This window comes from Bifidobacterium felsineum (genome assembly GCF_002802915.1).
Lineage (GTDB): Bacteria > Actinomycetota > Actinomycetes > Actinomycetales > Bifidobacteriaceae > Bifidobacterium > Bifidobacterium felsineum.
Window position 1 is genome coordinate 1 of sequence record NZ_PEBJ01000002.1, and the last position, 57,671, is coordinate 57,671.

At 57.1% G+C, this 57,671-nt stretch carries 46 protein-coding genes and 1 other RNA gene (1 of these 47 running past the window's edge); 32 read left to right on the forward strand and 15 right to left on the reverse strand.

Features of this window, described 5'->3' with window-relative positions:
• Window positions 1-218: 218 nt before the first annotated feature.
• Window positions 219-1,046 carry an aldo/keto reductase gene (locus CSQ86_RS03610; RefSeq protein ID WP_100493779.1) on the reverse strand — a complete coding sequence of 276 codons (828 nt, stop codon included), beginning with the start codon at window positions 1,044-1,046 and terminating at the stop codon, window positions 219-221.
• Window positions 1,047-1,163: 117 nt separating this feature from the next.
• Here CSQ86_RS03610 and CSQ86_RS03615 point away from each other — a divergent pair, with 117 nt between their 5' ends.
• From CSQ86_RS03615 to CSQ86_RS03670, 12 genes are all read left to right on the forward strand, one after another.
• Window positions 1,164-2,630, forward strand: coding sequence for a xylulokinase (locus tag CSQ86_RS03615; RefSeq protein WP_100493780.1), 1,467 nt, complete (start codon window positions 1,164-1,166; stop codon window positions 2,628-2,630).
• Window positions 2,631-2,701: 71 nt separating this feature from the next.
• Window positions 2,702-4,099 carry a histidinol dehydrogenase gene (gene hisD / locus CSQ86_RS03620; RefSeq protein WP_165773732.1) on the forward strand — a complete coding sequence of 466 codons (1,398 nt, stop codon included), beginning with the start codon at window positions 2,702-2,704 and terminating at the stop codon, window positions 4,097-4,099.
• Window positions 4,096-5,256: a histidinol-phosphate transaminase gene (locus CSQ86_RS03625; RefSeq protein WP_100493781.1), complete on the forward strand. Its 1,161-nt coding sequence runs from the start codon at window positions 4,096-4,098 to the stop codon at window positions 5,254-5,256. The genes hisD and CSQ86_RS03625 overlap by 4 nt, the downstream gene beginning before the upstream one ends.
• Window positions 5,257-5,348: 92 nt before the next feature.
• Window positions 5,349-5,951 (forward strand): imidazoleglycerol-phosphate dehydratase HisB, encoded by a 603-nt coding sequence (gene hisB / locus CSQ86_RS03630; protein ID WP_100493782.1) that lies wholly within the window; start codon window positions 5,349-5,351, stop codon window positions 5,949-5,951.
• Window positions 5,951-6,694, forward strand: coding sequence for a hypothetical protein (locus CSQ86_RS03635; protein WP_100493783.1), 744 nt, complete (start codon window positions 5,951-5,953; stop codon window positions 6,692-6,694). The genes hisB and CSQ86_RS03635 overlap by 1 nt, the downstream gene beginning before the upstream one ends.
• Window positions 6,695-6,727: 33 nt before the next feature.
• Window positions 6,728-7,375 (forward strand): imidazole glycerol phosphate synthase subunit HisH, encoded by a 648-nt coding sequence (hisH, locus tag CSQ86_RS03640; protein WP_100493784.1) that lies wholly within the window; start codon window positions 6,728-6,730, stop codon window positions 7,373-7,375.
• 53 nt (window positions 7,376-7,428) lie between these two features.
• Window positions 7,429-8,154, forward strand: coding sequence for a bifunctional 1-(5-phosphoribosyl)-5-((5-phosphoribosylamino)methylideneamino)imidazole-4-carboxamide isomerase/phosphoribosylanthranilate isomerase PriA (priA, locus tag CSQ86_RS03645; protein ID WP_100493785.1), 726 nt, complete (start codon window positions 7,429-7,431; stop codon window positions 8,152-8,154).
• A 409-nt stretch (window positions 8,155-8,563) separates the two neighbouring features.
• A complete protein-coding gene (locus tag CSQ86_RS03650; protein WP_100493786.1) occupies window positions 8,564-9,580 on the forward strand; it encodes a LacI family DNA-binding transcriptional regulator in 1,017 nt (338 codons plus the stop codon).
• Between the two features lie 143 nt (window positions 9,581-9,723).
• Window positions 9,724-10,905: an ABC transporter substrate-binding protein gene (locus tag CSQ86_RS03655; protein WP_100493787.1), complete on the forward strand. Its 1,182-nt coding sequence runs from the start codon at window positions 9,724-9,726 to the stop codon at window positions 10,903-10,905.
• Window positions 10,906-11,071: 166 nt separating this feature from the next.
• Entirely contained in the window at window positions 11,072-12,031 is a 960-nt protein-coding gene (locus CSQ86_RS03660; protein ID WP_243387606.1) for a carbohydrate ABC transporter permease, read from the forward strand.
• A 7-nt stretch (window positions 12,032-12,038) separates the two neighbouring features.
• Window positions 12,039-12,854, forward strand: coding sequence for a carbohydrate ABC transporter permease (locus tag CSQ86_RS03665; protein ID WP_100493788.1), 816 nt, complete (start codon window positions 12,039-12,041; stop codon window positions 12,852-12,854).
• A 5-nt stretch (window positions 12,855-12,859) separates the two neighbouring features.
• Window positions 12,860-14,935, forward strand: coding sequence for a glycoside hydrolase family 31 protein (locus CSQ86_RS03670; protein ID WP_100493789.1), 2,076 nt, complete (start codon window positions 12,860-12,862; stop codon window positions 14,933-14,935).
• Window positions 14,936-15,003: 68 nt separating this feature from the next.
• Here CSQ86_RS03670 and CSQ86_RS03675 read toward each other — a convergent pair whose 3' ends face one another.
• Window positions 15,004-16,443, reverse strand: coding sequence for a DUF2252 domain-containing protein (locus CSQ86_RS03675; RefSeq protein WP_100493790.1), 1,440 nt, complete (start codon window positions 16,441-16,443; stop codon window positions 15,004-15,006).
• 76 nt (window positions 16,444-16,519) lie between these two features.
• Here CSQ86_RS03675 and glnA point away from each other — a divergent pair, with 76 nt between their 5' ends.
• Entirely contained in the window at window positions 16,520-17,857 is a 1,338-nt protein-coding gene (gene glnA / locus CSQ86_RS03680) for a type I glutamate--ammonia ligase (RefSeq protein WP_100493791.1), read from the forward strand.
• A 72-nt stretch (window positions 17,858-17,929) separates the two neighbouring features.
• Here glnA and CSQ86_RS03685 read toward each other — a convergent pair whose 3' ends face one another.
• Window positions 17,930-19,366, reverse strand: coding sequence for a DUF5067 domain-containing protein (locus CSQ86_RS03685; protein WP_100493792.1), 1,437 nt, complete (start codon window positions 19,364-19,366; stop codon window positions 17,930-17,932).
• Between the two features lie 169 nt (window positions 19,367-19,535).
• On the opposite strand from CSQ86_RS03685, the gene CSQ86_RS03690 reads away from it, so the two are divergent.
• Window positions 19,536-20,786: an MFS transporter gene (locus CSQ86_RS03690; protein WP_100494244.1), complete on the forward strand. Its 1,251-nt coding sequence runs from the start codon at window positions 19,536-19,538 to the stop codon at window positions 20,784-20,786.
• 19 nt (window positions 20,787-20,805) lie between these two features.
• Here CSQ86_RS03690 and CSQ86_RS03695 read toward each other — a convergent pair whose 3' ends face one another.
• From CSQ86_RS03695 to CSQ86_RS03705, 3 genes are all read right to left on the reverse strand, one after another.
• Window positions 20,806-21,786 carry a hemagglutinin gene (locus CSQ86_RS03695; protein WP_207761552.1) on the reverse strand — a complete coding sequence of 327 codons (981 nt, stop codon included), beginning with the start codon at window positions 21,784-21,786 and terminating at the stop codon, window positions 20,806-20,808.
• 184 nt (window positions 21,787-21,970) lie between these two features.
• A complete protein-coding gene (locus CSQ86_RS03700) occupies window positions 21,971-26,107 on the reverse strand; it encodes a DUF3418 domain-containing protein (RefSeq protein WP_100493793.1) in 4,137 nt (1,378 codons plus the stop codon).
• On the reverse strand, window positions 26,097-26,753 hold the full coding sequence (locus CSQ86_RS03705; protein ID WP_100493794.1) for a class I SAM-dependent methyltransferase: 657 nt from the start codon (window positions 26,751-26,753) through the stop codon (window positions 26,097-26,099). The genes CSQ86_RS03700 and CSQ86_RS03705 overlap by 11 nt, the downstream gene beginning before the upstream one ends.
• Before the next feature lie 157 nt (window positions 26,754-26,910).
• Between CSQ86_RS03705 and hflX the strand changes: the two genes are divergently transcribed.
• Window positions 26,911-28,416 (forward strand): GTPase HflX, encoded by a 1,506-nt coding sequence (hflX, locus tag CSQ86_RS03715; protein ID WP_100493795.1) that lies wholly within the window; start codon window positions 26,911-26,913, stop codon window positions 28,414-28,416.
• Between the two features lie 176 nt (window positions 28,417-28,592).
• Window positions 28,593-29,555: an L-lactate dehydrogenase gene (locus CSQ86_RS03720; RefSeq protein ID WP_100493796.1), complete on the forward strand. Its 963-nt coding sequence runs from the start codon at window positions 28,593-28,595 to the stop codon at window positions 29,553-29,555.
• A 174-nt stretch (window positions 29,556-29,729) separates the two neighbouring features.
• Here the strand turns inward: CSQ86_RS03720 and CSQ86_RS03725 are convergent, their stop codons facing one another.
• On the reverse strand, window positions 29,730-30,668 hold the full coding sequence (locus CSQ86_RS03725) for a cation diffusion facilitator family transporter (RefSeq protein ID WP_100493797.1): 939 nt from the start codon (window positions 30,666-30,668) through the stop codon (window positions 29,730-29,732).
• Window positions 30,669-30,847: 179 nt separating this feature from the next.
• A complete protein-coding gene (lexA, locus tag CSQ86_RS03730) occupies window positions 30,848-31,564 on the reverse strand; it encodes a transcriptional repressor LexA (RefSeq protein ID WP_100493798.1) in 717 nt (238 codons plus the stop codon).
• A gap of 149 nt (window positions 31,565-31,713) precedes the next feature.
• Between lexA and CSQ86_RS03735 the strand changes: the two genes are divergently transcribed.
• Window positions 31,714-32,121 (forward strand): LysM peptidoglycan-binding domain-containing protein, encoded by a 408-nt coding sequence (locus tag CSQ86_RS03735; RefSeq protein WP_100493799.1) that lies wholly within the window; start codon window positions 31,714-31,716, stop codon window positions 32,119-32,121.
• 52 nt (window positions 32,122-32,173) lie between these two features.
• The gene (nrdR, locus tag CSQ86_RS03740) at window positions 32,174-32,620 is read left to right on the forward strand and encodes a transcriptional regulator NrdR (RefSeq protein WP_100493800.1); all 447 of its coding nucleotides are present in this window, start codon (window positions 32,174-32,176) and stop codon (window positions 32,618-32,620) included.
• A 104-nt stretch (window positions 32,621-32,724) separates the two neighbouring features.
• On the opposite strand, the gene serA is transcribed toward nrdR, so the two are convergent.
• Window positions 32,725-33,924, reverse strand: a complete 1,200-nt coding sequence (serA, locus tag CSQ86_RS03745) for a phosphoglycerate dehydrogenase (RefSeq protein ID WP_100493801.1) — start codon at window positions 33,922-33,924, stop codon at window positions 32,725-32,727.
• A 10-nt stretch (window positions 33,925-33,934) separates the two neighbouring features.
• The gene (locus CSQ86_RS03750) at window positions 33,935-36,214 is read right to left on the reverse strand and encodes a HelD family protein (protein WP_100493802.1); all 2,280 of its coding nucleotides are present in this window, start codon (window positions 36,212-36,214) and stop codon (window positions 33,935-33,937) included.
• Window positions 36,215-36,526: 312 nt separating this feature from the next.
• Between CSQ86_RS03750 and mraZ the strand changes: the two genes are divergently transcribed.
• The 12 genes from mraZ (at window position 36,527) to CSQ86_RS03810 (ending at window position 50,526) form a co-directional block, all read left to right on the forward strand.
• Window positions 36,527-37,009, forward strand: a complete 483-nt coding sequence (gene mraZ / locus CSQ86_RS03755) for a division/cell wall cluster transcriptional repressor MraZ (protein ID WP_100494246.1) — start codon at window positions 36,527-36,529, stop codon at window positions 37,007-37,009.
• Entirely contained in the window at window positions 37,009-38,085 is a 1,077-nt protein-coding gene (gene rsmH, locus CSQ86_RS03760; protein ID WP_100493803.1) for a 16S rRNA (cytosine(1402)-N(4))-methyltransferase RsmH, read from the forward strand. The genes mraZ and rsmH overlap by 1 nt, the downstream gene beginning before the upstream one ends.
• Window positions 38,086-38,087: 2 nt before the next feature.
• Complete coding sequence (ftsL, locus tag CSQ86_RS03765; RefSeq protein WP_100493804.1) at window positions 38,088-38,549, forward strand: cell division protein FtsL; 462 nt, start codon at window positions 38,088-38,090, stop codon at window positions 38,547-38,549.
• A complete protein-coding gene (locus CSQ86_RS03770) occupies window positions 38,546-40,351 on the forward strand; it encodes a peptidoglycan D,D-transpeptidase FtsI family protein (RefSeq protein ID WP_100493805.1) in 1,806 nt (601 codons plus the stop codon). Before ftsL ends, CSQ86_RS03770 begins: the two co-directional genes overlap by 4 nt.
• Window positions 40,352-40,390: 39 nt before the next feature.
• On the forward strand, window positions 40,391-41,260 hold the full coding sequence (locus CSQ86_RS03775; protein ID WP_100493806.1) for a hypothetical protein: 870 nt from the start codon (window positions 40,391-40,393) through the stop codon (window positions 41,258-41,260).
• A gap of 49 nt (window positions 41,261-41,309) precedes the next feature.
• A complete protein-coding gene (locus CSQ86_RS03780) occupies window positions 41,310-42,761 on the forward strand; it encodes a UDP-N-acetylmuramoyl-tripeptide--D-alanyl-D-alanine ligase (RefSeq protein WP_100493807.1) in 1,452 nt (483 codons plus the stop codon).
• A 35-nt stretch (window positions 42,762-42,796) separates the two neighbouring features.
• Complete coding sequence (mraY, locus tag CSQ86_RS03785) at window positions 42,797-43,903, forward strand: phospho-N-acetylmuramoyl-pentapeptide-transferase (protein ID WP_100493808.1); 1,107 nt, start codon at window positions 42,797-42,799, stop codon at window positions 43,901-43,903.
• Between the two features lie 54 nt (window positions 43,904-43,957).
• Window positions 43,958-45,403: a UDP-N-acetylmuramoyl-L-alanine--D-glutamate ligase gene (murD, locus tag CSQ86_RS03790; RefSeq protein ID WP_100493809.1), complete on the forward strand. Its 1,446-nt coding sequence runs from the start codon at window positions 43,958-43,960 to the stop codon at window positions 45,401-45,403.
• Window positions 45,390-46,607 (forward strand): putative lipid II flippase FtsW, encoded by a 1,218-nt coding sequence (ftsW, locus tag CSQ86_RS03795; RefSeq protein WP_100493810.1) that lies wholly within the window; start codon window positions 45,390-45,392, stop codon window positions 46,605-46,607. Before murD ends, ftsW begins: the two co-directional genes overlap by 14 nt.
• A gap of 16 nt (window positions 46,608-46,623) precedes the next feature.
• A complete protein-coding gene (locus tag CSQ86_RS03800; RefSeq protein ID WP_100493811.1) occupies window positions 46,624-47,811 on the forward strand; it encodes a UDP-N-acetylglucosamine--N-acetylmuramyl-(pentapeptide) pyrophosphoryl-undecaprenol N-acetylglucosamine transferase in 1,188 nt (395 codons plus the stop codon).
• Window positions 47,812-47,953: 142 nt separating this feature from the next.
• On the forward strand, window positions 47,954-49,492 hold the full coding sequence (gene murC / locus CSQ86_RS03805) for a UDP-N-acetylmuramate--L-alanine ligase (protein WP_100493812.1): 1,539 nt from the start codon (window positions 47,954-47,956) through the stop codon (window positions 49,490-49,492).
• Window positions 49,492-50,526, forward strand: coding sequence for a cell division protein FtsQ/DivIB (locus CSQ86_RS03810; protein WP_100493813.1), 1,035 nt, complete (start codon window positions 49,492-49,494; stop codon window positions 50,524-50,526). Before murC ends, CSQ86_RS03810 begins: the two co-directional genes overlap by 1 nt.
• 97 nt (window positions 50,527-50,623) lie before the next feature.
• Here the strand turns inward: CSQ86_RS03810 and ssrA are convergent.
• From ssrA to CSQ86_RS03830, 4 genes are all read right to left on the reverse strand, one after another.
• Window positions 50,624-51,020, reverse strand: a transfer-messenger RNA (tmRNA) gene (gene ssrA, locus CSQ86_RS03815).
• Between the two features lie 211 nt (window positions 51,021-51,231).
• Window positions 51,232-52,464, reverse strand: coding sequence for an MFS transporter (locus CSQ86_RS03820; protein ID WP_100493814.1), 1,233 nt, complete (start codon window positions 52,462-52,464; stop codon window positions 51,232-51,234).
• A gap of 205 nt (window positions 52,465-52,669) precedes the next feature.
• Window positions 52,670-53,566, reverse strand: coding sequence for a carbohydrate kinase family protein (locus CSQ86_RS03825; protein WP_100493815.1), 897 nt, complete (start codon window positions 53,564-53,566; stop codon window positions 52,670-52,672).
• An 80-nt stretch (window positions 53,567-53,646) separates the two neighbouring features.
• Window positions 53,647-54,861, reverse strand: coding sequence for an ROK family transcriptional regulator (locus tag CSQ86_RS03830; RefSeq protein ID WP_100493816.1), 1,215 nt, complete (start codon window positions 54,859-54,861; stop codon window positions 53,647-53,649).
• A 228-nt stretch (window positions 54,862-55,089) separates the two neighbouring features.
• Between CSQ86_RS03830 and CSQ86_RS03835 the strand changes: the two genes are divergently transcribed.
• Window positions 55,090-56,004 carry an ROK family protein gene (locus tag CSQ86_RS03835; protein ID WP_100494247.1) on the forward strand — a complete coding sequence of 305 codons (915 nt, stop codon included), beginning with the start codon at window positions 55,090-55,092 and terminating at the stop codon, window positions 56,002-56,004.
• A gap of 159 nt (window positions 56,005-56,163) precedes the next feature.
• Here the strand turns inward: CSQ86_RS03835 and CSQ86_RS03840 are convergent, their stop codons facing one another.
• Window positions 56,164-57,288, reverse strand: coding sequence for an ROK family protein (locus CSQ86_RS03840; protein ID WP_100493817.1), 1,125 nt, complete (start codon window positions 57,286-57,288; stop codon window positions 56,164-56,166).
• A gap of 347 nt (window positions 57,289-57,635) precedes the next feature.
• Between CSQ86_RS03840 and nagB the strand changes: the two genes are divergently transcribed.
• Window positions 57,636-57,671, forward strand: partial view of a glucosamine-6-phosphate deaminase gene (gene nagB, locus CSQ86_RS03845; protein ID WP_100493818.1) — the 5' portion only. 777 nt of this gene lie beyond the right edge of the window; only the first 36 of its 813 coding nucleotides appear in the window; it begins with the start codon at window positions 57,636-57,638; its stop codon lies beyond the right edge, outside the window.

Below are 57,671 nucleotides of genomic sequence, written 5' to 3' on the forward strand. Positions count from 1 at the left end.
CGAACCCGGAAGCTAAGGCCTGGCACGGCGATGGTACTGCACCCGACAGAGTGTGGGAGAGTAGCACACCGCCGCATACACACGTAACGAGGCCCGGTAGAGCACACGCTCCCGGGCCTCAACCATTATCCAGACCTATAACTTAACCAGATATACAAAAAGCCTTTCAGAGATAATCTGAAAGGCTTTTTGATTAGTCAAACCTAATAATTAGAAAACTAGAAATCGAAGTTGTCAGGATCGGCGCCGTTGCGCTTACCGGTGTTGAGCGCGGTAACGGCGGCCATATCCTCAGGTGCCAGGTTGAAGTCGAATACGTCGAAGTTCTGCTTAATACGCTCGGCGTGGGTGGACTTCGGCAGCACGACGATGCCGCGCTGGATGTGCCAACGAATCACCACTTGAGCGGCGGACTTGCCGTACTTGGCACCGATTTCAGCCAGCACCGGCTCGGCAAGCAGGTTGCCGCCAGTACCGCCCAGCGGGCTCCATGCCTCGGTATGAATGCCCTTACCGGCAAGGAAATCAATCAGCTCTTGGTTGGTGAACTGCGGGGAGGATTCGATTTGATCTACAGCAGGGACCACGTCACTGTTCTTCAACAGCTCTTCAATATGATGCTGCTGGAAATTGCTTACGCCAATGGCCTTGGCACGGCCGGATTGATAAATCTTCTGCAGATCATCCCAAGCCTGCTGCCAACCATCCGCAGGCCAATGAATCAGATACAGGTCCACATAATCCAGTCCCAAACGGTCGAGGCTCTCCTGGAACGCCTCAAGCCCGCGATGCGCGCGAATATCGTCATTCCAGAGCTTGGTGGTCAGGAAGAAATCCTCACGCGGCACACCAGCACGGCGAATACCTTCGCCCACGGAAGCCTCGTTGCGATAGATCATCGCCGTATCAATGTGGCGGTAGCCGTTCTCCAACGCTGTCTGTACGGCGTTGATGGTGGTTTCTCCGTCAGGAGTCTGGAACACGCCCAAACCAACCTGAGGAATCACCGTGCCATTGTTGAGGGTAATCGTCGATTGAAGCGCCATAATGCCTCGCTTACTCGAATCAGTACGTTCCTGAGCTATTCTACGAATCAGAACAGCTGATTATGCGGATTTTGCTTGGTGAGGAATCTCATCGTGGCTTATATAACGGAGCGGACTATGCAGTATGTTGCAGCGTTTGATGCGGGAACCACGGCACTGAAAGGCGCGCTGGTGGCTGAGGACGGGCAGATTGTCGCCAGTGCAAGTTGTGACCTCACACTGATCATCGATGGCGATTTTCGCGAGCAGAATCCTAATGAATGGTGGCAGGCATTCTGCCAAGTATCCCAAACGATGCTTGCTCAAGCGCAAGAGCGCGAACCTGGCTTTACTGCTGCGCAAGTTGCCGGCATTATCTTCAGCGGGCAGATGCAGGACGTCATTGCGTTGGATGCCGAACTCAAGCCTGTATGCAATGCGATCCTGTACTCGGACGGTCGCGCGGATGCCGAAGCCGAACAACTCGGCAATGCATACTTGGGTGGTACAGCACGATTCCTTGAAACCGTAGGCAACCGTTTGGAAGGTTGCCTGCCGCTGCCGAAGCTCATGTGGCTGCGAGATCATGAGCCGGCAACGTTCGAGCGCATGCGTCATGTGCTGATCAGCTCCAAGGATTATCTCATCGCACAGCTGACGGGCACGTGCATTGGCGATGTAGTAGCATGCTCAACAGCCGGTGCAATGAATATTCGCGCCGGGCAGTGGGATAAGGAACTGTGCGAGGCTGCGGGCATCGATATCGCACTGTTGCCTGAGCTGCATAAGCCACAGGATCGCATCGGCACTGTGACTGTGGCAGCTGCAGCGCTTACTGGATTTGCCACCGGCACTGCGGTGCACGCCGGCATTGGCGACGCCGGTGCCACTACATTCGCCAGCGGCGTCGCCAGACCCGGCCAGTACAACATCAATATCGGTACATCCGGTTGGATTGCCACTGTGTCTCCGGAACCATTCGTCAACAAACCGGGGGCCGCGAACCTGAAGTTTGGTGTGGAACCGGGATTCGTAAACGCGGTGCCGTTCCTTAATGCCGGTGACGTGCACAAATGGGCGACCGGTGTATTCGCGAACGGTGATTATGCCGAAGTCCATGAGTTGATTGCAGCATCAGCGCCCGGAGCCAATGGCGTGCTATGCCTGCCGTATTTGGTGGGGGAACGGTTCCCGGTGATGAATCCGACCATTCGCGGCACATACGTTGGCATCACGCCGGATACCACGCAAGCGGATATGGCTCGGGCGGCATTGGAAGGTGTGGCATTTTCGATTCGTCAAGGGATGGAAAGCTTCGATGCCGAGCCGATATCCATATCGTTGATCGGTGGCGGCGCCCGCGAAACCGCATGGTGCCAGATTCTCGCCGGTGTGCTGAACCATCCGATTGACGTATACGCCAACGCTGATATCCTGCCGGCCGTGGCGCTCACTTCATTGGTGTTTGATCAGCCTGACCTCGCTTCAAACATCGCCGAGACCACGACCTATGTGCCAAATCCGAAAGCCGTGCGTGTATATAACGAGCGTTACCCACGGTTCCTCAAGCTATATCCGTCTATATGCACACTGCAAACCGTCTGATATCTCACGATACGGGTGAAAGTGAACGTTTCCGGGCACTTCGTGGCTTCACATTGCTACGATGAGGCGTTATGAGCGAGAACATCATGCGAATCATCGACCTTCGTGGTCAGAAACTGTCCCGTGCCGAACTGCTGGCCGCGATGCCGCGCGCCGCAATGGGCACCTCCGAAGCCACCGATCTGGTGCGCCCGATTCTTGACGATGTCAAGGAGCGCGGTGCGGCAGCCCTGCGTGACTTTGAGGAAAAGTTCGACCATGTGCGCCCCAAGAACCTGCGCGTGCCGGCCGAAGCGATTGCCGATGCGCTCACCACGCTCGACCCTGAAGTCCGTGCAGCCATCGAGGAGTCGGTGCGTCGCGCCCGTGCCGTGGCCAAGAACCAGGTGCCGAAGGACTTCCACACGGATCTGGCTCCCGGTGCTCGCGTCGCCGAACGTTGGATTCCGATTCAACGCGTTGGCCTGTACGTGCCTGGCGGCAAGGCCGTGTACCCATCTTCCGTGATTATGAACGCCGTGCCGGCACAGGCCGCAGGCGTCGAATCCCTGGCCATTGCCACTCCACCCGCACGCGATAACGCGGAAGGCCTGCCGAACAAGACCATTCTCGCCACCTGTGCCATCCTTGGTGTCGACGAAGTGTACGCGGTCGGCGGAGCACAGGCCATCGCCATGTTCGCCTATGGTGCCAAGGGTTCCGAGCCACAGGACGGCGACGTGCTGTGCGATCCGGTCGACAAGATCACCGGTCCGGGCAACATTTTCGTGGCTACCGCCAAGTCCCTGGTTTCCGCATTCGTGGGTATCGATGCCGTGGCCGGCCCGACCGAAATCGGCATCATCGCCGATAAGGACGCCAACCCAAGCCTGCTCGCCGCCGATCTGATCGGCCAGGCCGAGCACGACGAGCTCGCCGGCTCTGTACTGTTCACCGATTCTCCTGAACTAGCCGAAAAAGTGCAGGAGAACCTCAACTACCGTGTGCCGAAGACCGAGCACGCTGAACGCGTGCACACGTCTCTGTCCGGCGCCCAGTCCGCCATCGTGCTGACCGATGGTCTCGACCAGTCCATCGATGCCGCCAACGCGTACGCCGCCGAGCACTTGGAAATCCAGACCAAGGACGCGGACGCCGTGGTCAAGCGCATCAAGAACGCCGGTGCCATCTTCCGCGGCCCGTACTCCCCGGTGCCGCTGGGCGATTACATGTCCGGTTCCAACCACGTGCTGCCCACCGGCGGCACCGCTCGCTTCGCTGCAGGCCTCGGCGTGCACACGTTCATGAAGCCCGTCGAAGTCATCGAATACGACGAGGAAGGTCTGAAGGAACTCGCCGCCCGCATCAACGCGTTCGCAGTTTCCGAAGACCTGCCGGCACACGGTGAATGCGTGCTCTCCCGCTTCGTGGAAGACCCGTATAACAAGGAAACCCTGCGCGAACAGGAAAAGGAAGCTGGTCTGCTGTGAGCACTATTCCCTCCAACCTGCCGCTGCGCAACGACCTGATCGGCGAGGAACCGTATGGAGCCCCGCAGCTCGACGTACCGGTGTGCCTGAATGTCAACGAAAATCCGTACGCTCCGGATCCGGCCGTATGCGACACCATCGCCAAGCGCGTGCGTGAAATCGCACCAACACTGAACCGCTACCCGGATCGCGAACACATTGAGCTTCGCAAGGCATTCAGCGACTATCTGGCCCGCGAATCCGGCACCCGACTGGACGTGGACGAACTCTGGGGCGCGAACGGCTCCAACGAGATCATGCTCCAGTTGTTCCAGGCGTTCGGTGGGCCCGGTCGCACGGCTCTGGGCGCCGACCCCACGTATTCCATGTATCCGGAATATGCGCGTGACACGTTCACCGGCTGGAAGCTCGCTCACCGCAACCCGGACTTCACACTGAACGTGGAGAAGGTCATCGAAGCCATCAACGAGGTCAAGCCCTCGATGGTTTTGCTGACCAGCCCGAACAATCCTACCGGCACCCCGCTGCCGATGGAGGACATCGAGCGTATCCTCGCCGCCTGCGAAACCGCCGAAGTCGCGGGAGCCGGAGAAGGCATGCATCCGATTCTCGTCATCGACGAAGCCTACGTGGAGTTCCGCAAGCCTGGTACTCCGAGTGCTGTCAGCCTGATCAAGGACCATCCGAACCTGGCCGTCAGCCGCACGATGAGCAAGGCATTCGCCTTCGCCGGCGCACGCGTCGGCTATCTCGCAGCCGACAAGGGCATCATCGATTGCGTGCGCATCGTACGCATGCCGTATCATCTGTCCGCTGTGACCCAAGCCGCCGCACTGGCTGCTTTCGAGCACACCGACGAACAGCTGAGCCGTGTGGAACACCTGCGTGAAACCCGCGAAGCCACCGCCGAATGGTTGAAGCAGCAGACTTACAAGGGGCAGCACCTCGAAGTGGCCGAATCCGGCTCCAACTTCCTGCTCTTCGGTGGCCATTTTGACAAGCGTGACGCCATCTTCGACGAGCTGTTGAAGCGCGGAGTCCTGATTCGCGTAGTCGGACCGGACGGTTGGCTGCGCGTATGCATGGGCACCGACGAGGAAATGGAAACCTTCCGTAACGCCCTCGCCGAAGTGCTCCGTGTCGTAGAAGCAGCCTAGGCAACACACTTCCACTTCGGAACTGCGGCAGGGCACCGGTACAATCCGGGCCCTGCCGTGTCCGTTCCATTCGCACATAATCAGGAGACATGATGGCAAGAACCGCACATATTGTTCGCGAAACCAGCGAATCACACATCGACCTTGAGCTGAACCTCGACGGCACCGGTCAGACCGACATCGACACCTCGGTGCCGTTCTACAATCACATGATGAACGCGCTCGGCAAGCATTCGCTGATTGATTTGAAGATTCACGCTCACGGCGACACCGATATCGATGTGCATCACACCGTGGAAGACACCGCCATCGTATTCGGCGAGGCTCTGAAGCAGGCGCTGGGAGACAAGCGCGGTATCCGCCGATTCGCCGACGCCACTGTGCCGCTGGATGAGGCTTTGGCCAAGGCCGTGGTTGATATTTCCGGCCGCCCGTACTGCGTATGCTCCGGCGAGCCGGAAGGCTTCGAATACTGCATGATGGGCGGTCACTTCACCGGCTCGCTGGTCCGGCATGTGATGGAATCCATCGCACTGCACGCCGGTATCTGCCTGCACATGCAGGTGCTCGCCGGCCGTGATCCGCACCACATCGCCGAAGCCGAATTCAAGGCATTGGCCCGTGCGTTGCGTTTCGCCATCGAACCTGACCCGCGTATCGAAGGCTTGATTCCGAGCACCAAGGGAGCTCTGTGATGGCCGACAATACCGACGATAAGAACCAGGATTTGAATTCGGATCCGGATAACGAGTCGCATTTCTCGGACGAAGAACTGGAGGCAGCACTCGCCGGATTCGAAAAGGAATTCGCCGACGAGGATGCGAGTACAGCTGATGCCGCCAATGCCTCTGCCGACACCGACTCCGTTGATGATGCTGATGTGGCCAATGTAGCCGATGCAGTCAATGAGGCAATGGCCGACGTAGTCGATCCCTCAGTTGGTTTCGATAACGAACTTGCCGGATTACTTGGCAACAAGGCGAAAATCGCGCTGATTGTCACGCGTATCGCCGCTGCCGACCTGCTGGCCGCATTCTGCCAGCTTTCCGACATTTCGGCCGAATGCATCGGATCCAATCAGGGTGCCGTCGCCGTCTTGAAGAACCTTGATGGCGATGGCCCGGAGGCTGCTGCCAAGGATTTGACCACCGTGGTATCCGGCATGGCCGTGGTCTTGGCAGTGAATCGTGCCGACAAGCTCGAAGCCACCATGTATATGCAGGGCGAAGCCGGTCAGACGTTTGCTCCGCCGGTGCTGTTCAATTCCACGCCACGATTCGTGGAGGATTTGATGCTCGGCATTGTGCCGCTGGTGCAACTCAAAAGTCAAGGATTCGAAGTCGTGAACTCCGCGGAACTCGACCATGACAAGGCTATGGAAATCATCGCCAAGCACACCAAGCAGGGGCGTGCCGGTCGCGGTTCGCGAATCGAATAAGCATACGGAAATCACAAGGTAGGGGAGAAGCTTATGACCACGGCAGTTGTATTCGACTACGGTTTCGGCAATGTGCGCTCCATGGTGCGCGCATTGGCGAATCTTGGCGTTGATACCACGCTGACGTCCGATTACCGTCAGGCACTTGAAGCGGATGGTCTCGTGGTGCCTGGCGTCGGCGCATTTGCGGCCTGCATGGAAGGCCTGAAGCAAGTGGACGGCGACCGCGTCATCTACGATCGCATCCGCGCCGGCCGCCCGGTGCTCGGCGTATGCGTAGGCGAGCAAATCATGTTCGAACATGGTACCGAGCATGGCGAGCAGGCTGATGGCGTCGGTCTGATCGGCGGTTCCGTGGATCCGTTGGATGCCGATGTGGTGCCGCACATGGGCTGGGATACCATTGAGGCTGCCGAAGGTTCCGTGCTGCTCAAGGGTGTGGAACATGAGCGCTTCTACTTCGTGCACTCCTATGCGGCTATGGGCGTGAGCCCGGCTGACACTTCACGTTTCTCCATTGATTTCGGTGATGAACCCGAGCGTGTGAGCTGGTGCCAATACGATCGCTCTCGATTCGTGGCCGCCTACGAACATGGCCCGCTGTTCGCCACCCAGTTCCATCCGGAGAAATCCGGCGATGCCGGTGCCCAGCTGCTGAAGAACTGGATCGCCACACTGTAACAACTTGGGGCTTAACAACCTGTTGCCAGGTATTTGAAGAAAGGTTTACCACTATGTCGTTGACTCTGCTCCCCGCCGTTGATGTGCGCGATGGCAAGGCCGTGCGCCTGCGCCAAGGCGAATCCGGTTCCGAAACTGATTACGGCTCACCGTTCGAGGCCGCTCGCACGTGGGTTGAAGCCGGTGCCGAATGGATTCACTTGGTTGATTTGGATGCCGCTTTCGGCACGGGCAACAACCGTGACCAGTTGCGCCAAATCGTCCATGAGCTTGGCGACAAGGTGAACATCGAGCTCTCCGGTGGCGTACGCGATGATGATTCGCTGGATGCTGCATTGGAAGCTGGTGCTGCCCGCGTCAACATCGGTACCGCCGCTTTGGAAAACCCGGATTGGACGGCTTCAGTCATCAAGAAGTATGGCGACCGTGTGGCTGTAGGGCTTGATGTGCGTGGCCATACTTTGGCTGCCCGCGGCTGGACCCGCGAGGGCGGCGACCTATTCGAAACCATGAAGTTCTTGGATTCCGTGGGCTGCTCTCGTTACGTGGTGACCGATGTGGCCAAGGACGGCATGATGTCCGGTCCGAACATCGAACTGCTACGTGAAGTGGCCGAACGCACCAACGCCAAGGTGACCGCATCCGGCGGCATCTCCAAGCTGGACGATCTGCGCGCCATCAAAACCCTGGCTGACTTGGGCGTGGACGCCGCAATCCTCGGCAAGTCCCTCTACGCGCGCGCCTTCACCCTCCAGGAAGCACTGGAAGTCGCGAAGTAAGCCACGGATATAGAAACTCATCGCATGATGTGGGGTATTTCAACCGAGATGCCCCACATTTTCATAGGAGGCAACGGGTTACACGGGGAATTGCACTCTTGGCGTCCATAATTCCGATAATTATCCCCATTTTCCCGAATTATGGACACTAAGAAAGTGTTGGCGTCCAGAATTCAGGGAATTAGCCTTGCCTGTCGTAATTTCGGACACTGAGTTCGAGTCAGTGTCCAAAATTCAGGGTGATGGGGATGTTTACCCGAATTATGGACGGTGTAAGTTCGCTGACAGGAGGCTGACTGTCTAGGGTGCGTTGGTTTGTGTGCTTCGGATAGTTGTATGCGTGTATTGACGCGGTTCAAATAGGTACTATTGAAATAAATCGTCAATAACAAATAATGAGGAGGACTTTATGGTGACGATGCAGGATGTGGCTAAAAGAGCGGGGGTATCAAAAGCCACGGTATCGTACGTGCTGTCTAATAGTCCTCTTATCACCGAAAAAACCGCGGCGAAGGTACGTAAAGCGATGGACGAGTTGGGATACTCGGTTAATCACATGGCTCGATCGCTTTCCACATCGCGTACGGATACGATTTGTATTGTTTCGCCGGCGTTGCAGGGCAATGGCTTTTCTCTTTCCATGGGCGCGTATTTATATGCGCTTTCAGCTGCCGCGCATGACATGGGATACGACTCACTGTTACTGACCAATGATTCGCCGCAAGCGCTGAGTAGCGCTATTGATGCGCGGAAATTCGACGGCGTGATATTGCTTGAGGTTCGCGACGATGATCCAAGGGTCAAGGTGCTACAAAAAACACAGTTCCCAGGAGTTCTATTGGGTAAGCCCAAAGAGCTTGGTGGTCTTGATTACGTGGATTCCAATTTTGAAGGCGCCGCGAGCCAGCTGGTGGATGTGTTGGCTGATGCGGGGCATCGTGAGGTGCTGCTGGTGGGGTGGCCTCGGCATACATATGATTCCGGTTTGAACTTCGCGCTAAGGTTTCGTGATGCCGCCATACTCCGTGCACGTGAGCGCGGCATGGATTTGCATATGGTGTACTCGGATAATGAAGTGCTCGGGTCGGATCTAGCGGTGAAACAGGCGTTGCTTGCCTTCCCGGATGCTACGGCGATGATTATTCATAATGATGCCGCGTTGGTATCCGCTCAGCAGGTATTCAAAGACCTTGATGTCGAGGTGCCGGACGATATTTCCGTGGTGACGCTTGCTCCCGATCAGATGGCAACGGGGATGAGGATGCCGTTCACTTCTATGAGCATCAACCTCAATGAAGTGGCGAAGCATGCTGTGGAGGTGCTGGATAGGCGCATCCGAGGCCGTGCCGCAGAGGAGCAGTGCATACTGGTCGATGCGCAGCGCATTGATGCCGGGTCGGTGGACGCACCGGAAAGCAATGAATAAAAAAGTTTTAATTCAATGATTTGACTTTCTTGATTATGATTCTTATACTGTGATTTAACCGGTTCAACAAAGCGCCGCTGCTTTACAACCACTCATTGAACCGGTTAAAAGCTTGCTGGTGCAATCTTCTGAAAGGACAGACAATGAAGTTGAGCAAGATTCGTGCCGCTGTGGCACTGACGGCCGTGGCCGCAATGACGGTAGGAGTTACGGCATGTGGAAGTTCCTCCGCATCCGGATCCTCGGAAAATGACAAAACCATCAATTTCTGGGATCCGTATCCACAGCATAAGGCCGGATCGGACTGGGACAAGCTCGTACAATCCTGCGCGCCTGATGGCTATACGCTGAAGCGCCAGGGTGTGGCCACCGCCGATTTGATTAACAATCTCACCACTGCGGTCAAAGCGGACAATGCTCCGGACGTGGCGATCATCGACAACCCCGCCATGCCATCCGCTGTAGATGCAGGTCTCATCACCGATGTCAAGGATGCTGGAGTGAACACCGATGGTTTTGATGAGAACATCGAAGGCCCAGGCGTGGTGGACGGTACTCAGTATGGTGTGGCATTCGGCACCAACGCATTGGGACTGTATTACAACCCGCAGGTGTTGGAAAAGGCCGGCGTAGATATTTCAACTGTCAAGGATTGGGACTCCTTGAACGAGGCCATCAAGAAGGTCGTTGACTCTGGCGCTAAGGGCATCACTTTCTCTGGCATCACCGGCGAGGAAGGCGTCTTCCAGTTCGAGCCTTGGTTCTGGGGTGTGAACGGCGACCTGAGCAAGCCGGAATCCCAAGCCGCCAAGGATGCACAGGATCTGCTGTCCGGGTGGGTGAAGAACGGTTGGGCTCCAAAGTCCGTGGCCACCGATAACCAGTCCGCCTCCTGGGATTTGTTCCTAACCGGTGAATATGGTTTCGCTGAAAATGGCTCTTGGCAGGCCGCCACCGCACAGGAAAAGGGCTTCAAGTCCATACCGATTCCAGCCAAGGACGGCGGTGTGGCTAACGTGCCGACTGGTGGTGAATTCGCCACCCTACCGTTCCACAAGAAGGCCAATGCAGATAAGACCAAGGCTGCGGCGGATGTGATCAACTGCCTGACCAGCGATGATAACCTCGTCAAGACCAATGAGACCTTGGGCTACCTGGCCGCCAAGAAGGACGTGCGCACCAAGCAGGTGGCAGAAAACCCGCTATGGGAACCGTGGGTCGATTCCGTGGAGAAGGCAGAAGGCCGTACCACGAAAGTCGGCCTCAAGTACGAGGACATCTCCGCCACGCTTTCTAAGAACCTGCAGGCCGCACTGAACTCCTGATAGGCGCGAAGCCGCATTCCTATTCGTTTTCTCCTTCCTCCTACAAGCATGGGAGTCAGAAGCAAAATGCCGTGCAGCACAAGCTGCTGTCTCCCATGCTTTTCCTTTGCCTTTTCCTTTTCTTGACACTGACATACGTCACTCGCTATTTCGAGGTGATTCCTTCATGACAACCGCAGTGCAGCAGGCGGCAGGCACTCAGCCGCGTAAGTGGATGAAAACATCCACTCTGGCCGCCATCGGGTTCGCAGCCCCACTCATTATCTATCTACTGATTTTCTACATCGCGCCACTTGTGCAGAACATTTCCATGAGCTTGCATCGGTACACGCGCAGAACATTTGTCACCGGAGAAGCCCCCTGGTCGGGTTTGGACATTTACAAGGAAGTGGTGGGCTCCCACGAGTTCTGGGTTACGTTCGGCCAGACCATGGTGTTCGTCATCATCTCCATCTTCTTCCAATACTGGATTGGCCTTGCGCTCGCCGTATTCTTCAATCAAAACTTCAAACTCTCAGGTTTACTCCGCGGTGCATTTCTAGTGCCGTGGTTGCTGCCGCCGATGGTATCCGGCACCACATGGCAGTGGATGATGGACGCTGACAACGGCGTGATCAACAAATTCCTCGGATTATTCGGTGTTGATCCCATCTGGTGGCTGCAGGCTGATCATTCGTTGTGGGCGGTGATCATCGCCAACATCTGGCTAGGTATTCCATTCAATCTGGTGATTCTCTACTCCGGATTGCAGAACATCAATGTCGACCTTTACGAGGCGGCTTCGCTGGATGGCTGCAACGCCTGGCAGAAATTCTGGAAGATCACGTTCCCGCTGTTAAAGCCGGTCACCATGATTACGCTCCTGCTCGGCTTCGTCTACACGCTCAAAACCGTGGACATCATCTGGATCATGACCAAAGGTTCCGGCACCTCGCAAACCTTGGCCACATGGTCGTATGCAATGGCCTTCGGCAAGGGGTATTCGTCCACTATCAAATATTCAGAAGCTTCGGTGGTCGGCACCATCCTGATTCTCATCGCCCTGGTATTCGCCTTCATCTACCTGTGGGCGCAGCGCAGTGAAAATCAGGCCAAGAAGACCAAAAAGTCCACGAAGAGGAAGTGACATTATCATGCAACATCGTTCTACGTGGTGGAAGACCCTTATCGGCATCATTCTTACCCTGATCATGCTGTTCCCGGTGTACTGGATGATCAATATATCCTTCACCCAGCGTCGCTCCATACGTTCCGGCGACTTATGGCCGAAGGATTTCACACTTGACAACTTCGCAGCCGTGTTCCGCGATCAAATGCCATATCTGGGCACATCATTGCTGATCGCCTTATGCTGCGTGGCGTTGACACTGCTGATTTCCCTGCCGGCCGCATACGCCATTTCGATTCTTCGACTCGCCGGTGAGAAGACCGTCAACTTCATTCTTGTAGTGGCGCAGATGATTCCAGCTGTGGTTATGGCACTTGGCTTTTACCAGATTTATTCCCAGATTGGCCTGCTCGATACGATTCCCGGCCTGATTCTGGCCGACAGCACTGTTGCAGTGCCGTTTGCCGTAATGCTGCTTTCCAGTTTCATGGCTGGTATGCCGCGCTCGCTGATCGAAGCTGCTGAAATCGATGGCGCATCCAAGTGGACCGTGTTCACCAAGATCGTAGTGCCATTGAGCCGTAACTCGATCGTCACCACATCGCTGTTCGCGTTCCTTTGGGCATGGAGCGACTTCATGTTCGCCTCCACGCTTGACTCCGGTGGCGGCAAACTTCGCCCGATCACCATGGGCATTTACGACTATATCGGCGCGCAAAACCAGGAATGGGGTCCGCTGATGGCTTCAGCCGTGGTGGCTTCCGTGCCAACTGCACTGCTGCTCATCGTTGCTCAGAAATATGTCGCCGCAGGTGTCACTGCAGGCGCGATCAAGGACTGATTATCATGACTCAATTCTCCGCTATTGATAATGGCCACTCATTGGTTTGGACCGGTGATGGTGAATACTTGCGCATCGATCCGTGGGGCAGGGATTCCGTGCGCGTCCGCGCCTCGAAAATGCATGAGCCTCTTGACTTGGACTTCGCTTTGGAACAGCTTCCGGGCGGCTCCGGAGAATCGGCTACCGTTACGATTGATACCGAAAACGACACCGCTCAATTCGTGAACGGTGAGATCACCGTCAAAGCCGAAGCCCGGCATTGGCGGTATGGCTCTTCCGGATATGAGGAGTTCCGTTGCACGCTCAGTTTCTGGAAGACTTCAGATGGTTCTCTGCTGTTCAAGGAGCTGCCCGAAGGTGGTTCATTGAATCTGCAGGCGCGTCGTTATGAACCCATCTCAGGCGGTGATCATGCCATCACGGTGTCGTTCGTGGCTCCGGAAGACGAGCATCTCTATGGCATGGGCGAATATCAACAGCATGTGATGGATCTCAAAGGTTCGACGTTCGAACTTGCGCATCGCAACTCGCAGGCATCCGTGCCGTTCGTGGTCTCTTCCGCCGGATATGGCTTCCTGTGGAACAATCCGGCGGTGGGCGAGGCAACGTTTGCGAAGAACCGTACTGTGTGGAAGGCTGAATCCTCAAAACAAATTGATTATTGGATTACCGTCGGTGCCACACCGGCCGATATCGAACGCAACTATGCGAACGCCACCGGCCATGCGCCAGTGATGCCCGAATGGGGCTTGGGATTCTGGCAGTGCAAACTGCGGTATTGGAACCAGGAACAATTGCTGAATGTCGCACGCGGCTTTAAGAAGCGTGGCATTCCACTGGATTTGATTGTTATTGATTTCTTCCACTGGCCGTATATGGGGGATTACCGCTTTGAACAAGAATTCTGGCCCGATCCCAAAGCCATGTGTGATGAGCTGCATCAGATGTGCGTCAAACTCATGGTGTCCGTATGGCCGCAGGTGTCCATCAACTCCGAAAACTATGTGGAGATGAAATCCAAGAATCTGCTCGTCAAAGCGGAACGTGGCGAAGACCTCGGCATGATGTTCGAAGAGCCGAGCCAGTATTATGATGCGACCAATCCCGCCGCACGCTCCTATGTGTGGGAGAAATGCAAGAAGAACTACGCCGACTACGGTGTGGATGCCTTCTGGCTGGACGAAGCCGAACCTGAATATGGCTCGTACAACTTTGACAACTACCGCTATTACACCGGGCCAAACGTGCAGGTGGGCAACACCTACCCGCGCGATTACAACCGCGGTTTCTATGAAGGCCAGCTGGCATACGGTCGTGAAGGGCAAATCGTCAACCTGACACGTTGCGCATGGGCCGGCTCGCAGAAATACGGCGCACTGGTCTGGTCCGGAGACGTCGGTTCGACGTTCGATGATTTGAAGCATCAGATCACCTGTGCCATCCATATGGGTATGGCCGGCATACCTTGGTTCACCACGGATATGGGCGGATTCCACGACGGTGATATCAACTCTGACTACTTCCACGAAGTGTTTCTGCGCTGGGCCCAGTTCTCCTGCTTCTCACCGGTGATGCGCAATCACGGTGACCGTTCCGCATTGCAGCCGGACGGCACCATGAAGGAAACCATCACCCGTTCCGACGGTTCTCGCTGTTCGCCTTCCGGCGCCGATAACGAACCGTGGAGCATGGGGGAGGACGTCGAGAAGATCCTCGTCAAATTCATCAAACTACGCGAAACCTTGCGGCCTTATACGCGAGAGCTATTTGATGCCGCCCACACCGACGGGCAGCCGTTGGTTCGTGGTCTGTTCTATGAATTCCCCTCGGACACCAAAGCCGCGGATGTAGCTGATGAATACCTATTCGGTCCTGATTTGCTGGTGGCTCCGGTTCTGGAATACGGAGCTCGCGAGCGTGATGTCTACCTGCCGGGCGACGCCAATGTGACTTGGATAGATGTGCGCAATGGCGAATCATACGCAGGCGGAAGCACCATCACGGCTTCCGCTCCGTTGAGTTCGGTTCCGGTCTTTGCCCGCAATGGGCATGATCATGGGTTGACCGGGACGCTATGACGCCTGAGAACAAGATATGCGCTGATGTTCATGGACATCGCTCGGTGAACATCAGCACATACGTTTATTTACTTAGCGCACGGCAGGTCGCCGGATTTGATGAGCTTCTTGAATATGGCGTAATCCTCGTCGTTCTGTTCGGCGTAGCTGACGGCGAACGAGGCAATGGCCTGATCGAATTCGTCGGTGCCGCCCATGTAATTGGCGATGGCGATGGAATCGCCGGTACGGGCGTGTGCGTGTGCCAATGACCATGCGCACATGCGCGACAAATCACTCAAACCGGAAGCGGTGAGATTGTCGATGTCAATCGATCCCTTGCCGTTCCAGAGCTGGCGTACATAGTAATCGCGTTTGCGACCGTCCTCAGCCATGAAGCTGGACCATCCCAGCAGCACGTCGGCGGTGCTCTGAATCAATTTCTGCCCCTGCACCACGCGTTCGCCGTGCGTGGCATAGCGTGAAGCGCCACAGTAGTGCTCAAGCACGGAATAGGTGGCTTCCTTCATCTGCAGCATCATCGGATCATCGATATCGCGGGCGATCCACACGGAGGTCCAAGCACGCTGGCCGACCGAGCCCACACCCACCACCTTGCGAGCGGAATCCTGATAGCGCAGATGGTCGAACACCATGCGTCGATCGTCATACAGCGAATGCTTGTAGCTTTCGAGCAACGTGTTGATACGAGCCTGCAACGCTTCCGGATCGGCATAATCAGCGAGCTCGTTGATCGGTACCAGCTCCGGAGGGTTGGACTTGAAGCGCAGCTTGCCACCCTCATATCGGCACAACTTGGCGGCTGCGGCATCATTATCTTTGAGCAGCGCCTTCATCGCGGCCTCGCGCAGCACCGGGCTGCGCTTGGAGCCGCTGGTCTCGAAACGATCCAGAGTCTCCTCAACATCCAAATGCTCATACCAAGCATCCAGATAATCCATTTCCGAGAACCATTTCATACGTTCGCGATAGGTGCGTACGCATTGCAACACCGCGGCACGGCGATCCTTGGTCTTGAGCTTATTGGCGCGACCACAAATCTCCACGGAAACCGCCAACCGTTTCAAATCCCATTCCCAGGGGCCGATGGCGGTCTCATCGAAATCATTGATATCGAACACCAGACGGGCGGAAGGGGAGCGGAAGATACCGAAATTGCCGATATGCGCATCGCCCACGCACTGCACCGGAATGCCGGTGACCGGCGTAGATGCTAAATCATTGGTCATGATGAGCACAGTGCCACGGTAGAACGTGAAAGGGCTCACGCTCATACGCTTGTAACGCAGAGGAATCAACTCCGGCACGCGAATCGCGGACTGCTCCTCCAACAAACCAATAGCCTCGCGACGCTCCTCACGCACCTGCCAGATGGCATGCGATTCAAGCGGCGCGGCGTTGCGCGCTTTGATGCCGGCACGTGAACGATCGCGAGGATCGACAGCCTGCTTCCAGCTGGTTACATCAACGGGCGGATTGACGGATGGTGTCAGATGGTCTTCGCTCATGGTTCTCTACTCTAACCCAGAGTGAACTTGGGATGTTAACGCGACTCGTAACACGGGTATGGAACACTTGGCCGTTATGGATAAACAGCAGGAGTTTGCACTGCGCACGGTCGAGGAACGCGACGTGCGTTTTATTCGTCTTTGGTTTACGGATGTGCTGGGAACACTGAAATCCGTGGCCATTGCTCCAGCCGAACTTGAAGCCGCATTTGAAGAGGGTCTTGGCTTCGATGGTTCCGCAATCGAGGGCATGACTCGTGTTTCCGAAGACGATATGATCGTTCACCCCGATCCTTCCACTTTCCAAATCCTGCCGTGGCGTGGTGGCCCGCAGGGTACCGCGCGCATGTTCTGCGACATTCTGACTCCGGACGGCGAACCGTCGCTTGGCGATCCACGCCATGTGTTGAAGCGCGCGCTCGCCAAGGCCAAGGACAAGGGCTTCACCTTCTACGTGCACCCGGAAATCGAGTTTTATCTGTTCGAAAGCCAGGACGATTGGTCCAAGGCTCCCACGCCAATCGACGAGGGCGGCTACTTCGACCATGTGCCGCGCAGCCCTGGCATGGACTTCCGCCGCGCCACCGTGAACATGCTTGAGCAGATGGGCATTTCGGTGGAGTATTCGCACCATGAGGCTGGCCCTGGCCAGAACGAAATCGATCTGCGCTACGCCGATGCGTTGACCACGGCGGACAACATCATGACTTTCCGTACGGTGGTCAAGGAGATTTCCTTGGAGCGTGGAATTCACGCCAGCTTCATGCCGAAGCCTCTGGCCGATGCTCCGGGTTCGGGCATGCATACGCACTTGAGCCTGTTCGAGGGCGATTCCAACGCGTTCTACGAGGCCGGTCAGGAGTTCAACATGTCCCTGACCGCACGTCAGTTCGCTGCCGGCATCCTCTACCATGCTGCGGAAATCTGCGCCGTGACCGATCAGTACGTCAACTCGTACAAGCGACTGTGGGGCGGCAATGAGGCTCCGAGCTACATTTGCTGGGGTCACAACAACCGTTCCGCGTTGCTGCGCATCCCGCAGTACAAGCCAGGCAAGGGCAATTCCGCGCGTATGGAGTTCCGTGCGCTCGACCCGGTGGCTAACCCGTACTTGGCCTATTCGGTGCTGTTGGCGGCAGGCCTCGACGGTATCGACAAGCAGATGCAGCTTGGGGAGCCTACCAGCGACGATGTCTGGGAGCTCACTGACGGCGAGCGCCAGGCCATGGGCATCCAGCCGTTGCCTCGTTCGCTTGATGAAGCTCTGAAGATCATGGAGAAGTCCGACTTCGTGGCTGATGTACTCGGCGAACACGCATTCGGCTACTTCCTCGACAACAAGCATCAGGAGTGGGAGGAGTACAACCATCAGGTGACTCCTTACGAGCTGAAGAAGTACCTGCCGAAGCTGTAAGGCGCTGACAGGCGTTCATAGGAAAAGGTCCTTGGATCGTAGACCCAAGGACCTTTTCCTTATTCCATCCGCTTATTTCAGCTGAAATGTCTTGGATTCGGCTTTGCTCCCGGTGCTGTAAGGCGTGAACGTCACCGTGATAGGAGAGGCCTCGTCCCGTAGTTCCACGGCATATTGAACGGTGGCTTTTACTCCGCGTTGACTGTTGAGTGTATAGCTGTCGTCCACGAAGCCCTCAGGGTTCGTAAGATAGTAGGCGCTATCCAGTTTCACTCCGTTTTGCATAATGGATACGTCGCCAAAATAGCTGAGCGAAGCATTGTTGCCTGTGTCGTTGATCCAATCGATTGAGACAATGGCTGATGGGCTGTCCATTGCATCTGTGGGGCCTCGTTTTGCGCCGGCCAAGGCGTAGGAGAATGTGTCATATTCCGTTGTCCCGAGAGTTTTCATGCCTTTGCGGTCATCATCGGTTGCTTGCGGAGCAGGCACCACCGTGTTGGATTTGACCTGTGTCCAAGAGCCATCACCATTCGGCGTGAATGCGGAAACGATCAGAGGGCTTTCCCGGTACCAGGTGGATCGATCACTTTGCACGTATATTGGCGCAGACGCGTCGCGTAACGTAAAGGCCAGTGTCGTATTGAATTCACCGCCAGGCTTAACCTCGGTTTGAGAGGACTCGTAGCTGTATCCAGGCACTTCCGTGCTTTTGGAGAAGGTGATTTCCCTCAGTTGCAAACCGTTCTGATAGACCTCAGGGTGAGTCAGGGTGTCGAACGTTATGGCTTTCTTACTGGTGTTCGACCAATTGAACGTCACGATGACCGTAGGCTGCCCGGTGAAATCATTCGGACCGGCTTTGGCGGAAGCGATGGTGAGCACACCCTGGGGTTTGCCGGAAATGTCGAGCACGTCACTGGTTTTCTCCACAGTGGCTTGGCTGGTGCTGTCATCACTATTGGTGGTATTGCCTTTGTCGTCGCCGTGATAAGGTTCAGGGTTCTCTGGTGCGCCGGTGCCTGAATCTGCCTGTGAGCTTGAACCTGGCGTACGGACGATGGAGCCAAGCCAGTTATTGGTTGTGTTGAGAATCGGGTCGGCGAGTCCCAAAATCACGGTGCACACAATAATCACCCAGAAGAATGCGCGGCGCTTTTTACGCGGCTTAGTGCTGCTCTGCCTGACGACAACTGGATTGGGCCGGCGGGCGGCGCCATGCTTGGAAGAGCCGGATGTGCTCCCCGTCGCAGGGGCAGCTGTACGATTTCCGGAATGCTGGGCGGACTTATGAGACGCTGTACTGGACGTCTTGCTAGACGGCTTTTTGGATGGCTTACGTGATGCGGAAGCCCACTCCTTGGCACGCTGTTCGGCCTGTTCATGCATCTGATGCCTGGTGTCGACGATTTTGGAGAGATATTCGGCACGTTTGGACGGATCAACATATGACGGCAACCCGTCGTCGAATGGGGAAACGTAGTCATCATCGTGATTCGCTAAACCCATGGCATCCCCTTTGGCGCTGTTTCATACTGAAGACCATTCTACGGTGAGCGTGAAGGAACACAAGGGAGAAGAATATGTGAATGATTGCTTCTATGCGTGTCTTAGACCCCGCGATGTAGGGGCGCGCCAATACCATCAACTCGGTAAGAGAAATGCGGGGGAGATGGTAATGGCTGAGAATACCCAAACGGAACAGCTTCAGCATGACGATAGGCAGACGGACAAGAAGGGCGGAGATCGTTTCTTCACGCTGCCTGTCAATATTCTGATTTTCGCCAGCTTCATGTTGGGTATGAGCGAATTCGTGGTGGTCGGCATTCTACCGGATATCGCTTCAGGTCTGAAAGTCTCCGAAGTGACCGTGGGCAATCTGGTGGCCATTTTCGCGTTCGTGTATGCGCCCTGCACGCCGCTAGGCTCCGCCATTTCCGGCCGATTCCCGCGCTTCGCCACCTATCTGACGCTGATGGGCGTGTTTTTGGCCGGCAATATTCTTTGTGCATTTGCCCCGAATTATCCGGTGCTGTTAATTGCACGATTGTTGATTGCCTCGGTCTCCGGTACGCTGGTGGCTATCTCCATGACGTTTGCGCCGGACGTGACCACGGACAAATATCGTACGAAATTCATCGCATGGGTGTTCTCCGGCTTCTCCATTGCATCGGTGGTTGGCGTACCGGTGGGCACGTGGGTCGCGAACACGTTCGGCTGGCGCGTGACGTTCTATCTGATTTCAGCGCTGACGATTGTGCTGCTGGTACTGATGTTTACTGTGTTGCCACGCAACAGCCATATCATCAAGGTCGGCTTCCTCTCCCAATTCCGACTGTTCTTCGACCGGCGTATTCATCTGGGTGTGCTCACCGTGGTGTGCGGCGCCGCATCAAGCTACGTGTTCTACACGTATCTGACCCCGATTCTGCGCGATGAAGTGAAACTGCCCGAGCAATACATCAGCTTGGGACTTGTAGTGTATGGTGTGGCGTGCCTGTGGAGCAACCTGTATGCCGGTAAGCTTGCCGAACATGGCAGGGGAGTGGAGCCGCTCTACCATCTGCGCTGGGTGTTTCTTGCCCATGCCGTACTGCTGGCTTCGCTGGCGATTGCGCATGTGGTGTCTCTGTATGGTGCATTCGTACTAATCGTGCTGGGCATGTTCATGTACCTGTTCAACGCGTCCTCCCAGGTGCTGTACATGGATGTGGCCGCGCAATCGCACCCTGGTTCGATGAACCTTGCCGCTTCACTCAACTCGATGTCGTTCAATATCGGCATCGCCATCGGCTCCGCGGTAGGCGGCCTTGCCAATGATTTCCTGGGGCTGACTTGGCTAGGCCCGGTGGGCGCGATCTTCGCGCTGTTGGCAATGGTGATGTCGATGATGCTCGGCCCGTACGTAGGCAAACGCATCGAACGCTGAGCCAATTATCAATTGACCATCAGCTGCGTGGGGAACCGAACCAGCCTTCGTAGATGATGGAGAAATTGCGGTTGCCGTAGCTGGAACAGGAGTCGCCTTCGCCGACGCCTGCAGCCAGCGCTGCTTCGTTCGGCTGATACGGCGTATAAATATACAGCAGCGCCGTGGCTTTGTTCTTGATATAGACGTTGGTGCCGCCGCATGATTCGTTCGGATGGTATTGCACGTAATTCAATGCGTTGGCATGATAACCGTAGTGATCTTCGTGAGCGGTGTAATACTGGTAGCGTTTGGCGGCGCCATACACCTGTTTGAAGAATCCGGCATATTCCGGATCACAATTCGCGTCATCAGGGCAACTTAAACCCATGGCCGACTTGTATTGAAAGTCCGTGATTTCAGTGGCGGTAATCAGATGCTGCTCTTTTTGCAGAACCGTAAGCAGTACTTTCTGACTGATGCCGCAAGCCTTGGCCGATTTGGTGATGATTGCCGCCGCGGTCTCACCTTTGGAGCCTTTATAGGCATCGCAGTATTCGTCCGCCGGCTCATTGGCGGTGTCGAACGTTTTGGTTTTGAGACACTCGCTGCCGGAGCAGTCAGCTCCCTGTTCGTCAAGGAATGCCTGCACTTCGGATTCGCTCATGGCATTGCCATTGAAGAACTGGCCATCGGAGATGATGTCGCCCGGATCGAAGTCATATTCCTGCGTGAGCTGCAGCTGGCGGGTCTCGGCCTCCTTGACTTCAAGACGCCATTCGACGAAGCGAACCGTGCCCATGGCCAGCGCCATCGCGCAAACCACGGCAATGATGGAAACCAAAACAGCCTTGACTTTCTTTCCAAAGCTCGCATGCAGCCACCATTGTTTAAGATTCAGCGGTTTGCGGTTTGCGTTTTTTCTGCCGCGAGCCTTCCCATTTGCGCTGTTGGTGCGATTGGTGGGCTTTCCCTTGGTCTGCGGGCGCTTTGACTTGTTCGATTGCTTCGCTTGTGTCATCGCACGACATTCTAATAGCCAACAATAGGAGCCCATTACGCTCGCGGTGAATCCGTGAGTTCTCCTAAAAAATATTGCTAATGCGTAGCTGATGGGTTTGGCATGTGTATCTCGACCGTAAGCTTGGCCGAACGGCCTTGAGTGTGTCGAGATACACATGCCAAACCCATCAGCGTCAACCCTTCTAAGCCAGAACCTTTTTGATACGGTTCAGAGAGGCAGGGCCATGAGTGCCGAGTTCTTGAGCCCATAGACTCACATAGAACTCTTCAAGCATCCAACGTGCCTGTTCAGCCTGCTTCATCATCGTCTCATGCTTGGGACCGGCCGGTTCCGCCTTGGCGCGCGCCAAAGCCTTATCCACCAATTGCTTGGCTTCATCGGCCTGCCATGCCCATTTGACGTCGCGATTCTTATCGCTTTTCGCCTTGTTCAAGCGCATCACATCGGCCTTGAGATACCGTTGCAAGGACTTCAGCGCATCCGGGGGAGTGCGGCCGATGAACCCGGGGTACACGAGCGTGGCGATATGGTCGCGAATGGACTGCAATACGGACAGCATCGGCAGATCAGCTTTGCCGGACGTGGCCTTATCCGCTTCGGCATACGCCTTGATGATGGCGATCACGTCATGGGCTACCTGATATACGGTATCCTCATAGACTTCGCGCACATCCAATACGGCGTTCGCGAGCGCCTCGTCATTCGGCAAGGAATCCACGTTCGGCAGCAGACGCTTGACTGTAGCCAATTGCAGATCCTCCACAAGTTCCTTGGTGGACTTGTACGGGGCTGCGGCCAGCATCAGTGCTTCGGCTCCAAGCCAGCGTGACGAGATACGCTCGGCTGGCAGGCGCAGCGCATCCAATGCGCCATGCCACAGCATGTCGGCGCGCGACTGGGTGGTTGCTCCGGCCTTGTGCAGCAGATTCGCCTGAGCGACCAGATTGCCTTGTTTGGCGGCCTGATCGGCTTGCTTCTTCACCATTTGGCGGGCGGAAGCCTGCGCCTGGGCGGCGAATTTGCGCTGTAGGTCTTTGAGACTCTTAGACGTATCCAGCACCTTCACTGCACCACGGGTGCGACGACGCCCGTGCGATTGTTTGGGCGACGGCAGTTGTTGTTCCACCGAGAACGTGACCTTCAAATACGGTTGCAGACGGTCCATGAGTTCAGGCCATAAAACTTCAGGGTGGATCTGTGCACCCACGGTGGCGATGGCCGCCTTGGTGAATACATGGGCCAGATCAGGCCAGCCTACAGTTTCGCCGTCTTCGCCTGCCGGCGCGAGATTCGGCTTCTGCTGTGAGCCGGAACCGGGCAGATCAGGGTAATGCTCATCGATCCATGTGCGAATCGAGCGGGCGGCATCCGGCGCAGGCACGAACTGGACACGCAGTTGCTTGGGCAGTGCCTTGATCATCGCGAGGATCAGCTCATCCAACAGGCCAGGAACATTCCATGTGAACTGGGCCGGCGTGATGCGGGATAGCGCCTTCAGCGGCACATGCACGGTCACACCGTCCAGCGGGTTGCTGGGATCGTACACATAGCTCAGTCGCAGGTCGATTGGCTGGCTGTCGGTGCCGATGGTGTGCCAGTGATCGGGATAATCGTTGAGGCTTACTGATTCGCTGTCTGACAGTCGTTCCACTTTGGACGGGTCGAACGTCAGCAGATCAGGCTGCTTGTCGTGTTCGCCTTTCCACCATTTCGCCAGATCGGCCACTGAAGTCACATCAGCGGGAATCACCGCATTGTAGAAGTCGAACAGATCCTCGTCGGATACGGTATCCGCCAATTGGCGGGTGCGGCTGGCATCCTCGGCGGCATCCTCGAGAATGTCACGGTTCGCGCCAACGAAATCGTCATAACTGAAACGCTGCTGGATATCGCCTTCCACCAAGCCTTGACGAAGCAGGAAATCGCGAGCTTCCAGCGGATTGATACGCCCCCACTGCACGGTGCGATCCTGCACAATCGGCAAACCGTACAACAGCACACGCGCCGTAGCCACCGCAGAGCCACGCGAACCGGACCAATGCGGTTCCGCATACGTGGTGCGGGTCAACTGCCCGGCCAACGGCTCCGCCCACGCCGGATCGATGGCCGCGGAATAACGAGCCCACAGGCGTGAGGTCTCCACCAGTTCCGTGCTCATCACCCACGAGGGTGTTTTCTTCGCCACGGCGGAAGCCGGGAACAAGGCGAAACGGGTGCCGCGGGCACCTTGATAATCATTCTTCGACTGCTTCTGCGCGCGTTTCATCGCACGGGCACGAGCCGCTCCGGTGAGTCCGGCGAAATCGGAGGCCTTGGGAGCGCGAATCACCTGCATACCCATCATCGAAAGCAAGCCGGCCAGCATCGACTTATGAATGCCGTCCGCATCCCAAGCGCAGCACAACGAATGCGCCGGCTGCTGATTCAACGGCAGTTGCCGGATCTCCAACCCCGGGCGAGTGGAAGGCAGCGGATCGCCGACCTTGAACTTGAGCTCCTTGCACATCTGCCTGAGCTGAGAGACCAGATCCTTCCACTGGCGCATCCTCAGCCAGCTGAAATACTCGGTTTTGCAGATACGACGCAGGGCGTTGTTGCTCGGGTCGCCATCCGCCTGGAATACACGATCCCAAATGTTCAACGCGGTCAGGAAGTCCGAAGTCTCATCCGCATACCGGTTATGGATACGGTCAGCTTCCTCGCGCTTGTCATCCGGACGCTCGCGAGGATCCTGCAGACTCAGGAACGAAACCACGACCAGCACTTGGGCCAGAAGATTCGGAGAACCGGATTTCGCGGCCTCAATGACCATGCGGCCCAATCGCACATCAATCGGAATGCGTGCCAACTGGCGGCCAATATGGGTCAGTGTCACCTCGCCGCGTTTACGGCCGATGGCCTTCAGCTCGGTCAGCTCATTGAAACCATCGGACACAGCCTTCATATCCGGCGGATCGATGAATCCGAAGGTGGTCACATCTTCAGCGGTACGAGCCACACCGACCGACAGCATGTGCAATACCACGGCGCCAAGAGAGGTTCGCAGAATCTCCGGCTCGGTGAAACGAGGACGGGTCTCATAATCCTCGCGCGAATACAGACGAATCGCGATGCCGTCCGCCACACGGCCGCATCGGCCGCTTCGCTGGTCGGCACTGGCCTGACTGATCGGTTCGATCGGCAGTCTCTGTACTTTCGCGGTCTTCGAATAGCGGGAGATGCGGGCGGTGCCCGGGTCCACCACATAACGGATGCCCGGTACGGTCAACGAGGTCTCGGCCACATTCGTGGCGATGACGATGCGCTGATGCGTATGCGGCTCGAACACCTTATGCTGGTCGGCGGAGGACAGGCGGGCGAACAGCGGCATGATTTCAATCGCGTCAGGGCGACGCATATCATCGGCACGCGGACCATAATGATGCCGCAGCGCAGCCTCGAACTCGTGGATATCGCGCTCACCGGAAGCAAACACCAGAATATCGCGAGGGCCACGTTCGTGGGAGGAGTGAATGACCAGCTCGGCGCATGCGCGAGCCACGGCGGTGGGCATATCGGTGATGCCGTCATCCTCATAATTGTTCGAGCGTCGTGAGTGCGGGCGATCTGCATCCGATTCGGCGATCGCGCTCGCCAGCTCCTCGTAATCGGCGTCTCCCGGGCGTGCGCCCGTGGCGAAACCGGGAACTTCGCGCATCAGGGCGGGCGCGGTGCCAAGCGGCTCGTACACCACCTGCACCGGGAAGGTGCGTCCGGAGACCTCGATCACCGGCACCTTCTCATGCAGCGCGTGCTCGAAATGCTCCTGGAACTTCACCGAATCGATGGTGGCGGAAGTGATGATGAGCTTCAGATCGCGTCGGCGCGGCAGCAAAGCGGTCAGATAGCCGAGCAGAAAGTCGATATTAAGACTGCGTTCATGAGCTTCATCGATGATGATTGTATCGTATTTGGAAAGATTCGGGTCACGTTGGATCTGAGCCAGCAGAATACCATCGGTCACCACTCTCAAGTGGGTGTTCGGGGAGCTCTCGTCGGTGAAACGAACCTGATAGCCCACTTCGGTGCCGAGCCGCACGCCGAGTTCGGACGCGATACGCTCCGCAACCGTGCGAGCGGCGATACGGCGAGGCTGCGTATGCACGATCTGCTTGCCGTGCGTACCTCGACCCAGCTCGAGCAGAATCTTCGGCAGCTGCGTGGTCTTACCAGAACCGGTCTGGCCCGAAACGATAACGACTTGGTGGTGTTGAACCGCTTCGGCTATCTCTTCACGGGCGCCGGAAACGGGAAGTTCAGCGGGATACTCATATTTCATGACGAACTTCAATAATACGGAAGCCCTTGGAGCTCGCGTATTTGCCCACCGTGAACTCGGCTCCCAACGCCTGAGCAAGCCACTTGATCAGCGAATCGGAACCAAGATTCTTCTGCACCACCAGGTATGCGGCGGCACCCCGCTTCAGCTTCGGCAACCAAGCCATCAGCAGGGTGTGCAGTGCCTCCTTGCCGATGCGAATCGGCGGATTCGACCAGATGGCATCGAATTCGAGATCCTCCGGAATGCCGGTTGCGTTCTTCGGCTGGCGGGCTTGAGGCAGGGGGGTGCTGGATTCATCGACCTGCGTAATGTGGATATTGGCGCATCCATTGTCGGCGGCATTGACCGCCGTCAAATCAAGCGCACGCTCATTGACATCCACCGCCCACACATTGGCGTTCGGCGATTCAAACGCCATGGAAAGCGCGATAGGCCCCCAACCACATCCCAGATCCAGGAAGTCGCCCTCCTCGGGCAATTCGGGAGCGTGGCGCAGCAGCACTGACGTGCCCAAGTCGAGGCGCGAACCGGAGAATACGCCGTTCGACACCTTCACGCTGGCCTCATGGTCGCGCAATGTCATATGCAGTGTGCGGCGCACGTCTTTGGACGAGGGTTCCGCGGAGAAATACTGCTCTGCCATACTGTGACTCCATTTCCGCGGGATTCCCGCATACCGTTGATCGCATTATCCACTGGCATTGTCGTGCTGCACATGATCCCATACCGGGCATGTCACCTCATTTGATGATAATAAGGAACCATAGAAGAATCGTGAACCATTGACTTGAGAGGCGTCTTTGAGCGACAACAACCAGTACACCAACATCGACCATGGCAGCTCCGGCATTACATCTCAGGGCGTGCTTTCCTCACAGTCGGATGTGTTGCTGGACAATAATCAACGACCAGCCGGATGGCGGGAAGACACTAATCAGGAATGGGAAGAGCGCGAGGCGCGCAACGAGTTCAAACACGTGGCCGGTCTCGGCGAACTCGAAGATGTCACCGAAGTCGAATACCGCAAGGTTCGTCTGGAACGTGTCGTACTGGTGGGCGTGTGGTCGTCTGCCGTGACCACCCAGGCCAAGGCGGAGGAATCCTTGCGTGAGCTGGCGGCGCTCGCGGAAACCGCAGGCGCCGTGGTCTGCGATGGTTTGCTGCAGCATCGCCTGAAGCCCGACGCGGCCACGTATGTGGGTTCCGGTAAGGCTCGCGAGATCGCCGATATCGTGGCGCGTGAGGAAGCCGATACCATCATCGTGGACGACGATCTGCCGCCGTCGCAACGCCGTGCCTTGGAAGACGCCGCCAAAGTCAAGGTGGTGGATCGTACGGCCGTGATCCTCGATATTTTCGCCCAGCACGCCACATCCCGCGAGGGCAAGGCGCAGGTGGAGCTCGCCCAGTTGGAATACATGCTGCCGCGTTTGCGTGGTTGGGGTGGATCCCTATCCCGTCAGGCCGGCGGTCGAGCGGCCGGTGCCGATGCGGGTATCGGTTCCCGTGGCCCGGGCGAGACCAAAATTGAGATGGATCGTCGTGTGATTCGCACCCGTATCGCAAGACTCCGCCGTCAGATTCGCGAGATGGCTCCGGCTCGCGAAGTCAAGCGTGGTTCACGCCGTCGCTTCGGACTGCCGACCGTGGCGGTGGTGGGGTACACCAATGCGGGCAAGTCATCGCTCACCAATCGTCTGACCGGTTCCACCGAATTGGTGGAGAACGCACTGTTCGCCACTTTGGATACCGCGGTGAGACGAGCGAAAACCCGTGACGGACGCTACTACGCCTATGTGGATACGGTTGGTTTTGTGCGCCGCCTGCCGACCCAGTTGGTGGAGGCGTTCAAATCCACGCTGGAGGAAGTGGCGGAAGCCGATGTGATCGTGCATGTGGTGGACGGATCGCATCCCGATCCGTTCTCCCAGATCGATGCGGTGAACGACGTGCTGGCGGATATCGAAGGCACCGCGTCCATTCCCCGCATCGTGGTGTTCAACAAGGCCGATCAGATCGACGATGCGACTCGTGAACGCCTTTCGGCTCTTCAACCGGATGCGTATATCGTTTCCGCATACAGCGGTGAAGGAATAGACGAGCTGCGTGAGGCGGTGGAGTCGTTGCTGCCGGTTCCTCATGTGCATGTCAACGCATTGCTGCCGTATACGGCAGGCTCATTGCTCTCCCGCGTTCGTGAATACGGCAAGGTGGGCAGCGTGGAATACCGCGATGACGGTGTGCTGTTGGAGGCCGATGTGGATTCCCATCTGGCGGCCCAGGTCATCGAACAGTCAATCGATTAACGTGAGGAAAGTCACATATATATTGTGAGCGCTAACAACTGTTGAAATTGATGGGTTCCATGATTTTTGCAGTGCGTTATTGAGAGCGCAAACGTCTTAGCGGGTTTATAAAGTGAAACCGTTAGTCACATGGCCTGCCATTCTGCAGACCGCCTTTGAAGAGAGGTTAATCCATCATGGCGGAAACTACCGTTAAGCCCACGAAGCTTGCAATCATCGGTGCTGGTGCTGTTGGCTCCACTCTCGCCTTCGCTGCCGCACAGCGTGGCGTTGCCCGTGAGATCGTGCTTGAGGACATCGCTAAGGAACGCGTGGAGGCCGAGGTGCTCGATATGCAGCACGGCTCCAGCTTCTACCCGACCGTGTCCATCGACGGTTCCGATGATCCTGAGATCTGCCGCGACGCTGACATGATCGTCATCACCGCTGGTCCTCGCCAGAAGCCGGGCCAGTCCCGTCTGGAGCTCGTTGGCGCTACCGTCAACATCCTCAAGGCCATCATGCCGGGCCTCGTCAAGGTTGCTCCGAACGCCATCTACATGCTGATCACCAACCCGGTTGATATCGCAACCCACGTTGCCCAGAAGCTCACCGGCCTGCCGGAGAACCAGGTCTTCGGTTCCGGCACCAACCTGGATTCCGCTCGTCTGCGCTTCCTGATCGCCCAGCAGACCGGCGTCAACGTCAAGAACGTTCACGCCTACATCGCTGGCGAGCACGGCGACTCCGAAGTGCCGCTGTGGTCCTCCGCCACCATCGGTGGCGTCCCGATGTGCGACTGGACCCCGCTGCCGGGCCACGATCCGCTCGACGCCGCCAAGCGTGAAGAGATTCACCAGGAAGTCAAGAACGCCGCCTACAAGATCATCAACGGCAAGGGCGCCACCAACTACGCCATCGGCATGTCCGGCGTTGATATCGTTGAGGCCGTGCTGCACGACACCAACCGCATCCTGCCTGTCTCCTCCATGCTGAAGGACTTCCATGGCATCTCCGACATCTGCATGTCCGTGCCTACCCTGCTCAACCGTCAGGGCGTCAACACCGCCATCAACACCCCGGTGTCTGACAAGGAGCTCGCAGCCCTGAAGCGTTCCGCTGAGACGCTGAAGGAAACTGCCGCTCAGTTTGGCTTCTGATAAATAATTGATTGATGGAGCGTCTTCGTTGTCGCTGCTCGCTCGACGTACCTTCGTACGCCTTCGCTTGCGCTCCTAGAAGCCGCACACATCAATCAATTATTTATAATTAGTACGGTTATAAGTGATCGCCACATGGAATTATCCGTGTGGCGATCACTTTTTTATGGGTGGCTACTTGTGAAGCTCGCCGGCTGAAGGGGTGGTGTAACCTTCCGGCTCGAGCTGGAAGGTGGTGTGGGGCACCGAGACGGGGAAGTGCTCGCGCAGGCAATCCTGCAGTTGGGCCAATACCTGGGCGGCCTGCTCCATCGTGAGGTTCCTGTCCACCACCACATGGGCCATCAGGATCGGCATTCCGGTGGACACCGTGCTGGCGTGAAGATCATGCACGGCGATCACATGCGGCACGCTCTCCAGATGCGTGCGCACGGCGTCCAGGTCGAGACCTTTCGGAGTCTCCTCAAGCAGAACCCTGACGGCATTGTGCAGCAGTTTGATGGCTCGCGGAATCATCAGCAAGGCGATAATCGCGCCGGCCACGGCGTCAAATCCCCTCCAACCGGTGGACATCATCACCAAGGCCGACATGACCACGGCCACCGAGCCGAGCGCATCATTCATGACTTCCAGGAACGCCGCCTTCATGTTCATGTTGTCCTCACGCTGCGAGGCCAGAATGAAAATGGAAATCACATTGGCGCTGAGACCCAAAATTCCCACAAAAAGCAACAGGCCGATATCGTCGATTTGATTATGCGAATTGCCGAACAACCGCATTCCGGCCTCAACCAACGCGTATATGCCGACGATAAGCAGCACCAGAGCGCCAGCTGCCGCGGTGAGTACTTCCAAACGCGCCCAGCCCCAAGTACGTGTGTTGCTGGGTTTTCGCTGCATCAAAATCGCAGTCACCGTGGATGCAATCAGAACGGACATGTCGGTGAGCATATGCCCGGCATCCACGAGCAAGGCCAGGGAGCCAGTGAGAAAAGCGGAAACCACTTCGATAAGAAACACCGAACTGGTGACGGTGAGCGTCGCGATGAGTCGACGCTGATGTGCTTTGGTTCCGACGCCGGATGATGACGTGGATGCATGCGTGTGAGACATGGCTGGTTGCGACTCCTTTACTATCGGTGTCGAGATGAAATCGTTTCTCAATACCATTTGCGATACGGTCATATACGAAGAAACCCCGGTTTGAACCGGGGTCTCTTCAGCTGGTTGACAGTGTAGCATGCTGAGGGATGCATGGCATTGCTGCCGAGGAAAGAAAGCCATGCCGTTTCCTACAGTTTCCTCAATACCGTGACCACTTTGCCCATAATGGTGGCATGGGTGCCGTCGATGGGAGAGTAGGCCGGATTGTGCGGCATAAGCCAAACGTGGCCATTCTCCTTGCGGAAGGTTTTCACCGTGGCCTCATCATCCAGAAGCGCCGCGACGATATCGCCGTTTGTGGCGGAATGCTGTTCGCGAACCACAACGAAATCCCCGTCGCAGATCGCGGCGTCAACCATGGAATCACCGTGGACCTCAAGCATGAACAATTTGCCAGAACCAGTCAGACGTTCGGGAAGACGCATGACGTCATCGACATGCTGCTCGGCAGTGATGGGGGTTCCGGCGGCAATTCGCCCGACCAAAGGCACGTCTCGCGACTCATTGATTGATTCACTGGGGAATTGGAATATCTCCGCGGCGGACTCGCTAGGCTGTTCCTCTTCGGAATCAGATGCGGCGATAGGGGTAGCGGACGCAATCACTTCAATGGCACGACCTTTATTGGCGTTGACCCGAATGAATCCTTTTTCCTCGAGCACTTGAAGTTGGTGCTTGACGGATGATGGGCTTTTCAATCCGGCTGCAGAGCCGATCTCGCGGAATGATGGTGCGAACCCCTGCTCCTCGATATGCGACCTGATGGCGTCCAGAACCTTGCGTTGGCGTTCGGTCAGAGACAACTCGTCCGCAATGGGCTTGGGGGAGAAGGGGATGGTGCTCACGTCGGGCTCCTTTCATGCTTTCTTAAGCATAACGTGACATGAACAATAAATCAAACATCTGTTCGAGTGTCTGCTTGACACGCTCGAACGGATGTGCAACCATAAGAACAGATGTTCGATAGAACACCTGTTCGAGAAGGGTGGTTGTGATGACTGGTTCAATCGCAATGGCTGTTATTCGCGATTCGGCAATGGATGGTGCCACACATCGTCGTGCGGTGTCGAGAGGGAAAGATGATGCTTATGTGCGTATCCGTGAGAATAGGCAGCGCATGCGTGCGCGTCGCCGTGGCATTGTGATGGCGATGATCGTTACTGTGATGCTGACATGGTTCGTCGCAAGCGTATGGACCGTTGAGCCGGCACGTTCGGATACCGGCATGACGAATGTGACAACCTACACGGTCAAGCCCGGGGACACGCTATGGGCGTATGCATCGTCGAATACGCCCCAGGGCCAGGATGTGTCCGAAACGGTCGATGAATTGATTGAGCTGAATGGTTTGGATTCCGGATCATTGCGTGCCGGCCAGCGAATCGTTGTTCCCAATGAATAAGCCAACCCACCAGTATTCGAATTTTTTCTCTGGTCCAGTTATTCTAGGTGGCATGCATTGTCCTTTTTGCCAGAATCCCGATACCAAGGTTATCGATACGCGTATTAGCGAAGATGGTCATTCCATCCGTAGACGGCGCGTATGCCCGAAATGCAACCGTCGTTTTACCACGCTGGAAACCAGCATGCTGCTGGTAACGAAACGTTCAGGTGGGGCTGAGCCATTCAGCCGTGACAAAGTCATCAATGGCGTGCGCAAGGCGTGCCAAGGCCGACCCGTGCGTGAAGAGGATTTGAAGGCTCTTGGGCAGAAAGTTGAAGAGGATCTTCGTTCCCGTGGCCTCGCTGAGGTGACCTCCGACGAGGTGGGCAAAGCGATTTTGAAGCCATTGCGGGATTTGGATGAAGTGGCGTATCTACGCTTCGCAAGCGTATACCAGGATTTCTCTGGATTGGAGGACTTCCAGCACGCCATTGATGAATTGCGCAGTGATAAATAGATAGAAACAGCTTCTACATCGTATGCAAATAATTAAATGGGTTGGGCCGCCCCTGTAATGATCAGGGGGGGCGGCCCAACCCATTTGCCGTTGTGCAACTGTCGTCAGTTGGTGACACGCATGCGAATCGTGCCCTCGATGTTGCGCAGGGCATTCAGGGTATCAGAGCTCGGCTTGGTGGCCACGTCGGTAACCACATAACCAAGTTCGCCTTCCGTAGCCAGCGATTGGAAGGAAATATTGATGTTTTCCTCGCCCAGCACATGGTTGACGCGGGCCAGCACGCCAGGGAGATTATCGTGCAGGTGTGCGATGCGGCAGACACCCTTGCAGGCGCCGAGATTGATTTGCGGCAGGTTCACTGAAAGCGATGTAGAACCGTTGAACCAATAATCCTCAAGACGCTGGGAAACGAAGTGCCCGATGGACTTCTGAGCTTCCAACGTGGAGCCACCGATATGCGGGGTGAGAATCATGTTGTCTTCATCGGCAAGAGGCGTATTGAATGCGTCTCCGCTTTTCTTCGGCTCCACAGGGAAGACGTCAACTGCCGCTCCTGCAAGATGCCCGGAGTCGAGGTGCTGCTTAAGGGCATCCAGGTCGGCGACGAAGCCACGCGACAAATTGATGAAAATGGCGTCCTGCTTCATATGCTCAAACTGGTCTTCTCCGAAGAAGCCGGTATTGGACTTTCGACCATCGACGTGCAACGTCACGGCATCGGACTGCTCCAGCAGCTCGTTAAGGGTGGCGCAACGGTGAGCGTTGCCCAATGCCAACTTTTCCTCGATATCATAGAAAAGCACACGCATACCCAATGCCTCAGCCAGCACGGAAAGCTGAGATCCAATATTGCCGTAGCCGATGATGCCCAGAGTCTTACCTCGCACCTCATGGGAGCCGGCGGCTGATTTATCCCATACTCCATGTTTGATATGGTGCGTGTGCGCGGGAATGCGACGCATCAGGCAGATGATGTCGCAGATGACAAGTTCCACTACGGAACGAGTATTGGAATATGGGGCATTGAATACGGCGATGCCATGCTTGCCGGCATAGTCCAGATCGACTTGGTTGGTGCCGATGCAGAAGCATCCGACAGCGCTGAGTGTTGGACGGGCGGCCAACACACGTGCGGTGACATTGGTTTTTGAACGTACGCCGACGAGGTCGACGCCGTCCAGTGCGTCGATGAGCTCGTCTTCGTTCAAAGCGCCTTTCATGGTTTCGACTTCAAAACCATGATCGCGAAGCGATTGAGCCGCGTCCGGATGAATATTTTCCAGTAGTAATGCTTTCGGCATGCCTCTCACCTTAGATGTTTAGGGACTTTGCGTCCGATGTTGTCCGAACTATAACCAGTTTCTGCGTAGGCCTGGTCATCGCCACATACAAATCGGATGCGGCCACCAAACGGCTGGGGGCGTCATCTTCAATGCGACCGGGTTCCACAACGATCACCGCATCGAATTCAAGGCCTTTGACCGTCTGAGTGCCGCAGACGCTGATCTGCTCATCCCATTCAGGTTGATCGAGCAGACGCTGATATTCCTTGGGATCAAGCAGGCTGGACAGTCGCTTGCGCACGGCCTGGCGCACAGGAGCGATCAGCGAATCCGGGCAGATGATGGCGATGCGGCCTGTACCGTCCGCCGATACGAAATGATTGGCCAGCTTCGCCGCTTGATTGGCGACAGCCCGCAATAGGGAATCCGTATCATCAACAATGTGGCGGGACACCGAATCGGGCAAGTCCCGCACGGCGTGGACGGTGGAAATGTACAGGCCTTCATTCTGGGCGAACCGGGATGCGAGATCGGAAACAGCCTGCGGATTGCGGTAGTTGATCGTCAACTCATTCAGATCCCAGTGGTCTGCCCCGAACAGTCGGTTCATCGTCTTCTCCCAGCGGCGGGTGCCTCCCAGGGCCGAGGTCTGCGCCACGTCTCCGACGATGGTGAATGAACGGGAGGGGCAGCGGCGCATCAGCATGCGCCAATCCATGGCGGTGAGTTCCTGCGCCTCATCGACCACGATGTGCCCGTATGTCCATTCGCGGTCGGCTGCCGCTCGTTGCGAAGTGAGTTCCGCGTCGCTGCCGTTCATCTGGTCGAGCAGCATCTGACTGGAGACGATGCCTTGACCGAGGCCGGTTGCCGCCAACGTGTCTTTGGCATACTGCTCCTCGGCGGCACGACGCGCATCCGCGGCGGATTTCCTGGCGACGACCTTGGGGTCGGGGCCGAGCAGTTCCATGGCCTCGTCGAGTAGGGGGATGTCGGATTGAGTCAGTGGAGAGCCCTTAGGGCGGGCCAGTGCCTGAATGTCATCGTCGCTCAGCCATCCGCCCAGTGACTTCAAGCGTTCCGGGTGCGCGAACAGCTGATCGATCAGCCATGGACCGGTCATCGGCAACCAGCACAGGTTGAGCGTCTTGCGTACCGTGTCGTTCATGCGCAGCAACTGCAAGGCGCGATTGAGCTCGGCCTGGTCCGGAGTGTAATCGAGTTGTTCGGCGTACCGATTCTGCATGCTGGTGAGCATCGAACGGATAAAGGTTTCACGGGCCTTGTTGTGCGCCTGACGTGTGCGCTTGGCATCGGTTTGCGCCTGTTCGATATCCACGGCGAGCATTGGCACCGGAATGCCGCTGATGGTGACTGTCGGCAGATTGGCGGGAACGCGAATGCGTGCGGCGATGGCGTTGGCCACCACTTGAGCCATACGGCGGTCTCCCTTGAGCTTGGCCGCGTATGGGGTATCGACCGCAGTGGCGTTGATGCCGGGGATGAGGTCACTGATGGTGCGGGACACCACGCCGGTCTCACCAAGCGAGGGGAGCACCTGATCGATGTAATGGAGGAACGCGGAGCTTGGGCCGACCACCAGTACGCCGGAGCGCTCCAATGTGCGTCGATGCGTATACAGCAGATATGCGGCTCGGTGGAGTGCCACCGCGGTTTTACCGGTGCCCGGGCCACCCTGCACCACCACGGCGCGGTTCAGCGCGGAGCGGATGATGCGATCCTGTTCGGCCTGGATCGTGGCGACGATGTCGGTCATTTTGCCAGTTCGGCGTGAGCTTAGCGAGGCCAGCAGCGCGCCTTCGCCGGTAAGGGTTCCCGCTGATGAGGCTTCGCCTACCTGATTGGAATGCACATCCAGCACCTCGTCTTCGACACCCACGACATTGCGGAAGCTCAAGGTGATGTGTCGGCGCATCACGATGTCGCCATGATTCGAAGGTGTCGCCTCGTAGAAGGGGCGTGCCGCCTCGGCTCGCCAATCGGTCAGTATCGGCTCGTGATCGGTGCTGGACAATCCGATGCGGCCGATGTAGTGGCGTGTGCCATTTTTGGCGTCGAGCCTGCCGAACACCAGTCGGTCTTCAACGCTGCGCAACTGGGTGAGTCGGTCCTCATACATCGTGGCAAAGGAGTCTCGTTCGGTGCGTTGCGTGGGGGAGCCGTGAGAACCTGCTGCCCGCACGGTGTCCAGACGTTGCCACATTTCGGCGCGTAGGTCATCGAGACGGCCGTAGGCTCGGTCGACGGCCTGCTGCTCCTCGTGCAGTTGTGAGGCATAACTCGACATGCTTTTCTTCGTTTCCATTTCTTCGAGGTCAACACTTTAAGGCACTCAAATTTACCGCACGCCCCCTACCGGGCAGGTGAATGAGACGGATGTGCGGGTGAACTTCGCGTGAATTCGACAAACCGGGGTGGTACCGACACGCACGAAGTCAGGAAAAGTTCCTAAAACGGTGCACAAATTGTGCATGAGTGGGGAAAAATGGGGATTGGTGGGGTAAAGTGGTGAGCCAGTTGGTCGGAGTGTATCCAAATGCGTGCAAAAGGAGGTGGAATCATGGCTGATGGGCAGGCTGCAAACGATGCGCAGACACCTATGCCTGCTTCCACCGGGATCGCCGACCTGCTTACAGGCCTGCCTCCGCTGCTGCTTGGAACATACACTCCGAAGATCGATGCCAAAGGCCGTGTGGCGCTTCCGGCGAAATTCCGTTCCCAACTTGGAGCCGGCTTGGTGATGGCTCGTGGTCAGGAGCGTTGCGTATATCTCCTGCCGTTCGATGAATTCCGTCGCATCGCCGCTCAGATCCAGCGCACATCCGTGGGCAATAAGGCCGCTCGCGAATATCTTCGTGTCTTCCTCTCCGGTGCCGTGGATCAGGAACCCGACAAACAAGGACGAGTGGTTGTGCCGCAAATGCTGCGCGACTACGCCAACCTGGGCTCGGACATCGTGGTGATTGGCGTAGGCACACGAGCCGAGATCTGGAACAAGGATGCATGGGAGTCCTACCTTGCCCAGAAGGAAGAGGATTATTCCGATATCGCCGATGATGTACTGCCGGAGGTTGAATTCTGATGACTGATCTGACCACTATTCACCAGCCGGTGCTGCTTCAGGATTGCGTGGACCTTATGGCTCCCGCACTCGACCATGAAGGTGCCATCGCCGTGGACTGCACACTGGGCATCGCCGGCCACTCCACCGCCTTCCTGAAATCATCGCCGAAGGCGAGGCTTATCGGCATCGACCGCGACAGCGAGGCCCTGGCTCTGGCCACCAAGCGCATGGAGCAGGAGGGGTTGGCCGACCGGTTCACTCCGGTACATGCGGCCTTCGACGAGCTTGAGCGCGTTCTCGAAGATCAGGGAGTGGAGCGAGTGGACGCCGTATTCATGGATTTGGGTCTTTCCAGCCTGCAGATCGATGAGACCGATCGCGGCTTCTCCTACTCCCATGACGCGCCGTTGGATATGCGCATGGACGTAAGCCAGGAGTTGACTGCACAGCGCATCCTCGCCACATATGATGCTCCGCAATTGGTCCGCATCTTCAGGGAATACGGCGAGGAACGTTTTGCCAGGCAAATCGCGCGTGCCATCGTCATGGATAGGGAAAAGGAACCGTTGACCACCACAGGGCAGCTCAATGCGCTGGTTGAACGCGTGGTTCCCAAAGCGCATCGCCCGGCAGGCAACCCCGCCAAGCGTGTATTCCAGGCGCTGCGCATCGAAGTCAACGGGGAACTGGCCAAACTCGCTTCCACATTGCCGCAGGCCGCGAACCATCTGAACGTCGGTGGGCGTTTGGTGGTGGAGTCCTACCATTCGTTGGAAGACAAGACCAGCAAGACGTTCATGGCCAATGGCTTGAAAATCGATGCACCTGCCGATTTGCCGATTATTCCGCCGGATGCGCAGCCGTTTTTCAGAGAGCTCACCCGCGGCGCGGTCAAGGCCGATGAAGAGGAGATTACATCCAATCCCAGGTCGGCATCGGTCAGATTGCGCGCGGTCGAGCTGACCAGACCCATCCCGAACCGGTGGCGCAGCCGTTTCGAGCACATGGCGCAGGATCCAACCGGCGCCGACGATGCCAAACAGCATCACATCAAACGTAACAACACCAATCGCAACAACTCGAGGAGACACTGAATATGGCGGCAACGGCACGTAGCATTCGATCCGGTTCAGTTCCGGCATCGCAGCGTCCTCAAGCCAAGCCCCAGGCGACTTCCCGACCGCAACTGCGACTGATTTCCAATCCGCATGGCGCCGATAAGAACAACGTATTCGGCAAGGTCCTCGAATGGACCCGGACCCGAACCGCACCCATGGTGCATGTGGTCATAGCCGTGGTATTCCTGGTCGCCACGCTGCTCGGCGCGCTGATGCTGCGAACGCAGATGGTGCAGAATTCCTTCGAAGCGGCGGAAGTCAAGCAGCATATCAATGTGTTGACACAGGACATCGAAGATGATCAGGCCAAGCTTGACCAACTAGTCGCGTCCCTGCCTGACAAGGCAAGCGAGATGGGCATGGTTTCCAAGGGTGGCACGGCCACAATCGATCTTCAGGGATATCAGCAGCCGAAGGACTCGGAAGGCGGAACACAGTGAAGACCATTGCGCGGATACTGAAGTTCGCCAAAATGAAGACATTCGCATTCAAATGCATCGCCATCGGCGCCGCGTTGGCTCTGGTGGCTTCGCTGTGCGTGGCCCAACTCGCATCCATCCAGCTCATTGACGGTCGTCAAATGGCTCAGGCGGCCACGGCTTCCCGAACCTCCCGTGTGACGCTCAGCGCCAAGCGCGGCCGCATCCTTGACTCCAACGGCACCGTGCTGGCTCAAAGCGTGGAACGCTACACCATCGTGGCCAATCCCGAGGCTGCGCAGGAATTCACTCCAATCACCTGCAACAAGAACAATCAGGATTACTGCCACCAAATCGACGGCAAGCCTGTGGGCGTCACCGGTGCTGCGGCAGTAGGGCGTCTGCTATCCAAGGAATTGGGCATCAGCGCCATGGAACTTGGAGCGGATCTGTCCATTAGCGGACAGTATGTGGTACTGAAGAAGGACGTGACCCCCCAAGTCAAGCGCAGCATCGATGATTTGAATCTCGGTGGCATAGTCTGGGGTGAACTCAGCAGTGAGCGCATCTATTCCGATGGCGATTTGATGGGATCGTTGCTCGGTGGTGTGAACGATGACGGCACTGGCGTCGCCGGCATCGAACAGATGGAGAACAAGGTGCTCACCGGCACTGATGGGCATCAGACCTACCAGCGCGGCAACTACGGGGGTGAGGAAATCCCGGGTACGATGACCGAGTCCGTGGCCGCAAAGGATGGTTCCGATGTGAACCTCACGATTAATCGAGATGTGCAGTGGTACGTCAAGAAAATCCTGAAAGAAGCCAAATCCTCCTATGGCGCCGCCTGGGCGATTGGTGTGGTACAGAACGTGCAGAACGGCGAAATCGTGGCTCTCGCGGACAGCGACGAAATCGACGCAGGAACGGATGCCGCCAAGATGGGGGCGTCCCGCGCTGTTTCGGAGACATTCGAACCAGGCTCGATCGGTAAAGTGATTTCAGCATCCGGCTATTTGCAGACCGGCGTGCACAAAATGACCGATCGGTTCACCGTGCCGAATTCCGTGACCGAAAATGGTCAGACCTTCAAAGATGCGTTTTCCCACGGTGATGAGCATTGGACCCTTGCCGGTATTCTGCAGCAATCATCGAATAACGGTATGGTGATTGCCGGCAAGAATTACACCGATGACCAGCGCTATGAATTCCTTACGAAGTTTGGAATCGGTCAGTCCACCGGTCTCGATCTGCCAGGTGAGTCCAATGGCGTGTTGACGAATCCTTCATCGTGGGATTTGCGCACCCGTAACACGGTGCTATTCGGCCAGGGCTACACCGTGAATGCACTGCAGCTGACCAATGTGGTGGCGACTCTCGCTAACAAAGGCGTGCGTCAGCAGCAGTCAATTGTCAAATCAACCACGAATGCCGACGGTAAGACCATTGAGGTGAAGCATGGTGATGCTACACGCGTCGTCGACGAACAGGTGGCCGCGGATGTGATCAATGCGATGGAGTCTGTAGCTGAGAACTATAGCAAGTTCGTCAAGGTCGATGGATACCGTATGGCGGCCAAATCCGGTACGGCGGAAGTGGCGGGTGCCAATGGTTCCCTAAGCTCTATCATTTCCGATTACTCCGTGGTGATTCCGGCCGATAACCCACGGTTTGTGGTCACGGTGGTGATGAAGGACCCGCAGGGCTCCTATGGTGGCCTTACGGCGGGCCCGGTCTCCGCCCAGATTTGTGAGTTCCTTATGCAGAAATACGAGGTGCCCGTATCGAGCCCACGTACAGATGCTATCCCAGTCACTTGGTGATATGAGATGACGGTGACTATGGAAGAAAGGCGTTAGCCCATGAGCGCGGTGAGCGAAGCCATATCCCAGCGCATGACGTTGGGGATGCTGGCCGAAAAGTATGGTTTTGACATTGTTCCCGAATTCGCGTCCAATGTCACCATCACTGCATTGAGCGATTCCCTCGACAGTGTGGGGCCGGGGTCGCTATTCGTATGCGGCAGCCGTATATCCGAACTGGCGCATGCCACGCAGGCTGGAGCCTATGCGGCCCTGCTGCCGCGCACATTCCAGCATCAATGTCCGCAGGCCGATATTCCTCTGGTCTTCGGCGAACTGAACGACCATGTGCTGGGTGACATGGCGGTGACGCTAGCCGGCTCCCCAACCAATGCCATGGCGGTATTCGCCGTGACGGGCGGCGACGAAGAGGAAGTCAACGCCAATGTGACACAGCTCGCGGATTTCCTGCACATGCTCGGCAATCCGGTAGCGGTGATCAGCGCGGCCGGTTCGACATCGATGACCCGTGCGCTGAATCTTACCTATCCGTTGGGTGTACTCGATATGCAACGTACGTTGGCCGTATGCGCGGAGGACGGTGTAGCCGCGGTGATCATCGCGCTTGATGCCGCAACGGTGGGCAACCATGCGCTGGAATCGGTGAATGTCGATGTGCTGGGTGTTGAGCATGCCATGCCGGATCAGGACGTTTCCACGTTGAAAACCCGGTATGCATTCGTGTCCGATCGTGATCTTGCGCTTACCACCACCACAAGGGAATCAGACAATCTCGCCGAAGAATCACCGGTGGGTTACGACCGGATTCGCGCCGGCCATATGTCGTTGGCCATCGCCATGGTTCTGGCCGCGGGAGTCCGTAAGAACAATGTGCGCAGCGCGTTGCGCGTGGCCAATAATCTGAGTTGATCATCCGCGATACCAAGCCAATCGCACGGATAATAAGGAGTAGGAAAAAATGGTTCCAATGAGCGCTCAGGAAATCGCTCAGGCCGTCGAGGGACGTCTGATTGCAGGCGGCGATCCGAATGCGCAGGCCACTAGCGCGGTCAGCGATTCGCGGCAGGCGGGCGTGGGCTCGGTGTTCGTGGCCATCAAAGGCGAACGCGTGGATGGTCACGATTTCGTAGCCAAGGTAGGTGAGCAGGGTGCAGTCGCCGCCATTGTGGACCATGAAGTACCTGCCGAAGGACTGGCCCAGATTGTGGTGAACGATACGGTCGAGGCACTCGGCAAGCTCGCCAAGCACAACATCGAACGCCGTCGTGAATTGCCCGGCGACTTCGACATTATCGGTTTGACCGGTTCCGTAGGCAAAACCACCACCAAGGATTTGCTGTCTGCGCTGATGTCGACGCTTGGCCCGACGGTCGCACCCATCGGCTCATTCAACAATGAGATCGGTCTGCCGCTCACCGCGCTGAAGATTGATGCCGGAACACGATTCTTCGTGGCGGAGATGGGCGCGAACCATTTGGGCGAGATCGCACGTTTGACGCGTATCGCCCCGCCGAATACTGCAATAGTGTTGAAGGTCGGCGTGGCACATCTGGGAGAGTTCGGCTCGCGTGAACGTATCGCGCAGGCCAAGAGCGAAATCGTCATGGGTCTGCTGCCAGACGGTGTCGCCGTGCTGAATGGTGACGACGATCATGTGGCGCCGATGGCCTCCCTCGCCCCGGCCGATGTACTGTGGTTCGGCAAGGAAAGCAACCATGAGCATCAGGTAACTGCCACTGACATTACCGCCGACAATGCCGACCATGCCGAGTTCACACTCAATGCGGATGACGGTTCGAGCGTGCGGGTGCATCTGGGCATTCCCGGATTGCACAATGTGATGAATGCGCTTGCAGCCGCCACGGTCGCGTTGCGCTACGGCATGGCTCTGCCGGATATCGCTCAGGTATTGGCCGCACAACACACTATCAGCCCGCATCGCATGGCATTGTCTCGTGTGGAACGTGGATCGGTGAGCTTCACCCTGATCGACGATTCCTTCAACGCCAACCCTGATTCCATGAAGGCGGGCCTGGAAGGACTCAAGGCATGGGAGCCCCAGGACGGTGGCAAGCCGTTCCGCGTGGCACTGCTTGGAGCCATGCTGGAATTGGGCGCAAGTGAAGACGAATTGCACGCCCAGGTGGGCCGTTTCGCCGCCGAACTTGGGCTGGATGCGATTATCGCGGTCGGTTCCGACACCGATACGCATTTGCATGACCTGGCTCGGTCTCTGGCCGATGGCGCTGCAAGCGTGACCGGGGTGTCGGTAGACTGTGTGGAGAACATCGATCGTGCCGAGCAGCTGGTGCTCGGTATGGCCGCCGGCCATACCGATACCGTGGTGTTGCTCAAAGGCTCTCATGCTTCAGGCTTGAGCGCACTGGCGGAACGCTGGTCGAAGAACTAGGCGTCGATAACTCATAAAGAGGAGAAGAACCACCCGTGATTGCTCTGATTATTGGAATGTTGGTGTCGCTGATCGTCACCATGGTGGGCACCCCGATGCTGATTCGTCTGGTGCACAAACTGCATTACGGCCAATACATCCGTCAGGATGGGCCGAAATCCCACTTGGTGAAGCGCGGCACCCCTACCCTGGGCGGTGTGGTCATCAACATCGCCATCCTGCTGGGCTGGTGCTCGTCCGCACTGTATCGGTACCTGCACTCGGGAGATGTGCCATCCTGGTCGGCGGTATTGGTGCTGTTCGCCATGCTGTCGATGGGTGCACTCGGATTCATCGACGACTTTGCCAAAGTGCGTAAGAAGCAGAACGAGGGCCTTACCGTCGGCGGCAAATTCATCGGTCAATTCATCTTCGCGACCATCTACGCGGTGCTTGCCCTGATTATTCCGACCAAAACCGGTTTCCCCAGCGCGCAGGCTGGCATCAGCTTCATTGAAAAACCTTTCTTCAGCTTCGATTTCGCCGGCCGTGCGGTGGCCATCATCCTGTTCGTCATCTGGGTGAACTTCCTGATGACCGCATGGACCAATGCCGTGAATCTCACCGATGGACTGGATGGCTTGGCTGCAGGCTCATCCATGATTTCCTTCACCGGTTTCGGCGTCATCGCGTTTTGGGAAAGTTACCACATCAAGGGCGGTGGACATCAAGGCTACTCCTATGCGGTATCCGATCCGCTTGATTTGACGATTATCGCCATCTGCGCGGCTGTGGCATGCTTCGGATTCCTGTGGTACAACTCGAATCCCGCATCCATCTTCATGGGAGATACCGGTTCCCTGGCCTTGGGCGGTCTGTTCGCAGCGCTCTCCATCGCCACGCACACCGAGTTCCTGGCCGTTATTCTCGGCGGACTGTACGTTATGGAAGCCATGAGCGATGTGATTCAAGTGGGCTATTTCAAGATGACCCACAAGCGTGTGTTCAAGATGGCACCGATACACCATCATTTCGAACTTCTCGGTTGGACCGAAACCAAGGTGGTGGTTCGTTTCTGGATGATCGAACTGATCTTTGTGCTGCTGGCCCTTACCATCTTCTACGGTGACTGGGTCGCCAGGTCCGGTCTGCTCTTCAGCTGACGGAAACCTAAGCGTCCTACTCTCGCCTCTGGGATTGTTCTATCAGGAGGAATAATGCAAGTAGCGAATACAACAGTGGTAATTGCCGGACTCGGCGTGTCCGGCACCTCTCTGGCGGAAGTGCTCAAGGAACGCGGTGCCCATGTAATCGGCGTGGATGAGCACAAACCAGAGGCCGATCTCCATTCCTTCGACCAGATCGATTGGGATCAGGTCGACTACGTGATGTCCTCGCCGGTGTTCAATCCGCGCACCCCGTTTATCCTCGAAGCACAGCGCCGTGGCATTCCGGTGATGAGCGAAGTCGAATTCGCCTGGCGTCTACGTGCAGATAATGAGCGCACGGGCAAGCCCGCACCTTGGATTGGCATCACTGGCACCAATGGCAAGACCTCCACAACCGAAATGACTTCGGAGATGCTGAACGCCTGCGGCATGGATGCACCCACGGCAGGCAACATCGCTTCCGGCGACATGTCGATGAGCCTGTCGCGATGCGCCACCAATCCCAAGCATGACGCGTTGTGCGTGGAGCTGAGCTCCTTCCAGCTGCATTTCACCGATTCGTTGGAACTGGATTGCGCCGCGATCACCAATATCGCCGACGATCATCTGGACTGGCATGGCGGGCGTGAGAATTATGCCGCCGATAAATCCAAAGTGTTCCATAATGCCAAACGCGTCATCGTCTACAATGCCCAGGACGCCACGGTCACCGCTTTGGCACAGGCCGCGCAGACCGCACCTGGATGCCGTAAAGTCGGCTTTACGCTTGAAGCTCCACAGGCCGGCCAAATCGGTATTGACAACGGTTGGATTGTGGATCGCAGCGGAGTCGCGGGAGGGGCTGAAGGCGAACCGGTCAAGCTCTCCGCCATCGCGGACTTCACACATCTGACCGAGCCTGACGGTACCCTGTATCCACATCTGGTGGCTGACGCCCTGACGGCACTCGCCTTGGTACTGGGTCTTGGCGCCGATTGCGAAACTGCGCTCAAGACATTGAAGTCATTCAAGCCAGGTGGTCACCGCATCGAAACCGTCGCCGAAGCCAAGGTGGATGGCGGCTCCATTCGTTTCGTCGATGATTCCAAGGCCACCAATGGGCATGCCGCCAACGCCTCGCTTTCCAGCTTCCCCGCGAAGTCCGTGGTATGGATCGCCGGTGGGCTCGCCAAGGGCAGTCGATTCGAACGACTGATTAGCGATCAGGCGAAGACCATCAAGGCCGCCGTGATCATCGGCAAAGACCAAACCCCGATGCGTGAGGCGTTCGCAAGCCAGGCTCCGGATATTCCCATCACCTTCATAGAGCCCGAGGATAACGCGACGGTCATGACACGTGCCGTTGACGCGTGCGGCGAATACGCCAGTGCCGGTGATGTGGTGCTTATGGCGCCCGCCTGCGCATCCATGGACCAATTCAAGTCATACGCTGATCGCGGCAACCAGTTCGCTCAAGCCGCGAAGACCTGGAGCGAGGTGCATGGCCTCCACTGACCCCATGATGAGACGGACCCGCATTTCCGCTGGTAAACCCGCCTTAGTGGTTAACGACTACACGGGCTGGCGTAGCCTGCTGAACCCTGTATGGTGCTACCACGGTTTCCGCATGGCGGTTGTGGGGCTGACCTGTTTCGGTGTGATTATGGTGTTTTCCAGCTCCACGGTATCGATGGCATCGCAGGGCAGATCCCCGTTTATTCGCTTGCTGACCCAGAGCATGTTCTGCTTGTTGGGTCTGATTATTGGTGCTGTGGCCATGATGATTCCGGCGCGGGCATGGAAACGCTTGTGCGGACCGCTGATGATTGCCTCCATATTGGTGCAAGCGCTCACCTTCACGCCATTGGGCATTGATGTATACGGTAACAGGGGATGGCTGGACTTGAAAGTCGCTACGATCCAGCCGGCCGAATTCATGAAATTCGCTGTGTGCATCTGGCTGCCTGGCGCTCTGTACGTGTGCAAAAAAAGATACATGAAAGAGGGACTCAAGGCTTATACCAAGCCTCTGCTGATCTATGGATCAGGATTGGCGACCGTCATCGGCGGTAAGGATCTCGGCACCGGAATGATTCTGCTGTTCATCGGTTTCGTATCGTTCCTGGTTGCCGGATTCCCCGGTAAATGGATGGGCGTGGGCATGGCCGCCGCTGTCATCATGGTTGCGGTGCTGGCCATCTCCAGTCCCAACCGAATGCGCCGAATCCTGGCGACCTATGGCGATTGTTCCGCTGCGGACGCACAAACCGTCTGCTATCAGTCCATGCACGCCAAATATGCGATAGCCTCCGGAGGATTCCTCGGTGTAGGCATCGGTAATTCTCGTGAGAAATGGAACTACCTGCCTGCCGCCCATAACGACTTCATCTTCGCCATCATCGGGGAGGAAACCGGATTCGTGGGGTGCCTTATCGTCATCGTGTTCTTCGCGATTCTCGCCTGGTGCATGATCGCGGTGGCATTGCAGGTCACCGACCGGTATGTCGCCATGGTGCTGATGTGCGTGACCATGTGGCTCGTAGGACAAGCCATGGTGAATATCGGCGTGGTGGTTGGTGTCTTCCCGGTATTGGGTGTGCCGATGCCATTCGTTTCCGCCGGTGGTTCTTCCATGGTGATGTGTCTTGTCGCAGCAGGCCTTGTCGTGGGTCTGATGCGATGCCAGCCTCAGATCAAGCAATCACGACAGAATGTGTAGAGTACACTCAGTAATCATGACTCAAGGAACACCTCATATCGTTCTGTCCGGCGGTGGCACGGCCGGACATGTCAATCCGCTGTTAGCGGTTGCGGATGCCATTCGCGATATCGAACCCGATGCCCGGATCAGCGTCATCGGCACCGCCGTGGGACTGGAAAAGAACCTGGTTCCCAACGCCGGCTATGAGCTCGATACCATCGAAAAAGTGCCATTCCCGCGTCGGCCCAATCTGTACATGCTGAAATTCCCATTCAAATGGAAGCGTGAGACCGCGAAGGTACGAAGCATTCTTGAAACCCGCCATGCCGATGTGGTGGCCGGTTTCGGCGGATACACCTCCGCTCCCGTGTACGCCACCGCTCATAGCATGGGCATCCCCATTGCCATGCATGAGCAGAACGCGCGTGCCGGCATGGCCAACAAGCTGGGCGCACGTTGGGCCGATTTCATCGGCACGGTATACGAGAACACCGGTCTGAAACCTGGACCCAACACACGTATCCAGCGCGTGGGACTGCCGCTTCGCCCGGCTATCGCCGCACTGGCTGAACGCTTTGAACAGGACAGGCAAGCCGTGCGCCGTGAAGCGGCACAACGGTTGGGAGTCGATCCGAACCGGCCGCTGGTGCTGGTCACCGGAGGTTCTCTTGGCGCGCAAAGCCTTAACCGTGCTATCGCATCTTCGGCGGCTGATTTGTTGGCTCATGCTCAGATCATTCACCTCACCGGCAAAGGGAAAATCGAGGAGGTGCGTGACCTGGTCTCCAAGTCCGCAAGCTCACAGGTGCTTGCCGAACTGGGGGAGAATGCTGCGGGAACGGGCGATTACCATGTGGCCGAATACCTCGAACGCATCGATCTTGCTTTCGCCTGCGCTGATCTGGTGATCTGCCGTGCCGGGGCTGGATCGGTATCCGAGCTGGCGGCACTGGGCCTGCCGGCCATCTACGTGCCACTTCCCATCGGCAACGGTGAACAACGTTTCAATGCGGAGCCCGTCGTTCAGGCCGGAGGTGGCATTTTGGTCGCCGACAAGGATATGACTCCCGCATGGGTGCATGATCACGTGCCGCAGTTGCTGGCCGATCACGATAAGCTCGCGGAGTTCGGCAACAAGGCATGGCAGTATGGTATCCGAGACGCGGCTGCCGTGATGGCCAAAGAGGTTTTGGCACTAGCCCGCAGCGGGCAAACGCGCTGAATACTTCGCAGGGGCAAGAAACTCACGGAACGCAACACAAGGCAAACGGACATGACCACATACCATTTGCCGTATTTCATTTGTTGGTGCGGTATCGGACGGCATAGTATGTGGTCAGGAAAATCCTGTAAAGGAGCGTCAATTGTCTCAAGAACAATCCATTGTGCTTGATCCCACCCATGCCGCGTTTGATGCGCAGGCGACTCCGACCGATCTTGGTCCCACGCATTTCATCGGCATCGGCGGTGCGGGAATGAGTGTGTTGGCTGAGATGCTGCATGCGCAAGGTGTGAGCGTCGACGGTTCGGATCGTGAACGCAGCGCCAAAACGGACCGACTTGAAACACTCGGTATCACTGTCGAGTTCGGCCAGAAAGCCGAGAACGTGGCCAATGCCTCCACCGTGGTCTATTCCAGTGCCATCAAGCCGGATAATCCGGAAATCGTCGCTGCACATGCCGCCGGCGAGTATATTGTGCATCGCAGCGATATTTTGGCTCTGCTGATGAACGGCAAACAGACCGTCACCGTGGCAGGCGCCCATGGCAAGACCACCACCAGTTCCATGCTGGCTCACATTCTGGTGCAGGTGGGGGCCGATCCCAGTTACGCCATCGGTGGCTCGATTCAGGGCCAGGATGGCACCACTTTGGATGGTGGCCATGCCGGAGCCGGTTCTGCATTGGTGGCCGAAGCTGATGAATCGGATGGTAGCTTTGCCAAATACCATCCCACCATTGCCATCATCACCAATGCCGAAGCCGACCATCTCGATCATTACGGCGATGAGGCGCATTACCGGGCCGCTTTCGTCAATCACGCCGAGCATGCCACCGGGCATGTGATCATCTGCGCCGATGATGCGGATGCGCTTGCCGTATTCGAGGCGCTCCCCGATGCGGTGAAGGCACATACCATCGTGTACGGCACAACGCCAAAGGACCAGCTGCCCGATTTGGATGGTGCATCTCTGGTCGCCATCTCTTCCGAAAGCGAGACGGCGGGAAGCGGCACGGAACAGCTGACGTTGGAACTACCCGGTGCCGTCACCGGCGGCGAAACCATCTGCCAAAGCGTCACGTTGAAGGTCCCCGGCATCCATAATGCGCGCAATGCGGCCGCGGCCATCACTGCTGCAGTGCTGTTGGGCGTCAAGCCTGCCGACGCCGCACAGGCTGCGGGCAGCTTCCTCGGAGCCGCACGTCGATTCCAGGTGCGCGGTACGGTCAAACAGGTCACCGTAGTGGACGATTACGCGCATCATCCCACTGAAATCGCGGCCCTATTGGATGCCGCCCGTCGCCGTTACCCGGATTCCGTGATTCGCGTGCTGTTCCAGCCGCACTTGTTCTCTCGCACCAAGTTCTTTGCACGCGAGTTCGCAGAAGCACTGGCCAAAGCCGATGATGTGATTGTTACCGGTATTTTCCCGGCTCGCGAAAAGCAGGCGGATTTTCCGGACGTCGGTCCCGACACCATCGTGGATGCGGCTGAAGGCCTGAAGGATGATTCCGCAGGCACTTGGATTCAGTCGGTGGATGATATGTGCCTGGCGGCCAAGATGATGGCGATGCGCGCCCATCATGGTGATGTGATCTTCACCGTTGGCGCCGGTGACATCACCGATATGGATCAGGTGTTGCTGACCGCGCTGGAGGCCCATCGGGAGAGCTGCGAGTAATGGCCGGCCGCACGGTCAGTTCGTCCGGCTCCTCGGGTTCCTCGGGAGGCAAACGCAAAGCACGTGTCGTTGAATCCCATCAGGCGGATGCGTCCGGACACCCGCGCAAGCGGCGTGCTGTGGCGTCAAAGCCGGAATCCGTTTACCCTCTGGAACAGGATGTTACGGTTGCCAAAGGCAAAGCCGGCGCATTCGTCGATGCGCGTGCGTTGCATAGTGAGGACTATGTCGCCGAGACGTTGCGCCAGACCACGAGTTCGCTGGGTGTAGCCTCCCGGCCGAAAGTGGTAGACTTCACCGCCCGGGCCAAGGAGCGCAGAAAAGCGAGTGCTCGCGTCATCGCCATACGCGCGGCAGTGGCTGCGATTGCGGTGTTGCTGATATCCGCATTGACCTGGCTGCTGCTGTTTTCCTCAGTGTTCCGTCTGGAATCAAAGGCCATCAGCGTTTCTGGTGCAAACGAATGGGTGAGCACAGCCACCATTCGTGCGATAGCGGATAAACAATCGGGAAAGTCACTGTTCCTGGTGTCATCCAGTGACGTGGAACAGCAGTTGAAATCCATCCCCGGCGTAAGCGAAGCCAAGGTATCCAAACATTTCCCTAAATCGATGAGCGTCGTCATCAGATCGCAGAAGCCGACTGCCATGCTCAAAAGCGGCGACACATTGACCGCTGTGGATGATCAGGCGCGCGTGCTCAATTCGGTGAAGAACGCCGACGTTGACGGCATTCCGGTGATTGAAGTCAAGGATGTCGAAACCAGTTTGAAGAACCGTTCCATCAAAGGGGCGTTGACCATTCTCGGAGCGCTGCCGGAATCGATGCGCAAACAGATCACCAAAGTGACCGTTGCGACGCAGGATTCGGTGACCACCACGCTGAATGACGGCGAACATGTGGTGGTATGGGGGGATTCCTCGCAACTGAAGCTCAAGATGGCTGAAGTCGACAAGATTCTGAACGATCCCAATGTGATTGGCAACTACAAGCAGGTTGATGTTTCAGCGCCCAGCAGACCGATTCTGAAGTGAGTCCCTATGCGCACTGCTGACTGATTGGGCGTTGGGCAAAATGTGGGCAATGGATACGACAAAGGCCGCATAATCCAATGATTATGCGGCCTTTGAGTAGTGGAGGCGCGGGGAATTGAACCCCGGTCCGATGACCGAGCCCGCAGTCTTCTACGTGCGTAGTCTGCTGGCCGTGCGGCGGTTTTTCTGCCCCCATCTGTGTCGCAGACAACCGATGGCGAGCATATCCGCAGTTAAAGTCCCGATGCAGCCCTGAGGCTCAACTGCATCAGCAAGTCTTCTTAACGACGCTCAGCATCCTCCCAAAGACGAGGAGGAGTGAACGGAGCGGCTGCTCACTGGTTAATCCTGGCGCGAAGCTCAGGCAGCGAGAGCGAACTCAGTGCGGTTAGATTTAGCACTTATTCTTTTGTCGGGGTCATCCACGAGTGGACCCGACGTTCTCGGCACGCTTCCCTGCAGCGAACAGGTCACCGTCGAAACCGATCGCCCCCAATATTGAGTTATCAAACCCTTCCAGCTTTTCGGCCGGACTTTTCAATATATCCTTTCCTTGAGCGGAATGCAAATCAATCTCGTAAATCAGCTTACGGAGATAGGAAAGGCAATAGATTCATGCCGTTTGCAGGGCATGGAAAAGCCTGCGTGAACCGAAGGGGGAGATTCACGCAGGCTCGTCTTGAATGTTGGTGCTGGAAGCGGCTATTAGGCCTCAGCCTTCTTGCCTTCGAGCACCTTGTAGGCAAAGCCCATCACCAGCACGTACAGGCAGCCGACGGCCATCACGAGGATGCCGCCGAACTGGCCAGCGGCGTCAGCGGCCACACCCATGATCGGCGGGAAGATAGCGCCACCGATGAGGCCCATGAGCATCAGGCCGGAGATCTCGTTCTGACGGTCCGGACGGTACATGAGAGCGTGGGAGAGGAACAGGGAGAACACGTTGGAGTTACCGAAGCCGACCAGGGCGACGGCCAGCCAGAACAGCCAGACCGGCGGGTTGTCCTGCACCAGGGAGAACACGGCGAAGCAGATGGCGGACAGGGTCATGATGACACCGCAGATACGCAGGCCGACCTTGTTGGAGATCTTCTGCAGCACGATGCCGCCGGTGAAGCAGCCAATCATACGGGCGATGAAGTAGACCATGGTTGCGGTGGCGGCGATCTCGGTGAACTGGTCGCCGGTGTGCTCGGTCAGGATTCGCGGAGCCTGGGCGTTGATGCCGACGTCCACACCCACGTGGGCCACGATGCCGAGGAAGCACAGGAAGACGATGCCATCGGAGAACAGGAGCTTGAAGCAACGGCCGATGGTGGTGGTGCCGGCATCCGGGGCGGGCTCTTCGATCTTATCGAAGGCAAGCAGCACGTAGCCGATGATGCCGATGACGAAGTAGATCACGAACAGGATCCACCACATGCCGAGCTTGGTGGCACCCCAGATGGCGATGTACGGGGCGAACAGGGAAGCGAAGGCCTTGACGAACTGACCGGTGGTCAGGGTGGAGGCGAGCTTGTCGCCCTTGACGAACACGGTCAGCAGCGGGTTCAGGGAGACCTGCATCAGGGTGTTGCCGATGCCGAGGAAGGCGAAGGAGATGACGATGAGGACCAGGCGCGGAGTGCCGGAGAGCGCCACATAGGCGATGATCGGCAGGGCCATGGCCACGAGGGTCACGAGGATGGACCACAGCACGGTCTTGCGACGGCCGATCTTGTTCATCAGCATGCCGGTCGGCACGGAGAAGATCAGGAACCAGAAGAACACCATGGTGGTGAACAGGTTGGCGGTACCGTCCGCCAGTGCGAATTCACCCTTGACGTAGTTCGTCGCGGTGCCGACCAAGTCGACGAAGCCCATGACGAAGAAGGCGAACATTACCGGCAGGATCTTGGCGAATCCGGCGTTGCCGGTCTTAGTGGTTTCGTTGCTCATTATTGAATTCCCTTTTTCTTAACTGCAATGAGACAATGAATATTTCGGTTTTCAGTTATGTTTTCCGCGTCTGCAGGTACAGCTCACGCCGGGGAGGCGGTGTTTCTTGTGGAATCCCGGACGTCATTGTCCGGCATGAGCTGTACCCGAAAACGGGAGGAAAGGAGAGTGGTTTCAGCTCAGGACTGTCTGAGCTGAAACGGGATCACTTGCCGGCTTCGGCAAGGTAGTCAGGCATCTCGGTCGGGTAATCCGGCCAAGCGCCAGCCTGGGTGCAGACGAAGGCGGCGGTGTTGACGGCCTTGCGGTGAGCGTCCGTCAGGGAGTCGCCCAGCAGGGTACGTGCGGTGAAGGTGCCGGAGAAGGAATCGCCAGCGCCGACGGTATCCACGACCTCGACGTGCGGGGTGTCCAGGGTGGAGGACTCACCCTTACGGGAGATCACGGTGGAGTATGCGGAGCCTGCGGTCAGGATTACGTAGTCGAGATCGAACTCGTCGAGGAACCAGCGGCAGGCGTCCTCGCCGGAGGTGCCGCGAATGTCGAACATGTCGCGCAGAAGCAGCAGCTCTTCATCGTTGATCTTGAAGACGGTGGCGGCCTTCAGCAGCTCTTCGATGAGTTCCTTGGAGTAGTGGTCACCGCGCAGGTTGATGTCGAAGAACTTCATGGCACCCGGCTTGGTGTGCTTCAGGAGTTCCATGATGGTGGCGTGGGTCTCGGGGGAGCGCAGGGCCAGGGTGCCGAAGCAGATGGCGTCGGCCTTGGAGACCACGTCGATGAGCTGACGGGTGTACAGAATGTGATCCCAGGCGACACCCTTGACGATGGTGTACTCCGGGATGCCGTTCTTCAGGGCGACCTCAACGGTGGAGGTCGGCCATGCGTTGCGCTGGATCACGGTGTTGATGCCGGCTTCGTCGGCCTTGGCAACCAGCTCATCGCCGAGCTCGTCCTCGCCGACGGCGCTGATGGCCCAACCCTCGGCACCATTCTTCATCGCATGGTAGGCGAAGTTCACAGGGGCGCCACCGGCACGCTTGCCGCCAGGCAGCATATCCCAAAGCAGCTCACCGAGGCTCAGGACGATTGGGTTAGTCATGATGGTTCCTTTCCTTATCTTTCTTTGTTGTGCATGTTCCGTATGGAAACTTCACAGTGATGTCTTGATTCGTGGAGGAGTCAGGAGACATCGAAGAACACCGAGGGGTGTTCCAAAAATTGAGTGACCGCCACGGCCGCGGCGCCGGAAACGGCAGCGTCTGCGGACAGCGTGGACAGTGTGATGGATGTGGTGTTGTAGATTTCCGGGATGGACCGTTCCTCCACCGTGCTGAGCACCTCTTCGAGGAACATCGGTCCGGCTTCGGACACGATGTCTCCGATGATGATGTGCTTGGGATTGAAGCCGTTGAAGATGGTGACGCATCCATAGCCCACATAGCGAGCGATGCTGCGAACCATGGCGATGGCCTGTTCGTCGCCTTCCTGTGCTTTGCGGAATAAAGCACGAGCGGCGTCGGTGTGGGTCATATCTGCGGCCCCCGGGACCAGCACACCATCGTCGATAAGCATGTCGTGGATGGCGGGGGTGGAGCAATAACGCTCGAGGCAGCCGATGTTGCCACAGTCGCATGGACGTCCGTTGACGTCCACGGAGATGTGGCCGATTTCCGTGGCGGCACCAAGATAGCCGTTAATGAGACGACCGTTCTCGATAACGCCAAGGCCGACGCCTTCGCCGACAAGATAGTAGGCGAGATTGTCGCTGGTGTGGACGGCTGGGTCGAACAGGTAATGAGCCAGTGCGCCTGCACGTGCATCCTGCTCGATGAACAAGGGAACGCCGAAGGCGGAGGCGAATTCGTTAATGAAGTTGATTTTGCGCCAGCCCTGCATGCTGGAGACCACGGCGGTGCGACCTTCGTTGCGCAGGTAGGGGCCGGGTACTGCCATGCCGATGGCGACGATGGATTTGTCCTCGGCGAGAAGCTGGGTCAGCCGCTGGTGGATGACGACAACGGTATCGTCGATGGTGTTGTCGTACACCGTGGGCAGGGTTTCCAGGCTGAGCGCGTTGCCGCACAGGTCGAAAACGCCGATTTGCACCAAGGAGCGTGCGAATTTCACGCCAATGATGTGGAAGCGTGTGGTGTCCAGTTCAAGACCGATGGAGCGGCGGTTCTTGGAGCCTTCGATGTCCCCGGTCTCTTCAATCACGCCGGCTTCGATCAGTCGGGCGGTGATTTTGGTGATGGCTGCGGGGGTGAGATCCAGTGCCTTTGCGATCTGTGCGCGGGAGCTGATGCCATGATGGTACAGGTGCTGAAGAATGCGCGAACGATTGGATTCGGAAACACTGGCTTGTGAAGTAGCTTGCTTGGCTTCAAGCGCCATGGAGTCCTCCTTGTCCTGCCTCGTTGCGAGTGATCACGTCCGCTCGTCTTTGAATCTGAACTTGATTAAGATATTAACGTCGTTAATTGATTCACGCAATCAACCAAACTGGTCGGCGTGTCGTGTGGCGGTGTCACGGAAACTAATTTGTTAAGAATGTTGTCAATACTCCGGGGCACACTGATATTAGGTCATCGGTTCAAGGAGGAACGAAGGAGTGAACGAATGATGAGCGAGCAAAAGCCTGCCACATTGAGAATCGGCGTTGATGTGGGTGGTACCAAGATCGAAGCGGCTTTGATCGATGAGCTCGGCCGTGTGCTGCGCACCGAAAGAATTCCGGCTCGTCATGGCGAAGAGGCCGTGATTGACGATATCGTCGCCGTCGCGGGGCAGGTTTGCGATGGTGATTTCAACCGGGTGGCAAGTGTCGGCATAGGCACTCCCGGTCAGGTGGATTATGTTTCAGGGCATGTGGACAATATCGTCAATCTTGGGGTGACTTCGCTGGATATGGGCCCGTTGGTCGAGCAGCGCACTGGCGTGCCGGCACATGTCGAGAACGACGTTAATGCGGCGGCCCTTGGTGCAGCCGTGGTGCTGGGAGGGGGAACAAGTCTGCCTGGAGTGGTGGCGTTCCTGAACTTCGGCACCGGTCTTGCGGCGGGCCTGGTACAGGATGGTGTGCTGATGCATGGCGCAAGCGGTGCGGCGGGAGAGGTCGGGCATATTCCCGTGGAACCTCACCGTTTCAAGTGCCCATGCGGGCAATATGGCTGCCTGGAAACCGTATGCTCCGGTGCGTCCGTGGCAAGGCTTTGGCCATCCGCCAATCCTGCGATGCCCGATTTGATTCGTCGTGCCAAGAAGCGTGAGGCGAAGGCTGTGGATGTGCTGGACATGGTGGTGCGTGCCATCGGGGACACCATTCAGATCGTGGCGCAGTCCATGGATCCTTCGGTGATTATCCTGGGTGGAGGTATGGCGAAAACCGGTGATCCGCTGGTGGAGGTCATCACTGCCGAATTGCGGCGTAGGGAATCACAATGCCGATTCCTCGCATCATTGGACCTTCCGAGTCGTTTGCGACTTGCTCCGCTGAATCAGCCCGTCGGCGCGATTGGCGCCGCGGTCGCCGCGTAGGTATCGAATCCTTGGCGCGGATACGCGGGAACGGAACAGGGGTCGGCCCGCATGGGTTGTGCGGGCCGACCCCTGTTCCGTTGTTGGCCTATCGGCCGTTCATTGTCGTGGCTGCGTCTGCGTGGCCATTCGTAGTGCAGGCGCAACGCTGACGGATGTTCACTGACTCAGATAATGTACGAGCACAGCGATTGCCTCGCCTTGCACGGTGATGTCCGACCCGCATTCGCATCGGCGAATGACCGTGTGCTTGTGGAATGTCGAGGAAGTGCTGGCATCAAGATACTGCTGCGCCGCATCGATGAATGTCGCATTGACGATATCCGGCTGTCCGTACACGCAGACGTCCGCCATATCGAGAAGGCCGACCGGCATGGAGAGTGCCTGCCCGAGGTGCTGCCCGGCTCGATCGAGAATCTGTATCTTCTGCTGTTCGTCGGCGTGAATGAGCTGCTTGCGCAGCACATGGTCGGAAATCATGGTTTCCAGGCAGCCGTGCTTGCCGCATGGGCATTCGGGACCGTTGAGATCAATGGAAATATGCCCGATTTCACCTGCTGCATGCATTTCTCCCTTGACGGGAGTGTCGTTGATGAGAATCGCCGAACCGATGCCGCTTTCAATGCGCACGAAGATCATATTTCTATCGCCTTGGCCGAAGAAACGTTCGGTAAGCATCGCGGCGGTGGCGTCGTTGGTCACGGTGACATTGATGCCAAACCGTTCCTGAAGCGGTGTGGAAAGATCCATGTCATGCCAGTCGAGCCAAGTGGACCGTTTGACCACGCCGCCATCCACCACGCCGGGGGAGGCGATGCCGATGCCGATAACCGTGCCGTCGGCCATGCCCATCATTTTCTCGATGAGTTCGCCGATCATGCCCAATGTGACTCGTTCTCCGGCGCCAAGTGTGATTTCCGCGTGGCGCAACGCCTGCCCCAAGAGATTGGTGACCGCCCCGTGCAGCATGTGATCCTGCGTCAGATCAAGGCTGATGATATTCAGCCGGTCGATATCGATGCTGAGCAAGGTGCCGCGCTTGCCTTTGCCGCCGCTCGGCGCCTGACCGGTTTCGCGCAGCAATCCCTCGTCGAGCATTTGGCTGACCACGTCGGAGACCGCCACGCGGCTTAAGCCGGTGAGCCTGCCAAGGTCGGCACGTGAATACTGGTTGGTGGGGAACAGCAGAGAAAAGATCAATTGCCGATTATTGCGTCGCACGTCGGCCGGCGAAGATTTGGCCGACTGATTGTTCGAGGGCGAAGCGGCTCCAAAGAGTGACATTATTCCTCCTGTCTGGATGAACATGCGCTCCGGAGCAGCCTATGCTCGTCGCAGATGTTCTGTTGTTGTTGTGCGTTGAAGCTCATTCATCGTTGAATCTGTTATGATACTTCACTAACATTTTCCAGTGTACCGCAGCTTGGGTCTGAGGTGTTTTGAAAACACCGGATGTGGGCGAAGTCCAAAATTGTAAGTATTATTAACAATTAGTTGGTTCGGTATATCGCATGCGATGTGCCGGCCACGACGCATCGTAGGCCGTGACAAAGAAGTTGCCATCACCCCTCGATGCAATACAACTGCACATAGGCCTGCGCATAACGGGTCACGGATGAAGGAAAGTAACAATGCCTGAGATCATCATTGTGAAGAATGAGGCCGAG

Excerpts from the sequence above, each read along its gene's own strand:
- CSQ86_RS03735 (WP_100493799.1), top strand. The coding sequence starts at position 31,714 with ATGACTGGTTCAATCGCAATGGCTGTTATTCGCGATTCGGCAATGGAT.
- priA (WP_100493785.1), top strand. The coding sequence starts at position 7,429 with ATGTCGTTGACTCTGCTCCCCGCCGTTGATGTGCGCGATGGCAAGGCC.
- CSQ86_RS03650 (WP_100493786.1), top strand. The coding sequence starts at position 8,564 with ATGGTGACGATGCAGGATGTGGCTAAAAGAGCGGGGGTATCAAAAGCC.
- CSQ86_RS03690 (WP_100494244.1), top strand. The coding sequence starts at position 19,536 with ATGGCTGAGAATACCCAAACGGAACAGCTTCAGCATGACGATAGGCAG.
- CSQ86_RS03660 (WP_243387606.1), top strand. The coding sequence starts at position 11,072 with ATGACAACCGCAGTGCAGCAGGCGGCAGGCACTCAGCCGCGTAAGTGG.
- CSQ86_RS03700 (WP_100493793.1), bottom strand. The coding sequence starts at position 26,107 with ATGAAATATGAGTATCCCGCTGAACTTCCCGTTTCCGGCGCCCGTGAA.
- mraZ (WP_100494246.1), top strand. The coding sequence starts at position 36,527 with ATGCCTGCTTCCACCGGGATCGCCGACCTGCTTACAGGCCTGCCTCCG.
- CSQ86_RS03635 (WP_100493783.1), top strand. The coding sequence starts at position 5,951 with ATGGCCGACAATACCGACGATAAGAACCAGGATTTGAATTCGGATCCG.
- ftsL (WP_100493804.1), top strand. The coding sequence starts at position 38,088 with ATGGCGGCAACGGCACGTAGCATTCGATCCGGTTCAGTTCCGGCATCG.
- glnA (WP_100493791.1), top strand. The coding sequence starts at position 16,520 with ATGGATAAACAGCAGGAGTTTGCACTGCGCACGGTCGAGGAACGCGAC.
- CSQ86_RS03835 (WP_100494247.1), top strand. The coding sequence starts at position 55,090 with ATGAGCGAGCAAAAGCCTGCCACATTGAGAATCGGCGTTGATGTGGGT.
- CSQ86_RS03810 (WP_100493813.1), top strand. The coding sequence starts at position 49,492 with ATGGCCGGCCGCACGGTCAGTTCGTCCGGCTCCTCGGGTTCCTCGGGA.
- CSQ86_RS03675 (WP_100493790.1), bottom strand. The coding sequence starts at position 16,443 with ATGAGCGAAGACCATCTGACACCATCCGTCAATCCGCCCGTTGATGTA.
- CSQ86_RS03685 (WP_100493792.1), bottom strand. The coding sequence starts at position 19,366 with ATGGGTTTAGCGAATCACGATGATGACTACGTTTCCCCATTCGACGAC.
- CSQ86_RS03655 (WP_100493787.1), top strand. The coding sequence starts at position 9,724 with ATGAAGTTGAGCAAGATTCGTGCCGCTGTGGCACTGACGGCCGTGGCC.
- CSQ86_RS03725 (WP_100493797.1), bottom strand. The coding sequence starts at position 30,668 with ATGTCTCACACGCATGCATCCACGTCATCATCCGGCGTCGGAACCAAA.
- CSQ86_RS03670 (WP_100493789.1), top strand. The coding sequence starts at position 12,860 with ATGACTCAATTCTCCGCTATTGATAATGGCCACTCATTGGTTTGGACC.
- CSQ86_RS03775 (WP_100493806.1), top strand. The coding sequence starts at position 40,391 with ATGAGCGCGGTGAGCGAAGCCATATCCCAGCGCATGACGTTGGGGATG.
- CSQ86_RS03610 (WP_100493779.1), bottom strand. The coding sequence starts at position 1,046 with ATGGCGCTTCAATCGACGATTACCCTCAACAATGGCACGGTGATTCCT.
- CSQ86_RS03665 (WP_100493788.1), top strand. The coding sequence starts at position 12,039 with ATGCAACATCGTTCTACGTGGTGGAAGACCCTTATCGGCATCATTCTT.
- murD (WP_100493809.1), top strand. The coding sequence starts at position 43,958 with ATGCAAGTAGCGAATACAACAGTGGTAATTGCCGGACTCGGCGTGTCC.
- CSQ86_RS03820 (WP_100493814.1), bottom strand. The coding sequence starts at position 52,464 with ATGAGCAACGAAACCACTAAGACCGGCAACGCCGGATTCGCCAAGATC.
- CSQ86_RS03780 (WP_100493807.1), top strand. The coding sequence starts at position 41,310 with ATGGTTCCAATGAGCGCTCAGGAAATCGCTCAGGCCGTCGAGGGACGT.
- nrdR (WP_100493800.1), top strand. The coding sequence starts at position 32,174 with ATGCATTGTCCTTTTTGCCAGAATCCCGATACCAAGGTTATCGATACG.
- CSQ86_RS03750 (WP_100493802.1), bottom strand. The coding sequence starts at position 36,214 with ATGTCGAGTTATGCCTCACAACTGCACGAGGAGCAGCAGGCCGTCGAC.
- hisB (WP_100493782.1), top strand. The coding sequence starts at position 5,349 with ATGGCAAGAACCGCACATATTGTTCGCGAAACCAGCGAATCACACATC.
- hisH (WP_100493784.1), top strand. The coding sequence starts at position 6,728 with ATGACCACGGCAGTTGTATTCGACTACGGTTTCGGCAATGTGCGCTCC.
- CSQ86_RS03800 (WP_100493811.1), top strand. The coding sequence starts at position 46,624 with ATGACTCAAGGAACACCTCATATCGTTCTGTCCGGCGGTGGCACGGCC.
- CSQ86_RS03615 (WP_100493780.1), top strand. The coding sequence starts at position 1,164 with ATGCAGTATGTTGCAGCGTTTGATGCGGGAACCACGGCACTGAAAGGC.
- serA (WP_100493801.1), bottom strand. The coding sequence starts at position 33,924 with ATGCCGAAAGCATTACTACTGGAAAATATTCATCCGGACGCGGCTCAA.
- CSQ86_RS03825 (WP_100493815.1), bottom strand. The coding sequence starts at position 53,566 with ATGACTAACCCAATCGTCCTGAGCCTCGGTGAGCTGCTTTGGGATATG.
- CSQ86_RS03720 (WP_100493796.1), top strand. The coding sequence starts at position 28,593 with ATGGCGGAAACTACCGTTAAGCCCACGAAGCTTGCAATCATCGGTGCT.
- rsmH (WP_100493803.1), top strand. The coding sequence starts at position 37,009 with ATGACTGATCTGACCACTATTCACCAGCCGGTGCTGCTTCAGGATTGC.
- CSQ86_RS03830 (WP_100493816.1), bottom strand. The coding sequence starts at position 54,861 with ATGGCGCTTGAAGCCAAGCAAGCTACTTCACAAGCCAGTGTTTCCGAA.
- CSQ86_RS03840 (WP_100493817.1), bottom strand. The coding sequence starts at position 57,288 with ATGTCACTCTTTGGAGCCGCTTCGCCCTCGAACAATCAGTCGGCCAAA.
- CSQ86_RS03695 (WP_207761552.1), bottom strand. The coding sequence starts at position 21,786 with ATGACACAAGCGAAGCAATCGAACAAGTCAAAGCGCCCGCAGACCAAG.
- hisD (WP_165773732.1), top strand. The coding sequence starts at position 2,702 with ATGAGCGAGAACATCATGCGAATCATCGACCTTCGTGGTCAGAAACTG.
- CSQ86_RS03705 (WP_100493794.1), bottom strand. The coding sequence starts at position 26,753 with ATGGCAGAGCAGTATTTCTCCGCGGAACCCTCGTCCAAAGACGTGCGC.
- ftsW (WP_100493810.1), top strand. The coding sequence starts at position 45,390 with ATGGCCTCCACTGACCCCATGATGAGACGGACCCGCATTTCCGCTGGT.